This is a genomic window from Leifsonia sp. Leaf336, from assembly GCF_001423695.1.
In the GTDB taxonomy this organism is placed as follows: Bacteria; Actinomycetota; Actinomycetes; order Actinomycetales; family Microbacteriaceae; genus Leifsonia.
This window is the reverse complement of sequence record NZ_LMOZ01000003.1, coordinates 838,197-893,860: the sequence shown is the minus strand read 5'-3', so window position 1 is coordinate 893,860 and position 55,664 is coordinate 838,197. Positions and strand designations below refer to the sequence as shown.

Below are 55,664 nucleotides of genomic sequence, written 5' to 3'. Positions count from 1 at the left end.
ATCCGGCCGTCGGGCCGAGCACGAGGACGACCACGACGAAGATGATCGTCAGCGCCGCGAGCAGGATGTTGAGCGCGATCTCGTTCGGCGTCTTCTGCCGCGCCGCCCCCTCGACCAGCTTGATCATCCGGTCGACGAAAGTCTCACCCGGCTTGCTGGTGATCCGCACGACGATGCGGTCGGACAGCACGCGGGTGCCGCCGGTCACGGCGCTGCGGTCGCCGCCGGACTCCCGGACCACCGGCGCGGACTCGCCCGTGATGGCGGACTCGTCGACGGAGGCGATGCCCCAGACGATGTCGCCGTCCCCGGGGATCAGCTCGCCGGCGGTCACGACGACGACATCCCCGAGCCGGAGGTCTGCGGAGGCGATCTGAGTGACCGCCGCGTCGGTGGCCGACGCGTCGGCCTGCGGGTCGTACTCGGTGACGCGGTTGGCGACGGTGGTCGTGCGCGTCTTGCGGAGGCTGGCGGCCTGAGCCTTTCCGCGGCCCTCGGCGACCGACTCGGCGAGGGTGGCGAAGAGCACGGTGAGCCACAGCCACACGGCGATCGACCAGGTGAAGGCGATCGTCGTCACGCTTCCGCCCGACTTCTGCGGGCCGAGGAACGGCTCCGCGATCGCGAGCACGGTGGTCAGCGCGGCGCCGACCTCCACGATGAACATGACGGGGTTGTGCCACATCTCCCGCGGATCGAGTTTGCGGAAGGCACCGGGCAGGCCCGCCCAGAGCTGGCGCCCGTTGAACGCGCCTGTCGGCGCCTTGCCTCCGTGAGGCTGGTGCTGACCGCGGCCGTCCGCGGTGTCGGTGAGAGTGGACATGATCAATGAAGCCCTTCCGCCAGGGGACCCAGCGCGAGAACGGGGAAATAGGTGAGTGCGGCGACGATGACGACCACGCCGACCACGAAGGCGACGAACAGCGGTCGATGCGTCGGGAGGGTTCCGGACGTGGCGGGCACCTTGTCCTGCACCGCCAGCGAGCCGGCGAGCGCGAGGACGAACACGATGGGCAGGAAGCGGCCGAGGAACATGGTCGTGCCGAGCGCCGCGTTCAGCCACGGGGTGTTCGCGGTGAGGCCCGCGAACGCCGAACCGTTGTTGTTCGCCGCCGAGGTGAAGGCGTACAGCACCTCGGAGAAGCCGTGCTGGCCCGGGTTCCAGATCGAGACCTTCTCGATGTTGTCCTTGATCGCCGGGATGGCGAAGCTGAGCCCGGTGCCGAGCAGAACGAGCGTCGGCGTCATCAGGATGTACAGGCTCGCCAGCTTGATCTCGCGGGACCCGATCTTCTTGCCGAGGTACTCCGGCGTGCGGCCGACCATCAGACCGGCGAGGAACACCGAGATGATCGCGATGATCAGGATGCCGTAGAGACCGGCGCCGATGCCGCCGGGGGCGACCTCGCCGGTCATCATGTTCAGCATCGTCATCATCCCGCCGAGCGGGGTGAAGCTGTCGTGCATCGAGTTGACCGCACCGGTGGAGGTCAGGGTGCTGGTGGTTCCGAAGAACGTCGATCCGAGGATCCCGAACCGCTGCTCCTTGCCCTCCAGCGCTGCGCCCGCGGCCTGGGTGGCGGTGCCGCCGCCCTGCAGTTCGAACAGGGTCAGCGCGACCAGGGACACGATGAATATCGTGGACATCGCGCCCAGGATGGCGTAGCCCTGCCGGTTGTCGCCGACCATCTTGCCGAACGTGCGCGGCAGCGAGAACGGGATGAGGAGCATCAGGTAGATCTCGATCAGGTTGGTCCATGGCGTCGGGTTCTCGAACGGGTGCGCCGAGTTGACGTTGAAAAAGCCGCCGCCGTTGTTGCCCAGCAGCTTGATCGCCTCCTGAGACGCCACAGGGCCGCCCGGGATCGTCGCGGAGCCGCCGGTGAGCGTGGTCACGCTGGTGAACCCGTTGAAGTTCTGGATCGCGCCTCCGATGATCAGGATGATCGCGAAGACCACGGACAGCGGGAGCAGGATTCGCAGGGTGGCGCGAGTGGCGTCCACCCAGAAGTTGCCGATCGTGCCGGAGCGATGCGCGGCGAAGCCCCTGACCAGGGTGATGGCGACGGCGATTCCGACCGCGGCAGAGAGGAAGTTCTGCACCGCCAGCCCCGCGATCTGCACCGTGTAGCCGAGGGTGACCTCCGGCGAGTACGACTGCCAGTTGGTGTTGGTCACGAACGAGATCGCCGTGTTGAACGACAGCCCTTCCGGAACGGCGGGCAGTCCGAGCGAGTAGGGGAGGATCGCCTGCGCACGCTGCAGCACATAGACCAGCAGCACGCCGAGGATCGAGAACGCGAGCACGCTGCGCAGGTAGACCGGCCAGCTCTGCTCGACCCGGGAGTCGACGCCGATGATCCGGTAGAACCACCGCTCGACCCTGAGGTCTTTGCGCGTGGTGAACGTCGCGGCCATGTAGTCGCCCAGCGGGCGGTACGAGAGGCCGAGAAGAAGAATGAGCGTGGCGAGGAAGGCCACGAACAGCCAGAACGTCAACACTAGAACTTCTCCGGCTTCAGCAGGGCGTACACGAGGTACACGATCGAGGCGACGGCCAGCACGGCCGCCAGCAGGTTGAAGAAGATCACAGCTTCTCCACCCCTCGTCCCACCAGGGCGACGATCGCGCCGAGCGCGAGAATCCCCACAACGCAAATGAGGTCCAACACGGAACTTCTCCATCCGGGTCACTCGCCCCGCCAGGGCCGGCGGAGCGACGGGATCTGGCGCTCTGCCAGAACCACGGACCCATATAAGTGGACGGAATCGAGCCGGAACGGCGTCCTAACGCAATCACTACGCCCCAGACGGAAGTCCTAACGCTTTCCCTCCGACAGGCCGTGATCGCGAACCGGATGAGGCCGGTCGCCGGGTGTGCGCGGGCCGTTTGCGCGCCATGCGTGAATCGTTAGCGTCCGGCGTTCCGGCGTGGAGGTTCCGTTAGGGCCGCATCCTTCGTGCCGGCGGCGGCGTAGAACCGTCGACTATGACACTCACCCACATCATCCCGAGCCTGCGCGCATCCGTCCCCGATCCGATCGGCAGGGATCTCTGGCCCGAGTTCACCACCACGACGCTCGCCGATGTCACGGTGGCGGGTGTCTCGCTGACCAGGTTGGCCGACTGGTGCGGAACGCCGTGCGTCCACACCGCCGCCGCGGTCGTTCCGGGCACCGGCGGGATGCCGTCTCCCGACGAGCTCGCCTCCGTCATCGTCGCCCGGGTGCTCGAGGTGAGCACGGCGCCGGACGGCTCACTCGATGTGTGGATCGACGCGCGCTTCGCCGGCACTGTGGTCGTGGACGAGGTTCGGATGATCGGCCGGGTCTCCACCGCCTGCGACGCACGCGCGCGAATCCACACGGCGGGACGGACCGCGCCGACCTACCTGGTGGAGGAGCTGGTGTCGGATCTTCGGGTCGGTGACCTGCTCGTCGCTCCGTGCAGGGGCGTGGCCCTGCTGCGCGAAATCGACCCCGATCGCCGGCACCTCGACGATGAAGGCCCCTCGTCCTCCTGGGCTCCGACGGTGTGCGGCCGATGACGACGATGCCTCACTGCGAGGAATGCGTTAGCTTCGCGGCTGTTCGCGTATGGACATCGCAAGGATCGGATTCACGCGCGTGACCCGGGCGCATCCTGGACGCATGAACGAGTTCCTGCGGCGCCTCCTCGAGGGACGCACGCCCTGGGGCACCCTCGACGTGTCCCCGGCGAGCCGGGGCATCTGGCAGCGGGTCCGGCTGACGGTGTACCCGCCCGGAATCACCCCCGGCCAGCGACGCCTGCTCCACCTGAGCCACACCTGGCCGGTCGGCGGAGGGATCCTCTGCCTGTTCGCGCTCGTCCTCCTCAGCGACGAGGGTCCGGTTCTGAGCCTGGCGACCGTGCTGGCCGGCTACGTCGCCGGCTTCCTGGTCATCGCACGGCTCACCCGTGAGCTTCGCGAACGGTGCCGCGTCGTGACGGTCGCCTCGGAGTACGTCGGGGGCGAGGTCCGGGAATACGGCAACGTCCACCTCCTCCGGGTGGCCGCATCCCGCCTCACGGATCTGGAAGCGCGACGCAGGTCGGGGCTCATCGACCCGGTCGGGTACGAAGCGGAGTGGGCCGAGGTCTACGACGCACTGCCCGACGAGGCCGCGCGCGCCCTCGAACGCCACTGACGGGGCGAACTCCGACCGCGATCCCGCCGGACGGTTCTCGACGCCGCGTCGTGATCACCGATACGGCTGCGGTCGCGATCTACTCCGCGTTCTCTTCGATGAAGACGAGCCCGTTGCCGAACGGGTCGTCGAAGAAGAACATCGGGGAGCCGTCGCCGACGGTCAGCGGCGCGTCGTTGTAGAGGTCGACACCAGCCTCGTCGACCCGGGCGAACGCCGCCGCGGCGTCGGGTGTGCCCAGACGCACGGCCACCGGAATATCGCCGTCGGCCGGGAGGAGGACGATGCCGACCGGGGATCCTGGCGGCACGACTTCGACCAGGCGCGCACCCGGCCACGGCTCGCCGTCATACCGGACGTCGAAACCGAGCACATCGCGGTAGAACGCGAGTGCCCGATCCTGATCCGGGACGGGCACCGTCACGCTCAGCACCCTCGTGGTGACCGTCACTTCCCACTCTCCAGTGACGGGACCGCGTCGAGGGCGGCGGCGAGCGCCCTCAGCTGCTCGGCGATGCCCTGCTCGCGATACTCCGGACGGTCCAGGTCGTCGAGGTAGACGCCGTGTTCGGTGAGGGTCAAGCGGGTTCCCGCCGGATCGGGCGCGAACTCGACCGAGGTCAGCGACACGGAGATACGGTCGTCGTTGCGGAGCATGTGGTTCGTGTAGACGATGCGCTGGCCCGGAACGATGTCGTGGAAGACGGCGTCGTAGGTGTACACGTCGCCGTCGCCTGGCAGCGCCGCACGGGAGAACTCCCGCCCTCCGACCCGGAAGTCGAGCGAGTACTCGCCGTCGCCGCCCTCCCCGGTGAACCAGCTGCGCTTGGCCGCGGGGTCGGACCAGGCGGCGAAGACCCGGGCGACGTCGGCGGAGTAGACGCGCTCGAGGACCATCGTGTCGTGTGCCGTGCTGCGGTTGCTCATTGCCGTTCTCCTATTCGTCGTCGGAGGAGTCGAGGAACTCCCCCAGGTTGTCCAGGCGCTTGATCCACTGCCGTCGCTGAGCGGCGAACCAGGACTCGGCGTCATCGAGCACGTCGCGATTGAGCTGGCACATGCGCACCCTCCCCGTCTTGCGACTCTGGACCAGGCCACTGCTCTGAAGCACCTGAAGGTGCTGGACGACCGCCGGAAGCGATATCGAAAGCGGGCGGGCGAGCTCGCTGACCGTCGCCGGCCCGCGGCCCAACCGCTCCACCATCTGTCGCCGGCTCGGGTCGGCCAGCGCGTGGAAGACGTCGTCCAAATGCTTAAGCATGTGCTTAACTAACCACATCATGCGCCGGAGGGCAAGCGACGATATGGACCAGCATCGCCGGAAGGCCGGACGTACCATGAGGGGGTGTCCACGACCGCCGAGACGACCACCACGCGCCTGACTGCGCGAGGCGCGAAGACGCGCGAGCGGATCGTCACGGCAGCGGCCGACCTAATGTATGTGCGCGGGGTCGGTGCGACGACCCTCGACGACGTGCTCGCCGCAAGCGGTGTCAGCAAGTCACAGCTCTACCGCCACTTCGCGAACAAGGACGAGGTCGTACGCGCTGTCATCGCACTCATGGGCGAGCGCGTGATCCAGCGGGAGCAGAACGCTCTCGGTCGCGTCTCGACGATGGCGGGGCTCCGCCGCTGGCGGGATGCCCTCGTGCAGAACAATGCCCTGCGCCACGGCGCCTACGGCTGCGCGCTTGGCTCGTTCGCCTCCGAGGTCGCCGACAACGATGACATCGCCCGCCGGGCGCTCCTGGCGCTGTTCGCCGAGTGGAAGGACCTTCTGGCCGGGACGATCCGTCGGCTCCAGGAGAACGGCACCCTTCCGCCCGATGCCCGCGTCGATGAGCTCGCGACCGGACTGCTCGGTGCGGTGCAGGGCGGATACCTGCTGGCGCAGACCGCCAGGGACGTCACGCCGATGGCGACGTCGATCGACATGGCACTGACGCACCTAGAGAGCTTGTCGGCCGGCTGACGACCTCCTCGTTGGGTTGCTTCTTGAGGGGACTTTTTAGTCCATAATCCCGCTAGCGCTTCACCGCAATCAGGGTAATACAGAGCCAATAGAGTGGACCAAATAGTTCCGTTTGTGACTACGATAGTCCTGATCCGGCCAGAAGTCCGAGTCTGATGGAGGCAGCCGCCGCGGCGGCCGCTGATGCAAGGGAGGTGCCTCGTGAAGGCTGTGGTGGTGACCGATCGGGCCGAAGGGGCCGCCGGGATGAGACTGATGGATCGCCCGGAGCCCGCGCCCGCGATCAACGATGTCCTCGTGCGGGTGCATGCGGCGGCGTACGTCCCGACCGAGGTCGACTGGCCGTCCACCTGGGTTGACCGCGCCGGTCGCGACAAGTCCCCGTCGATCCTCGGCCACGACGTCGCCGGGGTGGTGGCCGCCCTCGGCTACGGCACCACCGGGCTGAGCGTCGGACAGCGCGTCTTCGGCATCACCGACTGGCACCGCGACGGGACCCTCGCCGAATTCGTGGCCGTCGAGTCCCGCAACCTCGCGCCACTGCCGGGTGACGTCGACTTCACCGTCGGAGCAAGCCTCCCGATCTCCGGCCTCACGGCCTGGCAGGGCCTGTTCCAGCACGGGCGCCTCCGATCCGGCCAGACCGTCCTCGCGCACGGGGCCGCGGGCGCGGTGGGCACGATGGTGACGCAGCTCGCCCGGGAGGCTGGCGCGTACGTGATCGGCACCGGACGCGCCGCCGACCGCGAGAAGGCGCTCGACTACGGAGCGCACGAGTTCGTCGATCTCGAGAGCGACGACCTCGACGACCTCGGCCGTGTCGACCTGGTGTTCGACGTCATCGGCGGAGCTATCCAGGAGAAGTCCGCACGCCTGATTCGTGCCGGCGGCACGCTCGTCGCCATCACCGGCCTGGGCGGCGTGCGCCCGGAAGACGGCCTGTCCGTCGACTTCGTCGTCGAGTCGGTGCCCTCGCAGCTCACCGAGATCGTCCAGCGCGTCCGCGACGGCCGGCTGCGCACCAACATCGACGACATCGCCCCGCTCGACGACGCCATCGCCGCACTCAACCCGAGCGGGCGACGCAAAGGCAAGACCGTCATCAGCATCCGCCCCTGACGCACGACCGAACACGAGGAGGAACCGACCATGACCACTTCAGACTTCGAATATCCCGACGAGGCCGGCTACCCCGACGGCGTCGGCACGCTCACCCAGGATCAGGTCGTGCTCATCGAGGAGGTGAACACCGGCGACCACGACCCCACCATCACCTTCTTCGTCACCGACAACGACACGACCTCCACCTACGAGGCGATCTCCGGTGACACCGTGATCGGCGGCCTGACCTACGAGGTCGCCTCCGAGAACCGGCTGGTCCTCATCGCGGCGGCGGTGTACCCCGAGTACCGCGGGCAGGGCGTCGCCACCGAACTGATCCGGCGGGTCCTCGATGACGTGCGCACGCGCCGCGTCACCGTCACGATCCTGTGCCCGATCGTCTGGGCCTTCATCGACCACAACCCGGAGTACGCCGACCTGATCGACGCCGACCTCCCGGGAAGGCGAAATGCCCGGCGGGAGGAGTAAGCGATGAACACGAAGAAGCACAAGGAGGCTCACTTCCCTGTGATGGACGGCGCGGGAACAGCGCCCAGGGAGGACCAGATCGCCGGCATCGTCCAGCGAGTCTGGGCCGACTCGCGTGTCTATCACCAGGACGTGGAGAGCCTGCTCCGCGAATGGCTGACCGCCGATAAGTGCGTGGTGACCGAAGCCGAGTTCACGGCACTGATGAACAAGGCGCGTGGCGAGTTCGACCGCATCGCGGCTCCCGACAGCACTGGCGCGGCAACATGCCCCGCGCAATCGCTCGTCGCCTGCGTCTACTGGGACGTGCAACAGCTCGAGCGCCCGTCGCGAGACGATTGAGCAGGTTTGCTCAGGGGAGCACGGCTGAGCTTCGAGCGCGCCTGGTCGCCTCGAGGAAGACACGTGCGCGCGTGTCCGAGAGCGGTGAGTCAGCGGTGGGTTTGGCCAAAAACCATTGACCGGGTAGTCTGGGCCGCAGCCTTACTTCCCAGTGTTTATCTGGGATTCCGGGCCGCGCGAGTGTAGTTCAATGGTAGAACTTCAGCTTCTCCTACTCTGGATATCAGAGAGTCGCACTCGTTCTCGTAAGCCCCGCTGATCGGGGCTTTTCCCACTATTGGCGTACTCGTGTGATCTCCGCGACACTCCGTAGATCACTCCCAAAGCGGTGAGTAAACGGTGAGCTACGCGAGTCCAGGGCCCGAGCCGCCGCGCACGTTGAACCGCTCGAGGATCGCCGTCGAGTCGGGCACCTGCACCACCTTCGGGAGGTAGGACTGCTCCGTGGTCGCGTAAGTCGAGTGGCCCAGCTGATACTGCGCCCGCTCGAGGCCGGCGGCATCACGGATCGCCGTCGCGACGGTAGAGCGGAACTCCTTGGGCACTCGTCCCTCGAAGCGCGTCCCCTTCAGTGCGATGTGCCACTGGAGGCGAAAGTTGTCGGGGATGCGCGGCGTAAGCGTCGAGGACGGGAAGACGAGCTCGGAAAACGATTCGACCCGCCGGCGGAGAAGCATCTTCCCCACGAAGGTGGGCAGGTACAGCCGCCGGCCACCGCCGGTCTTCGTCTTGTTCTGAACTGTCCAGCGCCCCTCGCGGTTCTTGGCCATGGTGCGGTGGATATCGACCGTGAACGGCTGAATGGTGAAGTCGACGTCCTCCCACATGAGGGCGAACACCTCACCGGGACGACACCCCGTGCCGAGGAAGAAGTCCACGGGATCCGCAAGGTCGGAGCCCCGGCGGCGACCGGATGCGTCCAGGCCCGCGTCCCAACGGGCAAGGATTTCCCGCAACTCTGCCACGTCCTCGATCGAGAAGGTGGCCACTTCATGGTCGGGCTCTTCGACGGGCGCGACCGACTTCATCGGGTTGGCTTCGATGGCGTCGTGCCGTGCCGCCATAGCGAACATGCCCGTGAGAAGCACCACGGCGATGCTCGCGTTCGAGTACCCGTTGAGTCGTGTGGTCTGTTTGATGAACCGATCGAGCTTGGATACCGACGCTTCGCGGATCATCCATCCGCCGAGGTTCGGGACGATGTACTTATCGAGGACGGCCTCATAGCGTCGAAGCGTTCCGTTCGAGCGGGACGAATGGCTGAACTCATCCCACCAGACGATCGCGAGGTCGGCGAGCCGAGTCTCCGGGTTGAGCTCACCGTCGCCAAGAGGCTTGATGCGATCTCGCATTGCCTCGCGTAGAAGGGCCTCCGCCTTTTGTTTTGTGCGGCCCATCCTTTCGATCTGTCGAGTGCGACCATCGACGTCGCGGTAGCGTGCACGCGCGGCCCAGCGGCCTTGCTCAAGCATGCGTGTCGAGACAGTGCCCCAGGTCTCGGAGACGAGCGGAGGACGGACCATGATCACCGACCCCCGATCTCGTTGCGCGAGTCGCCCTGTCCGACTCCGCGGATGCGGGTGTCGGGCGCCAACGCGGGAAAGGGCGATCCGTGGGGGTCAGCGAAATCCCGCTCGGGACTGCGCGTGGCCTCAATCGTACGCGCGGGCCACTGGGGCATGCGAGCGCCGCCGACCCGCACGAACGGTACGCACGCAGCTTCTGCGGTGAGTGCTGCGAGCCGGCCGATCGGCGTCGACGGGTCAGCCGCGACCGCCCAACCGTCGACCACATACCGACTGACGGTCTCGATGCAATCGCTCTTCTCCTCCGGGCTGGGTCTGAGCGAGCCGACCACTCCGATTATGCCGCCCTGCAGTTCCGGACCCATATTTCTGGTGTCGATGATGAATACCTGCATCACAATCACTCCCCTGACTCTCGTTTTTGTTTGCCTTCCGGCGGAGAGATCGAGAGCGAGTGGGAGGGGCGCAGTGCCGGGACCGTGGAATACCGCAACGGAGCGAAGCGGAGCGAGGATATGCCGCGAAAGCCCGGCACGGAGAACCGGGAACGAGCTACGATCGACCGGCGGAAAGACAAGCAAAACGCACAAGCTCAGTGCCGCCAGCGGCGGCTCCTCGCGTCATTGTTCGAGTACGTTCGCCCGAAGCGCCATCCCAGTCGATCCCCGACGACTGCGATCCACTTATGTCTCGTGGGATCGGCTGGCCCGTGTATCCGAGTGCGCCTCGAACCCGAGGCTAGGTGGAGGATCTTGCTATGGATGTCCCGTTCTTCTGGGTCGATGTGTTCGCCGACCGGCCGCTGACCGGTAACCCGCTGTCCCTCGTTCCGGATGCGGACGCCCTCGACGAGGCGACGATGCGAGCGATCGCCCGCGAATTCAACCAGTCGGAGACGACGTTTCTCGTCGAGCCGACCGAGCGCCGGGCGGATATTCGGCTGCGGTCCTTCACACCGGACGGAGTCGAGGTGTTCGGCGCGGGGCACAACGCGATGGGAGCGTGGCTGTGGCTCGCCGGGTCCGGACGGCTTGGAGCCGGTGAGGTGTTCGCCCAGCAGATCGGAGGCGAGGTTCTGCCGGTGCGGGTGAGCCGAGACCGCGACGGCAGGGCTCGGGTGTCGATGGATCAGTCGGCAGCCGAGTTCACTGGACGGCTGTCACAGTACGGGCCGTTGGCTTCCGCGCTCAGCGTGTCCGAGGATGCGGTCGCGGGCATTCCCGAGGTCGGATCCACTGGCGCCGCGCACCTCCTCGTGCCGCTGGTATCCGCGGAGGTGGTCGACGCGGTGCGACCGGATTCCTCGGCCCTGAAGGCTGTGCTCGCCGACGCCGGAGCCGAGGGCTGCTACGTGTACACGACTGCCGTGCCGCCCGGCAGCGCGGCCCTGGCGTATTCGCGCTTCTTCAACCCGACGGTCGGAATCGCCGAGGACGCGGCCACCGGGACGGCTGCCGGACCGCTGGCCGCACGCCTGGTTCGCGACGGCGACGCTGCGGCGGACGCGCCGATCGTCATCGAGCAGGGCCGGTACCTCGGCCGGCCGAGCGCGATCATGGTAGTGATCGACAACAAGCGCGTGACGATCAGCGGGACCGGCGTGGTGACCGGATCGGGCACGCTACACCTGTGACGTCCTGCCTCAGCCCTTCCCGAACGCCGCCCGCCGGAATCCGCGCGCGCGGTGCTCGTCCGGGAGGTAGGGTCCGTTGCCGAACACCTTCTCGCGCAGGGTTCCTTCGCGGTACTCCGACTGCATCAGCCCACGCTGCTGGAGCACGGGTGTGACGCGGTCGACAAAGTCCTCGAACGAGCCTGGCGACACCACGTACTGCACGTTCATCCCGTCGACGCCGGCATCGTTCCACGCCTCCACGTAATCTGCAATCTGCTCGGGAGTGCCGACGACGCGGAGGTTGCCGAACCAGCGCACGAGTTCGCCGATCGTGAACTGCGGGTTCGGGGACATCGCGATGAGCTTGCCGACGATGCCTTTCTGGCCCTCCGGGCGCCTCGCGATCTCGCTGATCGGCTCCTTCGGGTCGAGCTGGCTGAAGTCGTAGCCGAGGAAGACGCTCTGCTTGGCGAGGTTGGCGTCGATGCTCTGGAAGTCGGTGATCTCCTCGTGCAACCGCCGGGCCTCCTCTTCGGTGCTGCCCACCACGAAGCCCAGGATGCCGAAGAGCTTGACGTCCGTCGCCCTGCGGCCGTGGCGCACAGCGGCCGCGCGCACGTCCTTCACGACCGGCTCGGCCTCCTGAGGGCTGAGCGCGTTGATGAACAGGCCCTCGGCGTTGCGGCCGGCGAAGTCGCGACCGCGCGGCGACACCCCGGCTTGGATGAGGAACGGCGTGCGCTGCGGGGACGGCTCCGTCAGGTGCGGGCCGACGACGTCGTAGAACGGGCCGACGTGATTGATCTCGTGGATCTTCGCCGGGTCCGAGTACTGCTGGAGGCGCTTGTCGCGCACAACCGCGTCGTCCTCCCAGCTGGCCTCCCACAACTTGTAGACGACGTCGATGTAGTCGTCGGCGCGCGCGTAGCGGTCCTCATGCTCCGGAAGGCCGCCGTAGCCGAGGTTGCGGCCGGCGCCCGGGAGGAAGGTCGTGACGATGTTCCACGCGATGCGGCCGCGGGTCAGGTGGTCGAGCGTCGACATCTTGCGGGCGAACGCGTACGGCGGCTCCTGCAGGATGTTCTGCGTCAGCACGAAGCCGAGGTTCTCGGTGGCGTACGCGAGAGCGGGGATCAGCTCGCCTGGGTCGTTGATCGGGAACTGCATCCCGCTGTAGACCGCCCGCTCGCGCGAGCCCTCGAAGGTCTCGTACGGTGCAAGGACGTCCGCGAAGAACAGGGTGTCGAAACGGCCGCGCTCCAGCAGCTTCGCGACGTCCGCCCAGTAGTGCACGTCGTTGTAACGCAGCTGCTCGCTTCCGGGCCACGCCCACATCCCCTGGTCGTGATGCGACACAGAGAAGATGTTGAACGCGTTGAAGATCATCCGCTGACGGTCGGCCATGCTCAGGCCACCTCCTCATTCTCGTCGGTCTCGACGACGCCGAGAACCTCTTTGCCGATCTCGGTGGCGATCACCTCGGTCGAGTACGCCATCAGCTGCCCGGCCTGCGCATTGCGGAGGTGGCGCTGGATGGGAGACTGCTTGAGATATCCGGATGCACCGCCGACGCGGACGCCGAGTTGTGCGACGTCGACAGCGACCTTGTTGGCGAGGTACTTCGCCCGCGACAGGTTGCTGAAGAACTCGGGCCGGCCTGCGTCCGCCTCCGCGAGCGTGCGCTGGAAGAACGCATGCACGGCCTCCAGCCGCGACTGCGCGTCGGCGACCTCGTGCTGGATCCACTGCTGGTGCGAGAGCGGCTTGCCCAGGATCGCGCGGTTGCGCGCGTGGTCGACGAGCGAGGCCAGCGCCGCGTCCGCGATGCCGAGCGAGATCGCGGGGAGGCCGGCGGGCACCGCGGCGAAGTCGCCCGGCTGCGGCGAGCGGCCGCGGTACTCCTCGCGCAGCAGGGTGTCGCTGAACGAGAGCAGCTGGCTGCGGGTGGCTCGCAGGCCGAGCGTGTCCCAGATCGGGATGATCGTCACCGTCTCGTCCGGGATGACGGCGAAGAAGGTGGGGACCCCGTCGACGAGCGCGTTGACGAGCAGGTAGTCGGCGATCTCGCTGCCGGAGACGAAGCGCTTGGTGCCGTCGAGCAGCCAGCCGCCCTCGGCACGCCTGGCCTCCTGCTGCGGGTTGAGGAAGCGGTTGCCGCTGGTCGGCTCGGACAGCGCGTTGGCGAACCGCTTGCCGGCGAGCAGCTCGTCGGCGAAGAAGCTGCCCTGCCGCTCGCGCGTGAGCTCGGCCAGGCCGACGGCGGCGCCCGAGTGCATGGTGACGATCGTCGCGGTTGACGGGTCGGCGGCAGCGAGGATGCGCACCGCTTCGCCGAATGCCTGGTAGCTGAGTCCGGTACCACCCAGGTGTGCGGGGAGAACGGCGGCGTCCAGCCCCGCCTCATGGAGGGCGGCAAGGTTGCCGACCGCGATCTCGGCGCGTTCGTCGAAGCCGCCGGCCTCAGCGGCGAACCCCTCGGCGAGACCGGCGATGCGGTCGAGCAGGTCGCGCTCCGCGTCGGGCAGGTCGTGGAGGCTGGTCGGGGCGGTCATCGGACTCCTTCGGGTTCGGGGATGGCATGTTCTGAGCTGGTGGGGCGAAGCGGTCGGGCGACGGAGCGTCGGGCGCGAGTGCGCCGGTAGACGCGCCGCGAGACGACGCACAGCACGAAGAGCGTCGCGAGGTAGGGCAGTGCCTGGAACAGCTCGACAGGCAGGCCGAGACTCTGGGTCTGGGCGAGCAGGGCCAGGCTGTTGAAGAAGGAGAACAGCAGGGCGCCCGCGATGAGGCCGATCGGTGTGCGCCGGCCGATGATGACGACGGCGAGGGCGATGAAGCCGGTCCCGCCGGTCATCCCGGGCGAGAATGTGCCGATCTCGGCCAGGGGGACCGTCGCGCCTGCCAGGCCCGCGAAACCGCCCGCGATGACGGCGGCGACGATCCGGAACGCCACGGGCGAGATGCCGCGCGTGCGTGCGACCGCTTCATCGTCGCCGACGGCGCGGAGCCGTAAGCCGAAGCGGGTGTGGTCGAGGACGAGCCACGAGACCACGACGAGCAGCACGGACAGGTAGAAGAAGATGCCGGCTCCGGCCAGGCCCGGTCCGACGATCGGGATGGCCTCGATGAGCGGGAGGTGCAGCGGGGGCTGCGTCTGGACGGTCTGGTTGGTGTGACCGGCCGGGTTGAGCACTTGGTAGAGGAAGACACTGAGGCCGGAGCCGAGCAGGCCGATGGCGATTCCGACGATGATGATGTCAGCTTTCGCCAGGGCGGAGGCGGCGCCGACGAGCAGGCCAAGCACCAGCCCGGCGAGGATCCCGGCGAGCACACCGACCCAGACGCCGCCGAGATGCGAGCCGAGCACTCCGAAGACCGCCCCGACCAGCATCATCCCTTCGATGCCGACGTTGAATCCGCCGGTGCGTTCGAGGAAGATCTCGCCGAGTCCGGCGATCACGATCGGTGCGCAGAGTGCCAGTGCGCCCGCGAGCACGACTGTCCAGAAGTCCACCGGGCTCATGCCGCGACCTCCGCCTTCGCGGCCGCGGCGTCCGCGCGCTCGCGCCCGCTGAGCTTGACTGCGGCGAGCGCAAGGGCCGCGGTGAGGAGGAGCACGCCCTGGGTCACCGTCCCGATCGCGGTCGGGACCGTGCCGGTGGCGATCTGCACGCCGGCCGCTCCCGTGCCGAGGGAGGCGTAGACGACCGCCGCGATGGCGATGCCGAGCGGATTCCCGCGTCCGAGCACGGCGACGGCGAGACCGGCGAACCCGATCCCGGCCGAGACATCGGGTTCGAGCCGCTGAGTCACGCCCGCCACCTGCATCCACCCGGCGAGGCCGGCCGTCGCGCCGGACACGATCATGGCGGTGAGCACGGCCCGGCGCGGCGTGAGCCCGAGCCGGGCGGCGAGCAAGGGCCGCGAGCCGTAGACATCGAGCACGAACGCGTTGCGACTGCGCGACCACCACCAGGCGACGACGAGCAGCACGGCCACGACGACGATGCCGACGTGGATGCGTCCTGGCACGGGCAGCATCGGGAGCTGGGAGGGAACCGGCAGCGGCGGGCTCTGCGGACTGGCGTTCGTCGCCGGGTCACGCAACGCCGTCCGCAGCAGATAGGTCAGCAGCGCGACGGCGAGATAGTTGGCCAGCAGGGTGAAGAGGATCTCGGTCACGCCCCACCGGATCTTCGCGACCGCGGCGGGCAGCGCCCACAGAACGCCGCCGACGACACCGGCCAGGGCGCCAAGCGGAAGCGCCAGCACCGGGCTCGCGTGCGGGCCGAGCCACAAAGCCAGCGCGGTCGAGAACACAGCGCCCAGAATGGCTTGACCCTCGGCGCCGATCGTGATGACGTCGGCGCGCAGCGCGACGGACACCCCGATCGCGACGAGCGCAAGCGGCGTCGCGTTCGCAAGAGTCTGGGTGAGGTTGTAGCCATCGCCGAACGCGCCGGTGAACCAGCCGTTCAACGCGACTCCCAGATCGCCGCCGGTCGACGAGACCAGGAGGAGGACGATCGCGAAGCCGGCGAGCACGTACAGAACGGCGATCAGGAGGCCGCGGCGGCGACGGGCGAAAGTGAGCAGTGCGTTCATCGGGATCCTCCTCCCTCGGTCAGGGCGAGGAGGCCGGCCATGGCCCGCCCCACACGTGCGCTGTCGAAGTCGTCGGCGGCGAGGGCGTCCACGATGCGGCCCTTCGAGAGGATGAGGATCCGATCGGCCACGTCGCGGATCTCGTCGATGTCTGCGCTCACGAGCAGCACGGCGGCGCCGGCTGCGGCTGCGGCACGGATCTCGCCGCGGATCACCGCGCTCGCGTGCAGGTCCAGGCCCTGAGTGGGTCCGTGGAGCACCGCGACGGCGGGCGCGCCGTCCAGTTCCCGGCCGACGAGGAGCTTCTGCTGGTTGCCTCCCGAAAGCGTGCGGGCGGTCAGGTCGGGGTTCGGCGGTCGCACGTCGTGACGGCGCAGCAGCTCGGAGGTGAAGCTGCGGGCGGCCTTCCAGTCCACGAGACCGCGGCGGACGAACCGGCCGCCGCCTCCGAGGGTGCGCAGCACCGCAGAGCGCGTGAGTGTGGCATCGGGCAGCAGGGCCTCCTCGCGCACCTCCGGCACATAGGCGAGGCCCGCGCTCGCGGCGCGTTCCGGCCTGCCGGTCACAGAGAAGCCGTCGACGGCGACCGTGCCCGCCTCGACGGAGAGCACGCCGGCGGCCGCCTCAGCGAGTGCGGTCTGTCCGTTGCCCGCGACGCCAAGCACACCGACGACCTCCCCTCCGCGCACGGCAAGGTCGATGTCGTCGATCCGGGCTCCTGCACCGGAACCGGACACTCCCCGCAGTTCGAGGCGCACGTCGCCGGTGAGCTCGTGCGTGCGTCGCGGGACGTCGGGGATGGAGCCGACCATCGCGCGGACGAGCTGATCGTCCGAGACCTCCGACACGCGGGAGGCGAGGGCGACCCGGCCGTGGGAGAGGACCGTGACTTCGTCCGCGACCTCGCGGACCTCGTCCAGCCGGTGGGTGATGAGCAGAACGGAATAGCCTCCCGCGGCGAGCGCGCGGACCCGGTCGAAGAGAGCGGCGGTCTCGAAGGGGCCGAGTGCGGACGTGGGCTCGTCGAGCAGGAGGATGCGTGCGCCCTGGGCAAGGGCGATCGCGAGCTCGCCCAGCTGACGCTGAGCCAGCCCCAGCTCGCGCACCTTCACGTCCGACTCGATCGTCAGCCCGGCCGACTCGGCCGCGGAGCGCAACAGCCGTGCCGCTCGGCGGCGCCGCGCGATGCGCTCGGGCTGCACCAGGATCAGATTCTCGGCCAGCGTGAGTTCCGGGATCAGACTGAGTTGCTGCGCCACGAGTCCGACCCCGTGCCGGATGGCCGCCTGGCGGCTGCCGAAGACGACGGGCTCGCCACCCACGGTCAGCCCACCCTCGGTGGGCTGTTCCAGCCCGGCCAGGATCTTCAGCGCGGTGGATTTACCTGCGCCGTTCTCCCCCACCAGTGCGTGGATGGTGCCAGGTGCGAGGGCCACGTCGACGGCGTGCAGAACCTGGGCGCCTCCGAAGGATTTGGAGACGCCCAGGAGCGCGAGATCAGAACTCATCGGCAGTGTCGGAAGAGGGTCAGCCGACGGACGGGATCTTCAGCACGCCGCTGGCGAGCTTCTTGGCCAGCTCGTCGACCTGGTCGGCGATGTCCTTCGGCAGGCCGGGGGCCGCGTCGACCTGGTTGATGTCGGCGAAGATCAGCCCCTTGTTGGCGATCGTGGAGGTGTAGGAGCGGTTGCCGAAGTCGCCCTTCTGCAGGTGGCCGACGACCTCCTCCAGCGTCGGGGTGAAGTCGAGCTTGACCAGACCGATGTTGACCGCTTTGGCGTCGGACGAGGAGGTGGAGGACGCGCCGAGGGTCGCGATGCCCGCGGCCTTCGCGGCGGACAGCACGCCCGGGGTGTAGCCTTCCGCGCCGGTCACGATCAGCTTGGCGCCCGCGGCGATCTGCGCCTTGGCCGCCTGGTTGGCGAGGGCCGGGTCCTCCCAGCTGCCGGTGAAGATCGGCTTCAGCTCGGTCGCCGACGGGTTAGCGTCCTTCAGGCCCAATGTCAGCGCCTTGTAGGTGGTCTCGTTGAAGGGCGCCAGCTGGCCGTCGACCACACCGACCGGGGAGAGACCGGTCTTGCCCGCGACCCAGCCGGTCAGGTAGCCCTGCTGGTCGCTCGCATAGGTCCAGGTCTCGACATTTGCGGTGGCCTTCTTGAGGATGTCGGCCGAACCGGTCGCGATGAAGTGCGCCTTCGGCTGCTCCTTGGCGACGGTGAAGACCGAGTTGGCGAAGTCGAGGCCCCAGCCGATGATCAGGTCGTAGCCCTGGGAGGCGTACTGGCGGAAGGCCGCCTCGGCGTCGGAGGACGTGGTGACCGATTCGCGGATCTGGGCCTTGATCTCGCCCTTCTTCTCGAGGGCGTGCGCGGCGTCGGCCGCGTACTGATTGAAGCCACCGTCGTTGGCGAGGCCGCCGAGCACGACGGCGACCTTCAGCTCGTGTGCGGAGGAGGTCGCGTCGCCGCCGGCCGAAGCGCCGGACGAGCACGCGGCGAGCACCGCAACGACGGGGATGGCGATCAACGGGGCGATGAGGGAGCGCAGCTTCATGGCGGGCGCCTTTCGTCGGGTTGTGGGGGTGGGCAGTCGCGGAATGTGAGTGCGATGCAACTTGTCGATAAGTTTGCCCAGCCGCGCAAGCCGAGGGCTATGCCGCGCGAAACACAACGACACACGGCTCCGATCGAAGCCGCGGCCGCCGACCGCTCAGAGGATCAGAGCATCGCCCAAGGCGGCCGCACCGACCGGGCGAAGGAGTAGCGCACGACCTCCGGGAGGTGGTGCTCGAACGCGTAGAACAGCCGGCGGCCGCTCACCGAGACCCCGATGAGCTCGAATGTGAGGACGGGGGTTCCGACCGGCTTCTCCAGGAGGTCGGCCCGCTCGGGGTCGAGCGCCTCGGCGCCAGGGGTGGCGACCTCCCACACCAGCGACTCGTTCCACACCTGGGTCACGGCCGTGAACACGGACTCGTCGAGCTCCCGCTCGTCGAAGTCGGGCAGCAGCAGATAGCCCGAGGCGAGCATGGCGGGCCGACCGTCCGCGCGCCAGCGTTTGACGCTGCGCAGTGCGGGACTGCCCTCCGGCACGTCCAACAGAGCCGCCACGTCCGCGGGGAGGCGCTCCACTTGCGAGCTGAGGATCTCGACGCCGGCCTGGTATCCCATTCGGGAGAGCAGCACGGTGTGCTCGAACTGGTCCTCCAGCCGTACGCTCATGCGCAGGCCGACATGGTCGACAGTGGTCGGGGCGCCCTGGCGCCGGCGCAGGATGCCCTGGCGCTCCAGCTCCGCCAGCGCGTTACGCAGCTGCTGGCGCGTGCAGCCCAGCCGGGCGGTCAACTCCAACTCGCCCGGCAGCGGGGAGGTGGCGGCCGCCGCCTCACGGACCTCGCGGAGGAGTTCGTTGTGCAAACGGCTCTCGGTCACAGGTTCAGAATCTAGCGGCTCCGCGCGGCCGACGGCAGCGCGGCCTCCAGCGCCCGCTTCGTCGCGTCGTCGGCGAAGGACGCCGCGATCGAGGCGCGGGCGAAACCGATCAGGTCGTCCTCGGTCAGCCCGAAGGTCTCGGCGCAAACCGCCCAGTCGGCCTCCAGGGTCGTGCCGAGCGGAGCCGGGTCGTCCGTGTTGATCGTCACGTTCACGCCCGCGTCCCGCAGCGCGACGAGAGGGTGGTCGCTCCAGTCCTCGTAGAGGCCGAGCACGACGTTCGACCGCGGACACACGCCTAGAGGGATCTGCGTGTCGGCCAGGTAGCGGAGCAACTCGGGGTCCTCCGCTGCACGCACGCCGTGGTCGATCCGCTCGGCGTGCAGCAGCTGCATGGCATCCCAGACACCCTCGGGACCGCTGGACTCCCCGGCGTGAACGGTACGCCGGAAACCGGCGTCCTTCGCTGCCGTGAACGCCTCGGCGAAACGACCGCTCACTCGTCCGGCCGAGCGCTCGTCGCCGTCGATCGAGAGCGCGACGACGCGTCGGGGTCGCGCGGCGGTGAGCCACTCGACGACCTCGCGGGCCTCCCCCGCACTCTGCTGGCGGAGCAGCGAATAGCAGAGCCGCACCTCGGCGAGGCCGTCCTGCTCCGCCTCGTCGAGGCCGGACGCCAGCGCGTCGAAGAGCGCGGGGAGACGTTCGGACCAGGCCGCCCAGTGGGTGGGGTTGATGATGGCGTCGGTATAGCCGACGCCCGAAGCCGTCTGCCGCGCCGCGAACGTGTACGCGTGGCGGGCGGCCTGCTCGGGAGTCCGGATCAATCCGCACTCCCAGTCGAGGAACCGCAGGAAGTCGGCGAGGTCACCGGTGCCGTCGCTGGCGTCGTGGGTGGTCACGTCGAAGAGCGTGGCGGCGGGCCCGGGCAGCGGTTCGCCCGCCGCCTTCGCCAGGTCGAGCAGATCGATCAGCTCGAAGTTGCCCTCGAGATGCACGTGCGTCTCCGCCTTCGGCAACCGCCGGATCCATGTCTCGTCGATGCGGTGGCCGGTCGACAGGGCGGTGGGGGCAGTGGGCATCGGCGGCGGGTCCTTTCGAAGACGGCCCGCTGAATCTAATCGTCCGTCACGCTTGTTGACAAGTTGGAGAAGCGTGGCATCAGGCCTCGAGGCGGGACTCCTCGCCGAGCCGGTGCCAGGTGCGGTTGTGGTAGACCAGCGGGGCCGCCTCCGCCTCCGGCACCTGCGCTTGCAGGGCATGGACCGCCACGATCGTGGACTTGCCTGCGCTCATCGTGTCCACGACACGTCCGCGGATCCAGGAATGGGCCGCAGGGAAGTAGGGCTCTCCGGTGATCAGCCGAGTCCAGATGCTCGTATCGGCGAATCGATCGACCCCGCTCGTAGCGCAGAGCTGCGCGAGGTCGAGCTGCTCATCGGCCAGCAAGTGCACCACCACGTGCTCCGCCTTCAGAATCGTTGGCGCGCTGGAGGACTGCGCTGAGATCGAGAACACCAGCAGTGGAGGCTCTGCACTGACCGAGAACACGCTCGTCGCAGTGAGCCCAACCGGTCCCTCGCCGGCGTCCGCCGTGATGACCGCTACACCGGCGGCGTGGTTGCGGAAGGCGAGTTTGAACTCATCCGGGGTGAGCCCGACCGGGAAACGGTGCGCGGCATGATCTTCGTCGGGGCGCTCCTCCCGCAGGATCTGCGTCTCGGTCACGGTGTCCTCCCTGTGTCGTTGAGATGAGAGTCATGGTGTTGCACCACTGCGATCGGCGCACTGTCGCGTTACGCCGGTTTACGTCCTGAGCGTCCGCTCGACGGTAAGCAATCGTCATCGACGCTTCCGCCGGGACGGTGAGCGAACAAGCATGGGGGACATGACTTCCGACGCCCGCATCGATTCAGCCGACCCCCACCTCTCCGCGCTTCACGACGAGACGCTGCGGTTCACGCAGGAGCTGATCCGGACACCGAGCGTCAACACGGGCGACCCGAGAACGATCGGGGACGGGGAAGCTCGAGCCGCTCGTTACCTGCAGTCGCTGCTGGAGGAGGTCGGGTACGAGACCGAGTACGCCGAATCCGCTCCCGGTCGCGGCAACGTTCTCGCCCGGCTACGTGGCAGCGATCCCGCCCGGGGTGGCCTGCTCGTCCACGCGCACCTCGATGTGGTCCCCGCCGCACCTGCCGACTGGACGTACCCGCCGTTCGCCGGCGAGATCCACGACGGCTTCCTCTACGGGCGCGGCGCACTCGACATGAAAGGTTTCGCGGGGGTGCTCGTCGCGATCGCACGCCACTTCGCGCGTTCGGATACGCATCCGCAACGCGACCTGGTCTTCGCATTCTTCGCCGACGAGGAGGCGGGGGGCGTGTTCGGCGTTCGCTGGCTGCTCCAGCACCGGCCGCACTGGTTCGACGGAGTCACGGAGGCGATCAGCGAGGTCGGCGGATTCTCCGTGCCACTCGGCGCGCATCGCGCGTACCTCGTCGCCACGGCGGAGAAAGGCATCGGCCGGCTGGTGCTGACGGCACGGGGCACGGCCGGGCACGGCTCCCGCCCGACCGCGGACAACGCCGTCACGCGGATCGCCCGAGCGGTCGCCACGATCGGCTCGCACACGTTCCCGATCATCCCGACGCCCGCGGTCGAGGCGTTCGCCGAACGGGCCACGGCACTGCTCGGCGAGCGCGTCGACATCAGCACCATCGACCGGTATCCGGAACCGCTCGGGACGGCCGGCCCGCTGGTCGCGGCGGCGCTGCGAAACACCGTTTCGCCGACCATCATCCAGGGCGGCTACAAGTCCAACGTGATTCCGGGGGAGGCCCGAGCGGAGTTCGACGTGCGGGTGCTGCCCGGACAAGAGGACGCGCTCCGCCACGAGGTGGAGGCCTTGCTCGGGCCCGGGATCGACATCGCGTGGGACCGCTGGATCCATCCCATCGAGGCACCGTCGTCCGGCCCGCTTCTGGACGTGATGGCGGCAGCGATCGCCGCAGAGGACGAGCGGGGTGTCGTCGTGCCTTATCTGATGCCGGCGAGCACCGACAACAAGCACCTGGCGTCCGTCGGCATCGCCGGGTATGGATTCACCCCGTTGCGGACCGACGCGGACTTCGATGCGTTCGGGCACTTCCATGCGGTCGACGAACGAGTGCCCGTCGACGCGCTGGCCTTCTGCGCACGGGTGACCGAGCGCATCCTCCGCGACGCCTGAAGTGGAGCCGCTGGGGGTGGGAGCCGGTCAGTCCTCCGGCGTCGCCGTCGGCTCGCCGACCGGGAGGCCGCTGCCCTTCCAAGCCGGGAACCCTCCGTCGACGTGGGCGACATCGATGAAGCCGTTGCCGACCAGCCACTCCGCCACCGGCCCCGAACCGTTCACGGAGCCGCACACGACCACGACGGGCTGATCCTTGGCTGCGCCAGCGAAGGCCGCCTCCAGCTGTTCGCGGTCGACGATGTCGGCGCCGGGAAGCGCGCCGGCCGTCGAGCGACCCTTCTCGCTGCGGACGTCGATGAGTCGGGCCCCGCCGGCGACGCGCTCGGCGGCATCGGTGGCGGAGATCAGGGCGGGTTCACGGTTGTCGGTCATGAGACGAATCCACTCCCCTCCGGCCGCCGTGGGCAAGTCCCGGTTACGCCGCGTTGCGGGCTTGACGGTTCGTGACGCGCACGCTTCTGCCCGGCCGCCGGGCTCTGCGAGTCTGCCCCTCACGAGACGAGAACCACCCAGGTGGGGAGGGAGAGACCATGAGCGAGAACCTCATCCTCGCGGTCGCGCTGGACGGTGCCGGCTGGCACCCCGCCGCGTGGCGCGATGCGGGAATCGAGCAGTCGACCGTGTTCCAGGCGCAGTACTGGGTCGAGCAGGTCCGGCGCGCGGAGGCAGCAGGTGCCGACTTCGTCACGTTCGAAGATGCGCTGAGCGTCCCTTCGCCCGAGCGGCCCGGTCGCCTGCACGGCCGGCTGGACGCGGTTCAGATCGCGAACTTCGTCGCACGGCGGACAGAGCGGATCGGGTTGGTGCCGACGACGAGCGTGCTGGAGACGGAGCCGTTCCACGCGTCGACGCAGCTGGCCACGCTCGACTACACGAGCGAAGGCCGCGCGGGCTGGAAGGTCCAGGCGACCCGGCCCGGGGAGACGGCGAACTTCGGGAGGCGCGACGCCCTCTCGTTCGGCCCCGAGCTGCTCTCGACGCCGGAGGGACAGGAACGGCTGGCGCACGTCTTCGACGAGGCGGCCGAGTTCGTCACCGTCGTGCGGCAGCTCTGGGACAGCTGGGAGGACGACGCGGTCATCCGCGATGTCGCGACCGGCCGCTTCCTCGACCGCGACAAGCTGCATCACGTCCACTTCACCGGCAGCGTCTTCAGCGTTGCCGGCCCGTCCATCACACCCCGGCCGCCGCAGGGACAACCGTTGGTGACGGCTCTGGCGCACGCGGAGATCCCCTTTCGGCTGGCAGCGCGCGCCGCCGACGTCGTCTTCGTCACCCCGATCGAGGACGCCGACGCCGCGCGCGTCGTCGAGACCGTGCGTGCCATCGAGGCGGCGGACAGGACCGAGCCGGAACCGCTGCGGATCGTCGCGGACCTCGTCGTCGCGCTCGGGCCGTCGGCCGCCGACGCTCGCGCACGCCTGGAGGCGTGGGACGCCCTCGACGGCGAGCCGTACCGGAGCGATGCTGCCATCGTCGCGGCCACCGCCGTCGAGCTCGCGGATCGGATCGAGGCGTTGCAGGCCGACGGCATCGAAGGCGTACGGCTGCGACCGGCTTCCGCCCACGTGGACCTGCCCGCCATCGGCGAGCAGCTGGTTCCCGAGCTCCGCCGCCGAGGCCTCCTGCCTGCCACGCCCCGGACCGGCACGCTCCGCGACCGGCTCGACCTCGGCCGCCCACTCAACCGTTACGCCGCCTGAAAGCAGGATGACCATGTCACAGCCAGCAAAGCGTCGCCTCCGTCTCGCCGCCGGAGTCCCGGGCGTCAACCACTGGACGGTCTGGGGCGCGCCCGATGCCGGGAGCCAGATCGACTTCTCCACCTTCGAGCACGTCGCCCGCACGGCGGAGCGCGGCTTCTTCGACTACTTCTTCCTCGCCGAGGGACTCCGGGTGCGCGAGCACAAGGGGCGCCTGCACGAGCTCGATGTCGCCGGGCGGCCCGATAACTTCTCGGCTCTCGCCGCGGTCGCAGCGGTGACCGAGCACATCGGCCTGGTCGGGACGGCGAGTGCGACCTTCAACGAGCCGTACGACCTCGCCCGGCGGATCGCATCGCTCGATCACCTCTCCGGTGGTCGTGCCGGCTGGAACATCGTCACGTCCTCGGACGCGTTCACGGGCGCGAACTTCCGCCGCGGCGGCTACCTCGACTACCCGGACCGGTACCGCCGGGCGGGCGAGTTCGTCGAGCTCTCACGGGCGCTCTGGGACAGCTGGGATGCGGACGGACCACAGCGCTACCGGTTCGAGGGCGAGTTCTTCGACACCGAGGGCTGGTTCCCGGTGGCGCCCGGGCCGCAGGGACACCCGGTGCTGGTTCAGGCGGGCGACTCGGGCGACGGCCGTGACTTCGCGGTCACGACCGCGGACGTCGTCTTCAGCCGCCACGGCGAGCCGGAGGCGGGACGCGCGTTCCGGAGCGATATCCGCGCTCGGGCGTTGGCGGCCGGCCGCGACCCGGACGGGATCCTGGTCATCCCGGCCGTGAGCGTCGTCCTCGGCGACACGCCCGCGGAGGCCGAGGAGCGCGCCAGGGAGACCCAGTTCGCTCAAGTCACCCCGCAGACCGCGATCCACCTCCTGGAACAGGTGTGGGGAGTCGACCTGTCGGCACACGACCCGGAAGGACCGGTGCCCACTCCGCCGGACTCGCTCGGCGACCAGTTGACCCACGGTCAGGCGCGCCGGGTAGACGACCCCCTCGCCGCCGCCCATGCCTGGCACGCGGAGGCGGTGGAGCGCGACTGGAGCATCCGCGAGCTCGTCGTGGCGAAGACGACCCGGCACGAGTTCGTCGGGACGCCCGCGCAGATCGCGGAGCGGCTGGACGACGCCGCGCAGACCGGCGCGGCGGACGGCTACGTGCTCTCCGGGTCGGTCGTGCCCCACGGGATCGACGAATTCGTCGCCCGGGTGGTGCCGCTGTTGCAGGAACGCGGCGTGCTGAGGACGTCGTACGAGCACCCCACGCTGCGCGAGAACCTCGGACTCGGCGACCGCCCGTGGGTGCGGGAGGGCGCTGCCGTACCCGAGCGCGCGGAGCTGGCGTCGTGACGCGCATCCCACTCGGCATCCTCGATCTGGTCCCCGTGCCGAGTGGGTCCACCCCGGCGCAGGCCGTCGCGGCGACCCTCGATATCGTGCGCCGCGCGGAGGCCGCCGGCTACCACCGGTACTGGTTCGCCGAACACCACTTCAACCCCGGCGTCATCGGCTCGTCGCCCGCCGTACTCATCGCGCTCGCGGGTGCGTTCACCGACCGCATCCGGCTCGGTTCGGGCGCCGTGCAGCTCAGCCCCCAGGACACCGAGGCGACCATCGCCGAGGAGTACGCCCTCCTCGCGACCGCCTTCCCGGGCCGGATCGACCTGGGCGTCGGACGGTCCGGGCTGACGAGCGGAGGGCCGAGCGGACCGATCCACGCGCCGGAGTCCGTGACGCCAGAGGGGCTCCTGATCCCGGAGCCCTTCAGCTTCGAGCGGGTGTTCGACGCGCCGAAGTTCAAGACTCTGGCGCGCCTGCTCGTGCGAGGGCAGGGCGGCGCCGACTTCGCCGACCAGGTCGAGACGATCGTCGCGCTCCTCGCGGACGGAGTGGGGTCCGGTGACGAGCGCGTCGGCCTCGGCACCAGTCCGGCCGGCGCTGCGCCGGAGCTCCGGCTGTTCGGCAGTGGCACCCTCACCGCGCGGCTCGCCGGGCGGCTCGGGCTCCCGTTCGCGGCCAACTATCACAGCGCGCCGTCGGGGGTTCTCGTGTCGATCCAGGAGTACCGGCGCAGCTTCACTCCGTCCGAAGGGCTCGAGAAGCCGCACGTGATCGTCTCGGCCGATGTGGTCGCCGCCCCCACGAGTGCGCGCGCTGCCGAGCTGGCGGCCGGGTACCCGGCGTGGGTGCGCAGCATCCGCAGCGGGCTCGGAGCGATCCCGTACCCGACGGCGGCCGAAGCCGCCGCCCTGGAATGGACCGACGCCGAGCGCCGACTGGTCGACGACCGGCTTCGCACGCAGTTCGTCGGCACCCCCGCAGACGTCGTCGAGCGGCTGACGACGCTGCAGCGGGCGACCGCAGCGGATGAACTCGTCCTGACCACCATCACCCACGATCCTGAAGACCGGGCGGCGAGCTTCGAGTCGATCGCGCGGGCATGGCGTGACTGAGCTGCGCGACCTCTCCCGGCCGACAGAGCCGAGCAGCAGCTACCTGGACGCGCTCCGCGAGCGCACCGCGGAACGGGCGGCCCGAGCCGAGGTGCTGACCTCGCCCCACCGTGGCGCAGCCCCTGAGCTCGCCTCGGCGGTGGCGTCGGCCGTTCAGGAGCGGTTCGCCGGGATCGCCGCCCTGTCCCGGCGGATCTTCGGCACGCCGGAGGAGGCGTTCGGCGAGCATCGCTCGGCGGCCGCGATCGCCGGCGCCGTCCGCGCCGAGGGCTGGGATGCCACGGTCGGCGTGTTCGACCAGCCCACCGCCGTCCTCACACAGGCCGGACGTTCCGACGGCCCTGCCATCGCCATCCTCGCGGAGTACGACGCCCTCCCGGGCATCGGCCACGGCTGCGGTCACAACATCATCGCGGCGAGCGCAGTCGGCGCCTTCCTCGCGGTCGCCTCGGTCGCCGACCGGCTCGACGGACGGGTCGTGCTGCTGGGAACGCCGGCCGAGGAGGGCAACAGCGGCAAGGAGCTGCTGGCGCGGGCGGGCGCGTTCGACGGGCTCGACGCTGCAATCATGGCCCACCCGTTCGGCTATGACGCCGCCGACCACCCGTTCATCGGCCGTCGGATCCTCCGCGTCCACTACGCCGGCGTCGCCGCGCACGCCTCCGCCACACCATTCATGGGCCGCAACGCGCTGGACGCGGCGAACCTGCACTACCAGGCGGTCGCGCAACTGCGGCAACATCTGCCACCCGGCGACCGGGTGCACGGCATCGTGCTGCACGGCGGCGACCGCCCGAGCATCGTTCCGGCGAGCGCGACCCTGGAGTATTACCTCCGCTCGCACGAGGCGACGACCCTCCGGGAGTTGAGCACCCGGCTCCGGGAGATCTCGGAGGGTGTCGCGCTCGCCACCGGGACGGGCGTCCGGCTCGAGTGGGACCCGCAGCCGTATACGCTGCCCACCCGGTTCAACCGCCCGCTCACCGAGCGCTGGGCCGTGCACCAGGAGCAGGTCGGGCGGCGGGTGCTCACCCGGGACGTCGTGCCGAGCGAGCTGGCGGCGTCCACCGACTTCGGCAATGTCAGCGTCCGCATCCCCGGCATCCACCCGGTCATCGCGGTGAGCCCGCCCGAGGTCGCTTTGCACACCGAGGAGTTCGCCCGGTATGCGTCCTCCGCGGCGGGCGACCGCGCCGCCGTCGATGCCGCACATGGGCTCGCCCTGACCGCGCTCGACTTCCTGACCGACCCCACGCTCCGCGAGGCCGCCGCCGCGGACTTCGACGCCGCGGGCGGCCGCCTCGATGTGGAAGGGTATTTCTCGTGACCACTGCTCCCGCCGTCTACGCGATCCATGAGAACCCGGACTGGTTCGGCCCGTTCCGCGACGCGTTCGAAGCCGAGGGCGTCCCTCTCGTCGAGTGGTTGCTCGTCGACGGTGTGCTCGACCTCGACGCCGTGCCCCCGGAGGGCGTGTTCTGGTCGCGGATCAGCGCGTCCTCACACACCCGGGGCCACGCCCGGTCGAAGGACTACGCCCGCAGCGTGCTGTCCTGGCTGGAGTCGCATGGACGCCGGACCGTGAACGGCCGCAGCGTGATCGAGCTGGAGATGAGCAAGGTCGCCCAGCTGACCGCGCTGCGAGCGGCGGGGATCGACACGCCGCGCACCGTCGCGGTGATCGGCACGCACAACCTCCCCGCGGCCGCACAGGACTTCCCGACTCCGTTCGTGATCAAGCACAACCAGGGCGGCAAGGGCATCAGCGTGCGCCGCTTCGACTCGGCCGACGAGCTCGCGAGCGCCGTCGAGGCCGGCGAGCTGGACGAGCCGGAGGATGGCATCACCCTGCTCCAGGAGCTCCTGGTCGCCGCCGAACCGACGATCACGCGCGTGGAGATCGTTGACCACGAGCTCGTCTATGCGGTCGCCGCCGACACAGCCCGGGGCGGGTACCAGCTCTGCCCGGCGGACGCCTGCGCCATCGACCCCGACACCGGAGCGCTGCTGACACCGCCGGGTGCGACGATCGCACCGGAGCCGGGTGAGCAGCTGTTCCGGCTGCGCGAGGGCTTCAACCATCCACTGGTCGCGCAGTACATCGACTTCACCCGCCGCCACGGGATCGAGGTCGCCGGGATCGAGTTCATCGAGACCGTAGACGGGCGCGCGGTCACGTACGACGTGAACACGAACACGAACTACAACGCGGTGGTGGAGGCTACGGCCCCCGCCTCCGGTCCGCGAGCCATCGCGCGGTTCCTCGGGCGGGAGTTCGCGTCGCTCTACGCCACGGTCTGAATCTCCGGCTCCGAGGCACGCCCGGCTCCGGGCACGTAGCCGAATCGCGGTGCGATGAGTTCGATGGTGTCGTTCAGCACCTGCTCATAGTCCTGCTCCTCGAACTCGTATGGCAGTTCCAGGCGCAGCTCGGACACGTCCGCGAACGCGGCGTCCTCCGCCAGCCGTTCCGCGATCTCCTCCGCCGGCCCGACCAGGTCGGCGGCGAACAGCGTCCGCCGGGGACCGTGCGCGACACCCACCCGCGCATCACGCTCGCGCGCGTACTCGCGGTACTTCTGCCGCGTCTCCCGATCGGCGCCGTTGGTGGGAAGGAGCACCCGGCCGAAGGCCACCCGGAGGTCGTCCGGCCGAGTCGTCAGCGAGCGGTGCAGGGCGATCAGCGCGCGCTGGGCCTCCACGAAGTCGTCCGTGCCCTCTCCCGAGATGACGTTCCCGGTCAGCAGGTGCAGTCCGTGCGTCGCCGCCCAGCGGATGGACGCGCTGCTGCCTCCGCCGTACCAGACGCGACGGTCGAGTCCGGGGCTGTGCGGCTGCAGCCGGGGGCGCTGCACGTTCCCCGGCGAGTGGATGACGGTGTCATCGTCGCCGATGAACTCGCCGGAGAGGTCAGCGAGCAAGCGCTCGATGCGACCGTAGGAGAGGTCGTAGTCCCGCCAGTCGCCGTCGAACACCCGATCGCCGATGAGGTCGGCGTGCGGCGGTGTACCCGCGCTCAGCCCGATGGCCACGCGGCCTCCCGAGAGAACGTCCGCGGTCGCGAGGTCTTCACCCAGCCGGAACGGGCTCTCGTAGCCGATCGGGATGACCGCCGTGCCGAGTTCGATCATCGACGTCCGCTGCGTCGCCGCGCCGAGGAACACAGCGGCCGAGGATATCCCGTGCTCGAGGTGACGCTGCCGCACCCAGGCGCCGTCGTAACCCAGCCGCTCCCCCACCTCGATCAACCGGAGGGTGTTCTCCAGACCCCGTGCCGGGTCGTCGTCGGGATAGTTGCCCAGTGTGAGGAAGTGCAGGCGGGTGAGGCGCGTCACGCGGGCACCGCCTCTGCCACCGGAGCGCGCCTCTCCGCGAGGGACACGGGCCACGCCGGGTCACCGATGAAACCGTTCGCGACCGGTCGCACGTCCGACCGGAAGAGTTCCAGGCTGTCCGCCCACGCAGTGCGCACCAGCTGACCGGGATGGCCGCCGATGGAGATCGTGGTGTGCCCGAATGCCTCGTGATATCGGGCGAGCTTGTCGAGCACCTCCTGCGGGCTGCCGATCAGCGCAGACGAACGCGCGACGTAGTCGTCGTAGTCGGCGTAGTCGGTGCGGGTGCCGGGCAGTGAGTGGTCGGCCTTCGACACGGCGGCGACGAACGCCTCGTACGCGGGCCGGTATTCCTCGCGGGCCTGCTGGGAGGTGCGGGCCACGTGCAGGACGTGGCCGGCGCCGACCGTCGCGTCCGCCGGGTCGCGCCCGGTCTCGGCCCACACCTCGCGGTAGCGGCGGACCAGCGCTGCGTATTGCTCGATGGGGTTCATCGCGTTTGCGGAGAAGATCGGGTCGCCGTGCCGGGCGGCCAGCTCCACCGATGCCGGCGAGGTTGCCGAACCGTGCCAGATGCGGATCCGCGACTGCAGCGGCCGGGGTTGCACATCCGCGCCGCGCAGCGGAGAGTGCCGGATTCCCGGCGCATCCGCCGGCGGGTCCCAGTCGACCGAACGTGAGGACCAGAGCTGCCGGAGCAGCGTGTAATTCTCGCGCAGGGTGTCCCACGCCTCGGTGCGCTCGATGCCGAACAACTCGGTCTGCTCGGGGCCGTTGCCCTTCCCGATGATGAGCTCGAGCCGGCCGCCGGAGAGGTGGTCGATCGTGGCGTAGTCCTCGGCCACCCGCACCGGGTCGAGCACCGAGAGCAGGGTGACACCGGTGAAAAGCCGGATGCGTGAGGTGACCGCCGCCAGGTGCCCGAGCAGCACGGTCGGCGAACTGGAGAGGAATGGCGCGTGGTGCCGCTCCCCGACGGCGAACCCGTCGAAGCCCAGCTCCTCGAACAGGCGGACGTTCGCCACGACCTCGGCCAGGCGCTCCCGGGGGGAGGGGGCGGGCTGCCCGTCTCCCCCCGGTGCGTTGGCGATCAGGTCGAGCCCTATGACCTTCATGCCGCGGCCCTTACTTCGCCTTGTAGGCGTCGACGAGGGACCCGAGCCGCGAGTCCGCGCCGAGCACGATGCCGTGCACGTTCTGCGCAGTCCCGAGGATCGTCGTCAGCTCGACGACGGGGATGTAGTAGGCCAGGTCGACGATGCGCTGCCCGGCCTTCTGGGCGATGGCGTTCCGCTTGTCCTGATCAGGGGTGGCGAGTTGGTCCAGCAGCAGCTGGTTGAGCTGCGGATCCGTGTAGCCCTTGACCGTGTTCGACGGGAGGGTGCTCAGGAACTGCGTACGCAGCACGTCCCCGTCCGCGCGGGACAGGTTGCCGTACGCGAGGTCGAACGCGCCGGCGCTCGACTGGGCGAGGTACTGCGGGACCGTTCCGGTCCACACGGTGACCTCGATGCCGAGCTGCTTCAGCTGCTGCTGGATGAGTTCGACGATGGACTGGTTCGGATTGAAGTTGGCGATGTATCCGAGTTTGAGGCTGAGGCGCTTGCCGTCCTTCTCCCGGATGCCATCCGCTCCCTTCTTCCAGCCGTCGTCGTCGAGCAGCTTCGCCGATGCTTTGGGGTCGCTGGTCAGCTGCTTGCTCAGGTCGACCCAGCCGGGCGTGTTGGCCGCGAGCACGCTCGACGCCACCTTGAAGTCGGAGGTCAGCGCCGACTGCTGGATCGCAGTGCGGTCGATCGCGGTCAGCAACGCCGTGCGGACCTTCTCGTCGCTCAGGATCGTGCCCGGCTTGGTATAGGTGGTGAGGCCGAACGCGATACCGGGGTTCGGGCGGATGACGAGACCGGTCTTGCCGGTCTTGAGCGTGGCGATGTCCTGCGGCAGCACACCGCCGACCGCGTCGAACTGCTTCGAGGTGAGACCGCCCGTGCGGACGCCGGCTTCGGGGACGATCTTGAACGTGACCGTGTCGAGGTGAGCGGCCGCGCGGTTGCCGTAGTCCTCCGGAGCCCAGTCGTAGCCGGAGCGCTTCTTCAGCACCACGGAGGTGTTCTTGGTGTAGCTCTCGAGAGTGAACGGACCGGTCCCGCTGAGGCCAGCGCCGGTGGCTCGGTCGTCGAAGGGGATCGCCAACGACTTCGGCGACAGCAGCGCGAGTGCAACGGTGGACGCAGCCTGCGGGAACGCGCCGTTGGGCTTGCTGAAGGACACCGTCGCGGTGGAGTCGTTGACCACAGTGGTGCCGGCGTAGTTGGGCAATGCGGTGACCGCGTTCACCGCCTTCGTCGCGTTCGCCACGATGTCGTCGAAGTTCGCTTTCACCACGGAGGCGGTCAGAGGGGTGCCATCCGAGAAGGTGACGCCCGGTCGCAGCGTGAACGTGAACTGCGTCGCGTCGGCGTTGGCCTGCCACTTGGTCGCGAGCCCGGGGATGATCTTGCCGGTCTTCGGGTCCTGCTCGGTCAGCGACTCGAAAAGCTGGCGCTCCACATACAGGGTGTCGTTGCCGCTGCCGAGCGCCGTCGGGTTGAGAGTGATCGGGTCGTTGGCCAGAGCGAACGTCAGGTCGCCTCCCTCGACGGGCTTCGCCGATGCGGTGCTCGCGGAACCCGCCGCATTCGCGGCGCACGCGCTGAGGACGAGGGCGGCCGCCGCGGCGGTTGCGATTCCGGCGGTGATGCGCCGGATCCGTGGACTGGTCATGCTGTTCTCCTTGGGGTGAGGGGTGCGCCGCGGCCGGGGATGGCCTCCAGCAGGTCGCGGGTGTACGGGTGGTCGGGGCTGTCGAACACATCGGCGACGGTTCCCGTCTCCACGACGCGGCCCTCACGGAGGACAGCGACGTCGTCGGAGACCTGACGGACGACAGCGAGATCGTGGCTGATGAAGAGGTAGGCGACACCGAGCTCGGCCTGGAGCGATGCGAGCAGCTCCAAGACCTGCGCTTGCACCCGCACATCGAGCGCGGACACCGGCTCGTCCAGCACGACCAGGTCGGGGCGGATGGCGAGCGCACGCGCGATGGCGACGCGCTGGCGCTGGCCTCCCGACAGCTCGGACGGCCGGCGCTCCGCGGCGTCCGACGGCAGGCCGACCTGGTCGAGCAGCAGCCGTGCGCGCGCGGCCCGTTCCTGGCGTGTCCCGATGCCGTGCGAGCGCAGCGGCTCGGCGACCAGGTCGGCGATGCGGAACCGCGGGTTCAGCGAGGCGTAGGGGTTCTGATGGACGACCTGGATGCGACGGCGCAACCTGCGTAGCGTGGTTCCGCGGGCGGCGGTGATGTCCTCCCCGTCGAAGACGATACGGCCGGCGGTCGGGTCGTCCAGCCGGAGCACCAGCCGCGAGGTCGTCGTCTTGCCCGAACCGGACTCGCCGACCAGGGCGAGGGTCCGGCCATGGTCGATGGTGAGGCTCACCCCGTCAACGGCCCGGTTCTCGCCGAAGTCCTTGACCAAGCCGGTCGCGATGAGCAGGGGCTCGGACGGCGTCGGCGCCTCTGAAGGTTCCCGCCGTTCGGCGCGGGCGCGGGTCAGGAACGTGCCACCTGAGGTGTTCAGGCTCGGCGCCGCGGCCAACAGTGCACGTGTGTACGGATGCTGCGGCGAGCCGAGCACCCGGTCGGGGGTCCCGGACTCGACCAGTCTCCCGCCGGACAGCACGAGGATGCGGTCGGCGCGGCCAGCGGCGATCCCGAGGTCGTGCGTGATGAGCAGGGTGGACGCGCCGAGATCGTCGGTCAGTTCGTCCAGATGGTCGAGGATTAGCCGCTGCACGGTCACGTCGAGTGCGCTCGTCGGCTCGTCAGCGATCACCAGTTCCGGCCGCGCGGCCAGCGCGATGGCGATCAGGACCCGCTGGCGCTGCCCTCCCGAGAGCTGGTGCGGATATTGCACCGCACGCTCCGACGGCCGGTCGATGCCGGCCCGCTCCAGCGCCTCGACCGCGTGCTCGTGCGCGGCTTGCCGGTCCGCGAGCCGGTGGATGCTGAGGACCTCCGCCACCTGCTGCCCGATAGTCTTGACCGGGTTGAGCGAAACGGTCGGATCCTGCGGGACATAGCCGATCCGCCGCCCGAGCAGCCCACGGAAGGAACGCTCACCGAGCGAGGAGACCTCATCCCCCGCGAAGCGGATGGCGCCGGAGACGGTGGCGTTCGCCGCGAGCAGCCGGACGATCGCGGCAGCGGTCGTGGACTTGCCCGAACCGGACTCGCCGACCACGGCGACTCGTTCGCCGGCCGCGACCTCGAAGCCGATGCCGTGGACGGCCTCCACGTCGCGCCCGGCGGAGCGGTAGCGGACACGGAGGTCGGCGACCTCAAGCAACGCACTCATCGCGGGCCCTCCGCGGTGAACGCGCGCGACAGGCGGTTGCCGGCGAGCACGGTGAGAGCGATGACCAGCCCAGGGAGAGTGGTCATCCACCACGCTGTCGCGAGGAAATCACGCCCGCCGGCGACCAGGGCGCCCCACTCCGGCGTCGGCGGTTGGGCGCCGTAGCCGAGGAAACTGAGCGCCGAGATCGCCAGGATCGCGGCGGAGAAGTCGAGGGCGACGAGCGCGAGCAGCGGTGCGATCGAGTTCGGCAGCACGTGCCGCAGCAGAACCCGGATGGGGCGAGCGCCGCCGGCGACGGCCGCCTCGACGAACACGCTGTTCCGCACCTTCAGCACTTCGGATCGCAGCACCCGAGCGTTGGAGGCGATCGAGGTGACACCGACCGCGATCGCGACGTTCACCGTCCCGAACCCCAGCGCGACCACGAAGGCCAGCGACAGCAGGAGGCCCGGAATCGCCAGCAGCACATCGGCGAACCGCATCAGCACCGCATCGACCCATCCCCCGCGATACCCCGCGAGCAGTCCGATCAGCGTGCCCACGATCACGCCGACGAGCACGGCGATCGCGGCGGCGCCGAGCGACAGGCCCGCTCCGTGGACGACCCGGGAGAACAGATCGCGGCCGATGGCGTCAGTGCCGAAAAGATGAGCGGCCGACGGCGGCTGCCGGATCGCGCTGGACACCGCCAGCGGATCGGTCGCGGTGAAGAGCGTGGGAGCCAGGGCGGCGAGTAGGAGGACGGCGATCCAGACGGCGCTCACCGCGACCCCGGGCCGGCTGCGCAGCCCAGAGAGCGCGGCGGCCAGGCGGGATCGCCTGAACCCGGAAGCCCCGGTGCTCTCACCCAGGAGAGGCTCTCTGCTCGCCGAGGTGGTGGGCGTCTGGGAAACCTGCTTCAGCTCGGCCACGACGGTCTCGGTCATGCGGTCACTGCTTTCAGCGGTGCCCGCCGCGCGGCGCGGGGAGTGACGATCCGCGGGTCGAGCAGCGGGTAGAGGAGGTCGACGGCCAGATTGACCGTCACGAATACGAGTGCGCCGAACACGACGGTGCCCTGCACCACCGGGATGTCCTGAGCCGCGACGGCGTCCGCTGTCAGCCGTCCGACGCCGGTGCGGCCGAAGACCGTCTCCGTCACCACCGAGCCCGCGAGCAACTGCCCGACAAGGAGCCCGGAGATCGTGAGCGCGGGGAGCGCGGCATTGCGGAACGCGTGCCGCAGCTGCACCCGGGTCGCCGACGCGCCCTTGGCCCGAGCGGTGTCCGCATACGGCTGCCGCAGCTCCCGCTCCAGTCCCTGCGCGAGCAGCTGAGCGATGAGCGCACTGGTCGGGACCGCCAGCGTGATGGCCGGCAGGACGGCGCTGATGACACCGTCGTTTCCCGTCGCCGGGAAGATCGGCAGCTGGAATGAGAAGAACTGGATCAGCAGCAGACCGAGCCAGAAGGACGGGATGGCAACACCTAACGGCGGCAACGACAGCAGGAATCCGCGGAGCCCGTTCGAACGCGACCGTGTCGCAGCGAGCGCGACGCCGGTGCCCGCGACCAACGCGAACAGGATCCCTAGACCGGCGATCTCCAGCGTGGCCGGCACGCTCTCAGCGATCAGCTCGGACACCGGGCGCCCGGAGACGAACGATCGGCCGAAGTCGCCGGAGGCAGCGTGCAGCGCTGCGGTGCCGAGGCGGACGAGCACCGGCTGGTCGAGCCCCCACTCGGTGCGGATGGCCGCCAGCTGTTCGGCGCTCAGGTCGCTGGACTGGCCGCCGGTGATGCTGGCCAGGGCATCACCGGGGAGCGCCCAGAGCACCAGATAGCTCACGACGTAGGCGACCACCAGGACGAACACGGCCTGGCCGAGCCTCCGGAGGATGTATCTGCTCACGCGCCGCGTTCCTTTCTCTCGTGGCGGACACCTCATTCGGTCAGGATTCGCACGCCCGGACCAGCACGGATGACGGACTGTGTCGGGGGTTACAGTCCGTTTCGATGAAGGTGGATTTCACGCCGGCCCACCGCTATCCCGCGCTCGTGCATCGCCTCCGGGCGCCTCGATCGCTCGGACGTTACGGACCTTGACGTCGACGGTGGATGCGCCCGCTGCGTGCCGCGTACGGTGCCGCCCATGAACGCGATCGACAGCACCCAGAGCCTCGAGCTGTTCCGGGAGACAACGGCAGTCGCAGGCGAAAACAACCTCGAACACGCCCGCGACGAGTTCCGTCGCGCCGCCGAAGAACTGGAGTCGGCACGCGAGCATCTGATGGAGGCCTACCGGAGCGCGGGAACACGCCGATGACCGGTTCCCGCCCCCACACGCAGCCCGACACGTCCATGGATCGTATCGATCCCCACCGGCAGAGACTCGACGAGGCAGAGTCCGCAGCGGAAGTGCTCCTGCGCTGCGATCTCGGTGACAGATCTGCACCCGTTGCCGCGGCCTTGCGGCGCAACGTCCGTGCGCTGTTGAACTCGATCCGAGCAGTCGAGCTCTCGCCAAGCGTGCCCTCGCTCTCCGTCCTGGAATTCGAACGACGGCTGGTCGCGATGGAGCGTCTTGCTTTCGCGGGCGCACCAATGGTCGACCTGCTTCGGTGGCCGCGAACGCTGCCCGGACGACTCGACCTCGCGTGCCGGCTCAACCCGGACGAGATCGCGGCGCTCGATGAAGGGCGTGTGCTCACCGTCCTCCGCGACCTGCGACGATGGAACCGGTATCTCGGCTGGAGCCCAGCCGCAGCTGTTCTCGAAGGGAGCTCCCGGTGACCGCTGCCCACCCGTCATCGACCGTTCGCATCCGCGGTGCGCTCGTGAACGAGTATCCGGCGATCGGGGCGCTCACCCATGCGGCCTACACGCACGACTATGGGGATCTGCCGGCGCACTACCGAGAGGAGCTGAAGCACCCGGAGGCGCTACTCGACGCGTTCGACTTCTTCGTGGCGGAGGACGAGAGCAGCGGGGAGCTCGTCGGGACCATCGCGCTCCTTCGGCCCGGTCTCGATCAGGACGGCCGGATCGGGTCGGACGAGCTCTGCTTCCGGCTGCTGGCCACTCATCCGTCGGCACGAGGCCGTGGCATCGGGGCGGAGTTGACGCGGTTCGCCGTCGACCAGGCGAGAGGGCGCGGCCAGCGCGCGGTGGTGCTGAACAGCGGTCCGGACATGGTGGGAGCCCACGCGCTCTACCGGAAGCTCGGCTTCACCCGACGTGCAGAACGAGAAGACACGATCGTCCTGCCGGATGGGCGCACGCTCCAACTGCTGACTTTCGTCCTCGACCTTCCGCACTGAACCGCCCGGAAGGCCGAGGAGACATCAAGCCGTCCGCCTCGCGAGCGCCGCGGAGTCGAACGGACGCAGCCCCAGGTTCTCACGCAGTGTGTTCCCCTCGTAGCCGGTCGGGTAGACCCCGCGTTCTTGCAGCTCCGGGACCAGCCGGTCGACGATGTCATCCAGACCGGACGGCACCAGCCACGGTGTGATGTTGAAGCCGTCGACCACCCGGGCATCGGCGTAGCGCTGCAGTGTCGCAGCCACTGACGATGGGCTGCCGACGAAACCGCGCCCGGAGTTGAGGCGGATAACGAGCTCGCGGATGGAGAGCCCCTCCGCCTCCGCGCGCTCCCGCCAGGCGTCGGCCGTGGTCTTGGCCTGCGCCGCGCGGAACCCGGCCCCGCGAGTCTCGCCGGTGACGTCCTGCACCGGGTCGATGTCGGGCAGCGGGCCGTCCGGGTCGTAGGTGCTGAGGTCGGTGCCCCAGATGTTCTCGATGAAGGCGATCGCGGTCTGCGGGGTGACCTGCTTGCGGCGCACCCACCGAGCCTTCTCCTCGGCTTCCGCGTCGGTGTCGGCGAGGATGAATTCCTGGCCGGGGAAGATCTTCACGTCGTCAGCAGGGCGCCCAGCCTTCAGGGTGCGCTGCCGGATGTCCGCTGCGAAGTTCTGCGCGTCGTCGAACGCGCTGTGGGCCGAGAAGATGACGTCGGCCTGGCGGGCGGCGAAGTCGCGGCCCTCGGGCGAGTCGCCGGCCTGGAACAGCATCGGGCGACCTTGCGGGCTCTGCGGGAGACGGCTGAGCCCGCGCGCACGATAGTGCCCGGTGTCCACCTCGACCGTCGGCCCCTGCGCCCCGGTGCTCCATGAGTCCGCGTCCGGAGAGTCCGCGATGTCGGCGTCCCAGGCGGCCCAGAGCTCCTTGGCGGCGACCACGACCGCCTCCGCGTGCCGGTAGCGGTCGGCGTGGTCGAGGTAGCCGCCGCGCCGGAAGTTCTCGCCCGTCCAGGCGTTGTCCGTCGTCACGACGTTCCAGGCGGCTCGGCCGCCCGAGAGCAGGTCGAGACTGGCGAACCGGTGGGCGAGATCCAGCGGGTCGTTGTAGGTCGTGTTCTGCGTCGCGACCAGTCCGATCCGGGACGTGACGGCGGCGAGCGCCGCCAGCTGCGTCTGCGCGTCCGGCCGTCCCGCCACGTCGAGCTGGTGGAGGCGGCCGAGGTGCTCGCGCAGTCGCAGCCCCTCGCCGAGGAAGAACGCGGAGAACAGGCCGCGCTCGGCCGTCTGCGCCAGGCGGCGGAAGCTCTCGAAGTCGATCTGGGAGCCGCTCTCCGACTCGGTCCACACGGTCGAGAAGTTGACGCCCTGGAAGAAGACGCCGAAGCGGAGGACGGTCGGTGCGGTCATGCGGACTCCTGGTAGCGGTTGACGGCGTCGGGCAGGCCCAGCGTCGCGCGGAGGGTGTCGCCGGGTCGCGGGACGGCGAGCGGGATGCGGTCGCGGAGCTGCGGCGCGACCGCGAACGCGAACTCGGCGAGGTCGAGGTCGAGCACGGCCGGGTGGAGGCGGACGCCATCGATGACGGACTCGAAAGAGGCGATCAGGTCGACGAGTCCGTCGGCCGGGCCCGTGTAGCGGGCGCGGCGTGTGGGCCAGGGTGTCCGGGCATCGAGTTCGGTGACCCGGTCGGCCGCCGGAACGCCGGCGGCATCGAGCACGAACTCGAGGTCGAGGATCGCGAGCACGCCCGTGGCCCGGAGTTCTGCCGCGGTGTCGGCCGCGCGCGCGTGCAGCTGCACCGCGCTCCCCGGCCGCACATCGAAGAAGGCCGCATCCAGTTCGGCGGTCCCGGCGAGGGCCGCAGAACCGAAGACCGGCAGGGCACCCTGCGGAGGCCTCGGCACGATCGACGGCCCCACGACGGAGTAGTCGTCGCCGGTGAAGCCGATGTGGTGCAGCCGGTCGCGGTCAATGTACCGCCCGGTCGCCACGTCGCGGATCACCGCGTCGTCCTCCCAGGAGTCCCAGAGCCGGCGCGCCACCTCCACCGCATCCTCAGGCCGCCCCGGCTGTCCGCCGCGCCCGTAGAGCGCAGCCGTGTCGGGGTCGTCCGCCACTGTCGCGGTCCAGCCGGCACGGCCGCGCGATGCGAAGTCGAGCGACGCGACCTGGGTGGCGACGTGGAACGGCTCGGTGTAGACCGTGCCCGCTTCTGGCACCAACCCGATCGCGCTGGTCAGCGGGGCGACGAACGCCGCCCGCTGAATCGCGTCCAGCCGGGCCGAGATGCCATCGGGATCGGCCGGCGGCAGAGCCGAATCGGCGAAGGTCGCGAAGGCGAACCCCGCGCGTTCGGCCTCCTGCGCGCGCTCGGCGTGCACCCGGCCGCCGAGCAGCTCGGCCGGGCTGTGCGAGGACGCCCGCCAGGCAGCCGGGTGCGCTCCGTCGCCGTCGAGCTCGACGCCGAGGACGAGTGGCCGCTCCGGGCGGCTCACCGGGCGCTCCGCTCGTGCGGGATCTGCTCCCCGGCCTCCACCGGGAACGGCAGCCGGTTGCCGGCCGGCGGCAGCGGGCAGGTGGCGAAATCGGTGTACGCGCACGGGAGGTTGACCGCACGGTTGAAGTCGATGATCACCGACCCGTCACCACTGGGCGCGCCGACGGCCAGCGACCGGTTGGCCGCGTAGGTGGTGACACCGCTGGTCTCGTCGGTGAACAGGATGAACAGCGACCCGGGGGTGTGCCCGTTGAAGGCGGTCAGCCGGTGGACCGCGCCGTCGCGCGAGAACTCCACCTCCCCTGGGGCGGCGTAGACGTGCTGGAGGCCCTCGGCGACCGAGCCGACCGTCACCTCGACCGGCTGGTCGAACGGGACGAACCGGCCCTCGACCGCCCACGCACCGTCCGGGGCGTAGGTGGGGGTTCCGCGGTACCCGGAGCGGGTGGGGTGACCGGGATGCCGCGGACGGAGCAGGTCGGACCCGCCGCGTTTCGCGATCTCGATCACCACGTCGCCGAAGGCGGCGATGCGGCCACCGCGCTCCGGGATGGCGCCGAAGGCGACACGGCCGGTGACCGTGTCGCCGTCGACGAGCAGTGCCTCACCATCGCCGAGCTCCACGACCGGACCGTCTTCGGAGCTCCACCAGCGTCCCGGGATGCCGTCGTAGGCCGTCGGATCGGCGGTCAGCCAGTGCAGCGCGGTGATGGCGAGGAAGCCGTGTGCAGAAGCACGGTCCTCTTCGTGGGCCTGGTGCCAGGCGCTCCACGCCGATTCGAAAGCGGTTGTCGTGGTCTCTGATGCGATGGTCATGACGTCATCTCACTGGTTGCTGAGCGGAAGCCCAGGCGGATTGATCTCGGACTTCGGCAGGCCCTCGTTGGTGAGGTTGTACGCCTTCAGCCACTTCGCGTACTGACCGTGGTCGATCAGGTAGTTGATGGCGTCGGCGATCGGCTTGTCGAGGCCGCTGCCCTTCTTCACGGTCGCGGCGATCAGGCCCTGGATGGTGGCGCCCGCGCCCGAGTACGTGCCGGCGGTGCGGGTCGGGTTGGCCGACGACGCGCTCTGCGTGTTCTGGTAGGCGGCGCCCGGGTTCGGCCCGAAGTTGGCGTCGATCTTGCCGGAGTTCAGCGCGAGATACGTGGAGTTGCTGTCCGGGTAGTACTTGATCGTCAGCGTCTTGCCCTCGGACTCGAGCTTGGACTTCCACTCGAGCAGGATCTTCTCCTGGTTCGTGCCGGAACCGACGGCGACCGTCTTCCCCGCGAGGTTCTCGTAGTCGTTGTCGAACTCCCAGGTGCTCTTCTTCAGGACGGTGAAGGCGAGCTCGTCCTTGCGGTACGAGGCGAAGTCGTACTTCTCCTTGCGCTGCTCGGTGTCGGTGATGTTCGAGAAGCCGACATCGGTCGCGCCCGTGTCGATGCCGACGAAGAGGTTGTCCCAGGTCGCGTTCTTGACCTCGGGCTTCAGGCCGAGCACCGCAGCGACCAGGCGGCCGAGGTCCGGCTCGGAGCCGGTGAGGGTCTTCTGGTCGTCGCCGGTGAATGCGAGGGGCGGGAAGCCGGCCGGCAGCGCACCGACGCCGATGACGAGCTTGCCGCTCGACTTCACCGCGTCCGGCAGCTCGTCCGCGATCGACGCGACCTTGTCGACCTGGATGGTGGTCTGGGTGCCGGCTCCGTTGGTGTGGGCTGCGACGATGACGCCGCCCTTCGAGGTTCCGTCGTTCTCAGCTGACGCCTGTCCGGAGCAGGCCGCGAGAGAGACGACGAGGGCGGCCGACACGAGGGCGGCCCCGGCGACGCCGAAGCGTCCGACGCCGAAGCGTCTAGGTGGGGTGATTCGGGGGGACATGGGTTCTCCTTGGTGAGGGGTGGGTGTGGGTGGTGCGTTCAGAGCACGCGGCTCAGGAACTCTCGGGTGCGCGTTTCGCGCGGGTGATCGAGCACGTCGGACGGCCGACCCTGTTCGACGACCACCCCGTCGTCGAGGAAGACCACGCGGTCGGCGACTTCGCGGGCGAAGCCGATCTCGTGCGTGACGACGACGAGGGTGACGCCTTTGCCGGCGAGCGAGCGGATCACGGCCAGGACCTCGCCGACCAGCTCGGGGTCGAGAGCGGAGGTCGGCTCGTCGAACAGCAGAACCTCCGGCTCCAGGGCGAGCGCGCGGGCGATGGCTACGCGCTGCTGCTGACCTCCGGAGAGCTGGCGGGGGTACGAGGCCTCCTTGTCGGACAGCCCGACCCGCTCCAGCAGCGTCCGCGCCTGCTCTCGGGCGGTCGCAGGGGGCGTGCCCAACGCGATCGGCGCCTCCGACACGTTCTCGAGGATCGTCAGATGCGGGAACAGGTTGAAGTTCTGGAAGACGAACCCGATCCGGGCGCGCTGGCGGAGGATCTCCCGCTCGCTGAGCTCTTTCAGCCGGCCGTGGTGCACGCGGACGCCGATCAGCTCGTCACCGACGACGACGTAGCCCTCGTCGAGCGGTTCGAGATGATTGATGGCGCGCAACAGGGTGGACTTCCCCGAGCCGGACGGGCCGAGGATGACAGTGACGGTGCCGGCCTCGATCGTCAGATCGACCCCGCGGAGCACCGGCCGGTCGCCGAACGACTTCGTCGCGTTCGCGATCTCGATCCCGGCGCTCATACGGCACCGTCCAGGCGGTTGTTCGCCCAGCCGCGTAGACGCTGGAACGGTGTCGGCGGGAGTGTCCTCACCGCGCCGCGCGCGTAGTAGCGCTCGACGTAGTACTGGATCACCGAGACGACGCTGGTGAGTATCAGGTACCAGATCGTGGCGACCACCAGAAGCGGGATGATGTCGGTCGGGTAGGTGCTTCCGAGGTTCTGCACGACGCCGAAGAGGTCGAGAAGCGACACGTAGAACAGCAGCGAACTGGCCTTCAGCAGGCCGATGATCTGGTTGACGTAGGCCGGCACGATGGAACGCAGTGCCTGCGGCAACACGATCCGGCGGAACTGGCGCCCGCGCGGCAGCCCGAGCGACTTCGCCGCCTCGTGCTGGCCCTGGTCGACCGAGAGGATGCCGGCCCGCACGATCTCGGAGCTGTACGCGATCTCGCTCAAGCTCAGTCCGATGACTCCGAGCGTCAGGTCAGAGAGCACAGACACCGTCTTGACCTCCAACTGCGGCCCGAAAGGGATGCCGATCCCGATCGTCGGGTACAGGTTGCCGAGGTTGTAGAGGAAGATCAGCACGAGGATCAACGGCACGGAGCGGAACAGCCAGACGTACATCCAGCTCACCGAGCTGAGCACGGGGTTCGCCGACAGGCGGCCGAGCGCCACCACGATGCCGCCCACGAACGACACGACCGCGGAGATAGCGGTGGCCGCCAGGGTCAGCTGCAAACCCGTAAGGATGGCCGGGCTGAACAGCCACTTGCCCACCGTCGCCCACTCCCACGACGGGTTCGTGAACAGCGTCTGCCCGAAGTTCAGCAGCAGCACGAGAACCAGTGCCGCCGCGATCCACCGGCCCGGGTGACGCAGCGGGAGGACCCGGCGCTCGGCGAGGCGACGCAGATCGATGCCGTCCGGCAGCGGGCTGGTGGGCGCCGGAGTGGCGACGGCAGCCGACTCGACTGCGGGACTGACCGCGCTCATCGCTCACCTCCCACGGACTTCTGGAAAGGGTGGATTCCGACCACTTCGGGAGCAAGCTCCGTATCGAACAGCGGGCTGTAGCCGGTGGCGAGGTACAGCGCCTTCGCCTCCGGCTGCCGGGGACCGGTCGTCAGGTAGATACGGGTGTACCCCTGACGGACGGCTTCGGCTTCGAGCTCCTCGACGACCCGGCGAGCCAGGCCCTGGCGGCGGTGGGCGGAACTCGTCCAGATGCGCTTGAGCTCCGCGGTCTCCGGGTCGAGGCGCTTGAAGGCCCCTCCGGCGATGGGGACGCCACCGCGCAGCAGCACGACGAATGCGCCCCCATGGGACGCGGAGAAGAGCTCGGCGGGGTACCGATTCAGTTCGGTGGAGGCCCGCTCCCCGAAGAAATCGCCGTAGCGGGTGTCGTACTCGAGCTCCAGCTCGTCCAGCAGCGGACGGGCCAACCCGTCTGTCGCCAGGACATAGCGGAACTCGTCAGCGTCGACGTTCGTGACAGTCACCATGCCTCCTTTTCGCAGGGTGTGGGCGGATGTTGCGGACGACCGTACGGCGCATCACGCCCGGCCCGACAACCCCGATTACGGATTGCGTCGGGCGCCGAAACAGTCCGTCACGGTCGTTTGCTGCGGGGTAGCCGGCGGGGGCAGGGTGACCCGATGCTCCCCCGTTCGGAACGCTCAACGCACGCCACCGTCGTCGTCATCGGCGCCGGCCCGCGCGCCATCGGCTGGCTGGAGCGCTTCGCAGCGGCACGCTCCGTTGCGGCCGAACGACCTCGGGTCGTGGTGCAGCTGATCGACCCGTTCCCGGCGGGACCCGGCCGGATCTGGCGACGCGAGCAGTCTCCCCTGCTCAAGCTGAATTCGATGGCAGAGGACGTCACCATGTTCACCGACGACTCGTGTTCGCTCGAGGGACCTGTCCGCCCGGGGCCGTCGCTACTGGAGTGGGTCGAAGCCGTGCGCGACGGGCGGATCGTCGACGTGGAGGTGGATCCGCACGTCGCCGACGAATTGACCCGGCTGCGCCGTGGCGACTTCCCGACCCGACGCCTCCACGCCCACTATCTGGACTGGTTCCTCCGCCGTGCGATCGCCGACCTGGACGACCGTGCCGTCGTGGTCCGCCGCACGGATACCGTCGTCGCCGTCGAGCCGACCGACGGCCATGAACGCGTTCGTCTCGCCGGAGGCGACGAGCTCATCGCCGATGCCCTCGTCTATGCGATCGGCCACACCGGAAGCGAGCCAGACGGGGAGACCGCCGAACTTGTCCAATTCGCCCACCGACACGGCCTGCGCTACCAGCCTCCCGCCTTCACCGCGGACGCGGACCTCTCCGCGTTCGGACCTCAGGATGTCGTCGCCGTCCGTGGGATGGGTCTCGCTGCCATCGACCTGATCGTGTTGCTCACCGAGGGCCGGGGTGGACGCTTCCTGCGCAGAGGCGATTCGTTGCGGTACGTTCCGAGCGGGCGCGAGCCGAAGCTTCTGATCGGGTCGCGGCGCGGCGTCCCGTACCGTGCGAAGATCTCCTCGACCCTCACCGGAGAGGCGCCGTCGCTGCGCTACCTGACCCCCGAGATTCTCGCCCAGCTCACGAGCCGCGGGAACTCGCTCGACTTCCGCCGGGACGTGTGGCCCGTGGTCGAGCGTGAAATCCTGCACGGGTACTACCGCGAACTCTTCACCGGTCACCCGGAGCGCACCACCCGCGAGTGGACTGACTTCCTGGACGGTCTCGACGCCGTCGATCCGCACTCCGACGACTACCGGTCGCTGGTGGCGGATGCGATTCCCGACCCCGGGGACCGTCTGCTGCTCGACCTCTTCGACCGCCCGCTGACAGATGCGCGATTCCAGGATCGGGACGAACTGCAGCGGTGGGTCCGAGCTCACCTCGACGACGACCTCCACCGACGCACCGCCCCAGAGCACAGCGCCACCCTGGGCCTCTTCACCGCGCTTCTGCTTGCGATGTTCGCGCTCGCTCCCGTCAGCGCCTCCCCCGCCTGGACGGAGGAGTCGAGGGTCCGCGATCTCCACGGCTGGTGGCCGACCTACTTCAGCTATGTGGCCTCCGGACCGCCCGGACACCGCATCGCCGAACTCATCGCGCTCTCCGAGGCCGGCATCATCGAGTTCGCCGGCGCGAATATCAGCGTCGAGCCGGACGAACGGCAGGGTCGCTTCCTCGTCTCCAGCACATCGATCGACGGAAACGTCACCGTCGACGCTCTCATCGACGCATGGCTCCCCGCTGCGCACGCAGATCGCACCGACAACAGCGCACTGCGCGATCTCATCGTTTCGGGCTCCGGCTCCTTCCGTCAAGGGATGCTGCGCGTCGACCCGACGGACTCACGGATCATCGACCCTGCCGGCCGGCCGCATCCCCGGCGGTGGGCGATCGGTCCCTTCACGGACGCGCCGTTCGCCGGTGCGTTCTCCCGCCCGAACACGAATGCGCTCTCGTTCCGCGAGAACGATCGGACCGCGCACGCCGTCATGCAGCGGATCGAGCACGCTGCGGACCGTGTAGCGGATCCACAAACGCTCGCACTCAAGAGGGAACTGTTTTGACGTACAACGAGTATCTGCTCGAAGTCCGGGCCGGCATCGACCTCGATCGGCCACCCCGCATCGCATTCGACTCGGTGGTGGCGCCGTACCTGCTCTCCCAATGGTTCGCCGACCGCGCCAAGGTCGCGGCGCGCCGCGGCGGCAACTACGAGATCACCCGTCGCGACGAGTCGGCGGTCGGTCGCATTCTCGACCTCGTCCCCAATCGCCGGGTGTTGATCTCCTGGGATCCTGTCCAGGCGTCGCACATCGTCGTCCCCGGCTCGGAGCTGGAGTTCTTCGTCGAGCCGACCCCGACCGGATCCCGGATTCAGGCCGTGTGGTGGAAGATTCCGACCCCGCAGACAGAGCCTTTGACCCTCGACCTGACCCGACGGTTCGAGCGACTACGCGAAGCCGTGCACCGACTCCCTCAACCGCCCTCCGACTGAGGGGTGTCCCGCCCGAACCCGGCCGGCCGTGAGCACTGAGCTACGGCGTCGGCGGCGGGCTGAGAAGGTCGGCGTGATGGATGGCCGCCACGTTCGGGTGCGCGCGGAGCCGGTAGCGGAGAACGTTGTCCCCGTACGTCTCGAGGATCGGGTTGTCCGTTGGGTCGGCGGAGAGCCCGCGCGCCTCGGCCTTCAGCTCGGGCGGCAACTGCAGCCGTGGCACGGTCGAGTCCAGCGCCGGGTTGAAGAAGAAGGGGATGGAGATGCGGTCCGTTCCGAGCGCCGGGGACTCGACGCGGTGCAGGGTCGCCTTCAGGTAACCGTCGGTGGCCAGCTCGAGCATCTCGCCGATGTTGACGACGAACGCGCCGGGGATCGACGGTGCGTCGATCCACGCACCCTCGTGCTCCACCTGAAGACCGCCCTTGCCCGGCTCGACGAGCAGCAACGTCAGAACGCCGCCGTCACGGTGCGCGCCCACGCCTTGCTCCGCGACCTCGTCGCTCTTGCCCGGGTAGCGCACGATCTTGATCAGAGGGAACGGATGGTCGGCGAACGCGTCGTCGAACACATCGGCCGGGGAGCCCAGGGCCACCGCCCACGTGCGCAGGAGGCGGAGCGACAGCGCGCTGAGCTGCTCGCGCCACTCGGTCATCGCCGTCTCGAGTTCCGGGAGCGCAGCCGGCCACAGATTCGGGCCCTCGAGCCTCTGGAAGGCCGGACCGTCAGCCACCGTCTCACGCTCTTCCCCGATGTCGATCTGCTCGCGCCAGTCAACCGCCCCGTTGGTCAGCTCCTCACCGGTGCGGGTGTACCCACGGAACTGCGGGCTGCGCACGTTCTCGATCGCGAGCTTCTCCGCTTCGCGCAGGTCGAAGAACCGGCGCGAGACCTCCAGAACCTCGTCGATCAGCTCCTGCGGGATCCCGTGGCCGACCAGGTAGAAGAACCCCACGTCGTGGGTGACCTGCCGCAGGCTGTCGCGGAAGGCCGCCGCGGACTCATCGCCCTGGTCGAGTTCGGAGATGTCGAGGATGGGAAGTGCGTCGAGAGGCATGGCTCTATCGTCGCAGGCGGCGAGGACGACTTTGGCTGTATTACCGAGCCTCGGAGGGCGCTCATCGATCGGTTGAGCCGCGATCGGACTTCCGGCCCGGGCCGCGGACTATCGACGGAAATCAATCACGGCGAGGCAAGTGCAGCCAGCGTCCGCCCGATGACGGGCGTGAACTTGAAGCCGTGTCCCGAGAAACCGGCACCCACGACCACCGGCCCCGTGCGCTCGAGCACGAAGCGGGCATCGACGGTTGACGTGTAGGTGCAGGTGATCTCGTTGAACGTCGTCGCATCCACCCCGGGGAGCCACTCCCCCGCGTACCGGACGAGCGCAGCGGTCAGCGCAGCGTCGGGAACGAAACTGCGGCGGTCCGGATCGATTTCGGGCCCGGCGGCGTGCCAGCCGGCCTTGACCCCCTCCCCGGGTGTCAGCATGCCGTACACCGGGGCAGCGAACCACGCGGTTCGGGGATCGTCGGCGGCGGGGTGGTGGTTAAACCCGGGCCAGGAGGCCGACGGATCCAGGGGACGGAAGTGCGCAGGCTGCTCCTGCGTCACCCGCAACGTGGGGAGGGTCACCCCCTTCACTCCGGTAAGCGTTTTCGAGGTCCACGCGCCCGCCGTGCACACGAGCCGTCGCGCGTGGACCCGATGACTCCCGTCCGCATCCGTCACCGTGAAACGCACGTCGTCGTCACCGTGGACCTCGACATCGGCGACCGCCGCACTCCACGCGACGTCGGCGCCGGATGCCGCTGCTCCGCTCAGGAACGCCCGGACGGAGGCGTCGGCATCCAGGCGACCTGCACCGGGGTTGTGCAGCACCGGTCCATCGAAACGGAAGCCGGGCCACCGTGCCTCAGCGGCGGAGACGTCGAGCAGTTCCGCCTCGAAACCGCCCTCCGAGATGACGTCGCTCGCGGCCGCGAGATCCCGCCCGCGCCCGTGCGTGACGATACCGGTCGTCTCCAGGAGCGCGGTATCCGACTCTGCCTCCAGCTCGCGCCACAGCGTCCGTGCATCACGGAGCCACGCGAGATACTCGGGCTCGGTGTACGCGACGTTGAAGTTGCGGGAGGCCCCGTGCGACGCGCCGCGAATATGGCCAGGCTCGAATTGTTCGAACACCGCGACCTCGCGACCCGCCCGCGCAAGGTGCCAGGCGGTGGCCGCTCCCATGGCTCCGGCGCCGACCACGGCGACGTCGACGGTCCGCGCGCTCATCCGGCGACCGCGATCAGGGTCTTCGCAAAGCAACGCGATCCAGCGAAACGCACGTACGGAGGGAAGACAGGAATCGCCCGGTAACCGATGTTCTCGTAGAGCGCGACCGCCTCGGGCTGCCGGTCGCCGGTCTGCAGGATGAGCCGGCTCGCGCCGCGCACCGCTGCGAGCCGCTCCAGCTCGGCCATGAGCGCACGACTCGCCCCCCGCCCACGCGCGCGAGGATCGACATACACGCGCTTGACCTCGAGCTCGTCGCCGAGGGCGCGCAGGGCCGCATGCCCGACCGCCTCTCCCGCGTCGTCGAGCACGAGCACGACCTCCACGATCGTCGACGGGTCCACAGCGAAGTCGTCCGCGAGAGCCGCTGCAGTCTCGTCATCGAACGCAGCAAAGGTCTCGGCGTAACGGGGGCCGACCTCGGCATCCATCGCATCGCGCAGTACGACCGCCCGGTCGTCGGTCCACGCGACGTTCTCGATCGTCCATGCGCTCCGTACCGCCGTCATGATGCCAGTATCGCGACCGAGGCGACCACGGTCGCCGGCGCGGGAAACAACGGGTAACACAGCGTTTGAACATCGACACCGATCGGCGCAGAGTGTCCCGGTGACCTCCACCCCGATCCTCGACGTCTCGCACACGGACGCCGCCGTCCTCGACAACGCCGCCTGGCACTCGCTCGCGGGCCCGCATGCTCACTTCGCGATCGGTGGTGACCTCGTTCGGCGCTACCCCGTCGACGTCGCGCCGTTCGTCGCAGTCCGCACATGGGACGCACCCGGGACGTGGGACGCGCTGCGCGAACTCGTGGGACCCGGCGCGGAGGTCGGCCTCTCCGGCTACGAAGGCGAGCTCCCGGAAGGATGGGAGTACCTCGGGGGCGGCGACGGCGTGCAACTGGTCGAGACTGCAGCACTGCGGCCGCACCCGGACGACGAGGCGATCGAGCTCGGCGCTGACGACGCGGCCGACATGCTCGCAATCGTCGAGCGCAATCGACCCGGTCCTTTCCGCCCCCGCACGTACGAGCTGGGCCGGTACATCGGCATTCACCGGGCGAGGCGCCTGGTGGCCATGGCCGGCGAGCGTCTGCACCCGACGGGCTGGACCGAGATCAGCGCCGTGTCGGTCGATGCCGACCACCGCCGCCAGGGACTCGCCTCTCGCCTCGTGCTCGATATCGCCTTCCACATCCAGCAGCGCGGTGACCGCGCGCTGATGCACGCGGCCGTCACGAACACAGGCGCCATCGCCGCCTATGAGCGCCTCGGGTTCACGGTGCGCCGCCGTAACCGCTTCGCGTCGGTGCGGACACCCGCCTGACCTGAGCTCGTTCTCCGCGGGCGATGCCGGAAGAAATGACAGAGCTGATCGAACGACACAATCAGCTTGCAGCACGACGGTGACCGGGAGCGACCAACCGGCCGAACAGGCGCAACTAGAGCGAGCCGGCTTTCACGCGGATCAGCAGGCCAGCGAGCCACAGCCTTCAGCGCCAGTCGCGCGGGAAGGTTGTCGGATTTCCGTGTGACGCTCTCGAGGAGGCACCGGTCATCCCCGTGCGTTCGATCGCGACACCGGTGTCAGCCGGTCCGCCGTCGTCGATGGTTGCGGCGGTGACCTCGATAGCGGCCGAGCGCAGACCTGCGTTGTCGCCCCAGGGAAGGCAGAGTTCGTAGACCGCACGGCAAACCCCCGCGGCGGAACGCTCGGAGTCCACACCCGCCCTGACGACGATGCCATCCCCGTGCACCGAGATGTCGTCTCGAGGGGCCGCGCCCGTGACGACCCATCGCCGTTGCAACCGTGGACCGGAACTCCTTCGGCACCCGCCCTTCAAAGCGCGTCCCCTTCAACGCGGTGTGCCACTGGAGTCGGAAGTTGTCCGGGATTCGTGGCGTGAGCGTCGACGAGGGGAAGACGAGATCCGAGAACGATTCGACTCGCCGTCGGAGAAGCATCTTCCCCACGAAGGTGGGCAGGAATAGCCGTCGCCCGCCGCCAGTCTTGGTCTTGTTCTGAACGGTCCAGCGGCCTTCGCGGTTCTTCGCCATTGTCCGGTGGATGTCGACCGTGAACGGCTGGATCGTGAAGTCGACGTCCTCCCACATCAGTGCGAACACCTCGCCCGGCCGGCAGCCGGTGCCGAGGAAGAAGTCCACTGGATCGGCGAGGTCGGTCCCGCGACGGCGCCCTGATGCATCCAAGCCTGCGTCCCACCGAGCAAGGATCTCGCGAAGCTCGGCGACGTCGTCGAGCGAAAAGGTCACAACCTGGTGATCTGGCTCCTCGACGGGAGCGACCGACTTCATCGGATTGGCTTCGATGGCGTCATGCCTTGCTGCCATGGCGAACATCCCGGTGAGCAGGACGACGGCGATGCTCGCATTCGAGTATCCGTTGAGCCTTGTCGTCTGCTTGATGAATCGATCTAGCTTCGAGACCGAGGCCTCCCGAATCATCCAGCCGCCGAGATTCGGAATGACGTACTTGTCGAGCACAGTCTCGTATCGACGCAGGGTGGCGTTCGAGCGAGAGGTGTGGCCGAACTCGTCCCACCACACAATCGCAAGGTCTGCGAGGCGAGTGTCTGGTCCGAGCTCTCCGTCGCCGAGCGGCTTGATCCGATCCCGCATCGCCTCTCGGAGGAGCGCTTCCGCCTTCTGCTTCGTGCTACCGATGCGTTCGATCTGTCGTGTTCGGCCATCAACGTCGCGGTATCGGGCGCGCGCGGCCCAGCGGCCGTGCTCGAGCATGCGCGTCGAGACGGCTCCCCAGGTCTCGGAGACAAGCGGAGGACGCGACATGATCACCGACCCCCGTTCTCAATGCGCGAGCCGGTCAGCCCAGCTCCGCTGATGCGGGTCTTGGGTGCCAGCGCAGGAAACGGCGATCCGTCGAGGTCAGCGGAATCCCGCTCGGGACTACGCGTGACCCCAATCGTACGCGCGGCCCGCTGCGGCAGGCGAACGTCGTCGAGTCGCACGAACGGCGCGCACGCAGTCTCTGCGGTGAGCGCGGCAAGCCGGCCGATAGGCGTGAACGGGTCGGCGGAAATCACCCATCCGTCCGCGGAGTATCGACTGACGGTCTCAACACACTCTCTCTTTTCCTCGGAGCTGGGGCTGAGCGAACCGACCACTCCGATCAGTCCACCCTGCAGTTCAGGACCCATGCGTCTGGTGTCGATGATGTGTACCCGCATTCTGATCACTCCCCTGTGTCAACTGTTCTTGTTTGCCTTCCGGCGGAGAGATCGAGAGCGAGTGAGAGGGGCGCAGTGCCGGGAGCGTGGAATACCGGACCGAGCTTGCGAGGGAGGATATGCCGCGAAAGCCCGGCACGGAGAACCGGGAACGAGCTACGATCGGCCGACGGAAAGACAAACAAGCCGGGAAATTCAGTGCCGCCGCCCGGCGGCTCCGCGGTTGTTGTCGACGCACGTCAGAGACTCAGTCGATCTCCGACGCCCTCGACCAGTCTTTCTCCCACGGGATCGGCTGGCGCGAGTTGGCGGTGAAGCGTCGCCGTCAGCGTTCATCTTGACGAAAAATCAGATGCGCGGTCGAAACTGGCTAATGAATCGCCGCCTCGATCTCCTGCTGAGCGTCGAGGATCAAGGACTGCGAGATGGCTTCAATGGCCGGCCCGTTCCCGCGAATCTCCGCGACCAGGCGCCGGTGGAGGTCCAGCCCTCTCAGTACGACTTGCTCAAGCGGGAACTGCAGGGTCTCTCTCGTGCTCACTGCGGACGCTACCGGCGACATCAGCGAGCGGAACATATTGTTCGCACTGGATTCGAGGATGTGTGTGTGAAAGCGAACGTCCGCGGCCGCGAATGCGTGAAGGTCGCGTCGTTCGAAAGCGCTCTGCATCTCAGCGATGAATTCGTCTAGCCGGTCTGCCGCAGCGGCATCAGTCGCCTCCGCCATCAGTCGGCACGCGACAGGCTCGACCGCCAGTCTGAGGGCGAAGAGCTCCTCCACTTGATCCGCCCGGTCCGAACTGCGCAATCGCCAACGGATGACGTCAGGATCCATGTAGTCCCAGTATTCCGGCGGCGTGACGAGAGTGCCTTGCCGAGGCCGCGCCGTAATGAGGCCTTTGGCCTGCAGAACTCGGAAGACCTCCCGGAGCACAGCCCGCGAGACCTGGCGCTCGACACTCAACTCGTCCGGGTTCAATTTGTGCCCTGTAGCGAAGACACGTGTGATGATCTGCGTACCGAGCCATTCGAGGACGTCTCCGTGCAGGCCGGAGCCGCCCTGCTCGTATGATGGTGACAATTTCCCGCCTCAGGTCACCAACAACATACAAGAACCACTCGGCGCGATGAGGATCAGGTGCCTGTCGTGTCGCTCCGCAACCGTTCCGCCCGGAAGGCCACCGCTGACTGTGGGTTCAAAAGCGGCATGTGCAGGCCCACTTCACCCAGGAAGCGACCGCTGGCCTTGATGCCGGCGAGCATCCAGGTCGGCGGTGACTGTTCGGACCGGGAGCGGTCATCGCAGAGGATCGGCTCGATCCGGTACTGCGATTCGCCGTGCAGGCCCGGCAGCCTCACCGGGGAAGGGCTGTCACTGGTGGAGAGCTGAAGCGCGACGTATTGATAGATGGCCTCATCTTTGTTCGCGGATACGACGCCGTACAGCAGATGGTCCGGGTCGGGGCCGATGCCCCGAACGACGTCCCCTCCGTGGAGCAGGCCGCGGTACGCCTTGTGCATGCGGATCGCGTCGGACAGAGCAGCCTCGTCCTCGCTGGTGATGCCGCGGATGTCCAATTCGATGCCCATGTGATGCATCCAGCTCGCGCTGATCCGGAATGCGAGGTCGGCCAGCCTTCCGGTCGTGTGCGAGCGGGCCGAGCCGATGTGGCTTCCGATGCGTTCCGGAGGAAGAAGCTGCACGGCCCATCTTTGGATCGGATGCCGTTCAACGGGGTCGTTCGTGTCGGACACCCAGACCCGGTCTGTGCGGCTGCCGATTCCGAGGTCGATGCGGCCGCCTCCGGACGAGCAGTTCTCTATCTCCAAACCGGGGTGGTTCGCCCGGATGGCGTCGATCAGCCGATAGGCCGCCTCGACCTGCGCGTGGGACCTGGGCGCGGTTCCATCACCGATCTCGGTGCTGTCACGGTTGTAGTCCCACTTCAGGTAGTCGATCGCGTTTTCACTGAGCAGCCGGTCGAGTTGGTTGTAGATGTAGTCCCACGCGGCACGATTCGTCAGGTCGAGGAGCTGCTGGTTCCTCCACGGCAGGGGGAGCGTCGATCCGACCCGGCTGATCCACTCCGGATGGGCGCGAGCTAGCTCCGAATCAGGGCTCACCATCTCGGGTTCGACCCACAGTCCGAACTGCATTCCGAGGCCGTGGACCCGGCCGATGAGTGGTCCGAGTCCGTCGGGCCAGACCTCCGGGTCGACCGTCCAGTCCCCCAGTCCCGCCAGTTCATCGCGACGCCCCAGGAACCATCCGTCGTCGAGGACGAATCGCTCCGCACCGACGCGTGCGCCGGCTTCGGCGAGGTCGAGCAGCGCCTCCACATCGTGGTCGAAGTAGACCGCCTCCCAGCTGTTCACGGTCACCGGCCTGGGCCGGGTCGCTCTTCGGTTGGATCGGTCCCAGCGATGAAGCTGAGCGGCGACTCCGTCGAGGCCGTCCCGTGAATAGGACGCGAACAGCCACGGTGAGGTGTAGGCCTGGTTCTCGGCCAGAACGACATCGCCCTGCTCCAGGATTTCACCGGCCCCGATCACGTAACCGGCGAAAGGCGACTTCTCGACGTAGTGCTCGGCGTTGCCGCTCCAGGCGAGGTGCACACTCCACACCTCGCCATGCTGGAAGCCGAAACCCTGCGTGCCTGCGGCGAAGACGAGAGGGGCGTCGTGTCCTGTCCGTCCGTGATGCGTCGGCCGACTCCACTTGCCGGACTGCATCACGTGACGTTGCGGCTGAGCCTCTCGGCACCACCGGCCCGTCGTATCGAGCAGTTCGGTGGCGCGGTCGGGCAACGGCAGCGTCAGAAGGAGCTGATGAAGGTCGAGGGGCTGAGACGCTCTGTTGGCTAGCGTGTGACGCATGCGGACAAGTCCGGTGTCCTCCAGCCGAAGCTCGGTGGTGAGTTCGAGTTCGTGCTCGTCGTCGTGCTGGACAATAGTTGCAGCGGCGGCCCCGTCGACCGTCTCGGTCCGTGTTGTGAACCGTGCATGAATCTCGTTGCCGGCTCTGCCCGCGCGGAGTCCCGGGGTCGCCAGCCATCCGGAACCGGACTCAGGGACCAAGTGCTGCGGCACGCGGCCATTGAAGAAGGACTGAGGGACGGGGCCCGCAAGCTGGTCAGTCTCCGGGAGCGTGTCTCCAAGTGATGAACCCCAGTGCACGAACTCGGGTTTGCCGCCTGCCGTTGTGAGCAGTACGCTCACGCGGTCATTGGTGAGGTGGACGTAGTCGGATCGAGCCGGCATCAGGGCCTCGGTGGGTCGGTGGGCTCCTCGGACGACGCGCCGTTCCCGAGGTCACGCGTTTCCGTTCGGAAGATCCGCATGGATTGGCCGATGCTGCGCGAGAGC

Annotated in this window: 57 protein-coding genes (2 of these 57 cut by a window edge); 19 read left to right on the top strand and 38 right to left on the bottom strand. The window is 68.8% G+C overall.

Going from position 1 to position 55,664, the window contains the following annotated elements; translation table 11 throughout:
* The 3 genes in view from kdpB to kdpF are tightly spaced (at most 2 nt apart) and all read right to left on the bottom strand, a layout consistent with a single transcriptional unit that may run on beyond the window.
* Positions 1-823: the beginning of a potassium-transporting ATPase subunit KdpB gene (gene kdpB / locus ASF88_RS19675; RefSeq protein ID WP_055922890.1), read on the bottom strand. Its footprint begins 1,334 nt before the window's first position; only the first 823 of its 2,157 coding nucleotides appear in the window; the start codon lies at positions 821-823; the stop codon falls past the left edge of the window.
* A 2-nt stretch (positions 824-825) separates the two neighbouring features.
* Complete coding sequence (gene kdpA, locus ASF88_RS19670) at positions 826-2,499, bottom strand: potassium-transporting ATPase subunit KdpA (protein ID WP_157498457.1); 1,674 nt, start codon at positions 2,497-2,499, stop codon at positions 826-828.
* Positions 2,500-2,501: 2 nt separating this feature from the next.
* Positions 2,502-2,591, bottom strand: a complete 90-nt coding sequence (gene kdpF / locus ASF88_RS20570; RefSeq protein ID WP_157498442.1) for a K(+)-transporting ATPase subunit F — start codon at positions 2,589-2,591, stop codon at positions 2,502-2,504.
* Between the two features lie 397 nt (positions 2,592-2,988).
* Here kdpF and ASF88_RS19665 point away from each other — a divergent pair, with 397 nt between their 5' ends.
* A complete protein-coding gene (locus ASF88_RS19665; protein ID WP_055922883.1) occupies positions 2,989-3,546 on the top strand; it encodes a hypothetical protein in 558 nt (185 codons plus the stop codon).
* 103 nt (positions 3,547-3,649) lie between these two features.
* Positions 3,650-4,168 (top strand): DUF6611 family protein, encoded by a 519-nt coding sequence (locus ASF88_RS19660; RefSeq protein WP_082519115.1) that lies wholly within the window; start codon positions 3,650-3,652, stop codon positions 4,166-4,168.
* A gap of 79 nt (positions 4,169-4,247) precedes the next feature.
* Here ASF88_RS19660 and ASF88_RS19655 read toward each other — a convergent pair whose 3' ends face one another.
* The 3 genes from ASF88_RS19655 to ASF88_RS19645 are packed head-to-tail and all read right to left on the bottom strand — an operon-like array spanning position 4,248 to position 5,429.
* Complete coding sequence (locus tag ASF88_RS19655) at positions 4,248-4,619, bottom strand: VOC family protein (protein ID WP_055922877.1); 372 nt, start codon at positions 4,617-4,619, stop codon at positions 4,248-4,250.
* On the bottom strand, positions 4,616-5,095 hold the full coding sequence (locus ASF88_RS19650) for an SRPBCC family protein (protein ID WP_055922874.1): 480 nt from the start codon (positions 5,093-5,095) through the stop codon (positions 4,616-4,618). Before ASF88_RS19650 ends, ASF88_RS19655 begins: the two co-directional genes overlap by 4 nt.
* A gap of 10 nt (positions 5,096-5,105) precedes the next feature.
* Complete coding sequence (locus ASF88_RS19645) at positions 5,106-5,429, bottom strand: ArsR/SmtB family transcription factor (protein WP_055923130.1); 324 nt, start codon at positions 5,427-5,429, stop codon at positions 5,106-5,108.
* Positions 5,430-5,513: 84 nt separating this feature from the next.
* Here ASF88_RS19645 and ASF88_RS19640 point away from each other — a divergent pair, with 84 nt between their 5' ends.
* The 4 genes from ASF88_RS19640 (at position 5,514) to ASF88_RS19625 (ending at position 8,072) form a co-directional block, all read left to right on the top strand.
* A complete protein-coding gene (locus tag ASF88_RS19640; RefSeq protein ID WP_055922872.1) occupies positions 5,514-6,140 on the top strand; it encodes a TetR/AcrR family transcriptional regulator in 627 nt (208 codons plus the stop codon).
* Between the two features lie 246 nt (positions 6,141-6,386).
* Positions 6,387-7,259, top strand: coding sequence for an NADP-dependent oxidoreductase (locus tag ASF88_RS19635; protein WP_235493574.1), 873 nt, complete (start codon positions 6,387-6,389; stop codon positions 7,257-7,259).
* A gap of 30 nt (positions 7,260-7,289) precedes the next feature.
* A complete protein-coding gene (locus ASF88_RS19630; protein ID WP_055922867.1) occupies positions 7,290-7,730 on the top strand; it encodes a GNAT family N-acetyltransferase in 441 nt (146 codons plus the stop codon).
* A 3-nt stretch (positions 7,731-7,733) separates the two neighbouring features.
* Complete coding sequence (locus ASF88_RS19625) at positions 7,734-8,072, top strand: hypothetical protein (protein ID WP_055922864.1); 339 nt, start codon at positions 7,734-7,736, stop codon at positions 8,070-8,072.
* Positions 8,073-8,416: 344 nt separating this feature from the next.
* Here ASF88_RS19625 and ASF88_RS19620 read toward each other — a convergent pair whose 3' ends face one another.
* Together ASF88_RS19620 and ASF88_RS19615 are read right to left on the bottom strand one after the other, a co-directional pair.
* Positions 8,417-9,544, bottom strand: coding sequence for a tyrosine-type recombinase/integrase (locus ASF88_RS19620; RefSeq protein WP_235493572.1), 1,128 nt, complete (start codon positions 9,542-9,544; stop codon positions 8,417-8,419).
* Positions 9,545-9,597: 53 nt separating this feature from the next.
* A complete protein-coding gene (locus ASF88_RS19615) occupies positions 9,598-10,002 on the bottom strand; it encodes a hypothetical protein (RefSeq protein ID WP_055922858.1) in 405 nt (134 codons plus the stop codon).
* 353 nt (positions 10,003-10,355) lie between these two features.
* Here ASF88_RS19615 and ASF88_RS19610 point away from each other — a divergent pair, with 353 nt between their 5' ends.
* On the top strand, positions 10,356-11,231 hold the full coding sequence (locus ASF88_RS19610) for a PhzF family phenazine biosynthesis protein (RefSeq protein WP_055922852.1): 876 nt from the start codon (positions 10,356-10,358) through the stop codon (positions 11,229-11,231).
* Between the two features lie 9 nt (positions 11,232-11,240).
* On the opposite strand, the gene ASF88_RS19605 is transcribed toward ASF88_RS19610, so the two are convergent.
* From ASF88_RS19605 to ASF88_RS19565, 9 genes are all read right to left on the bottom strand, one after another.
* Positions 11,241-12,617: an LLM class flavin-dependent oxidoreductase gene (locus ASF88_RS19605; protein ID WP_055922850.1), complete on the bottom strand. Its 1,377-nt coding sequence runs from the start codon at positions 12,615-12,617 to the stop codon at positions 11,241-11,243.
* Positions 12,618-12,619: 2 nt separating this feature from the next.
* Complete coding sequence (locus ASF88_RS19600; protein WP_055922848.1) at positions 12,620-13,765, bottom strand: acyl-CoA dehydrogenase family protein; 1,146 nt, start codon at positions 13,763-13,765, stop codon at positions 12,620-12,622.
* Positions 13,762-14,736: an ABC transporter permease gene (locus tag ASF88_RS19595; protein ID WP_055922845.1), complete on the bottom strand. Its 975-nt coding sequence runs from the start codon at positions 14,734-14,736 to the stop codon at positions 13,762-13,764. Before ASF88_RS19595 ends, ASF88_RS19600 begins: the two co-directional genes overlap by 4 nt.
* Positions 14,733-15,818: an ABC transporter permease gene (locus tag ASF88_RS19590; protein ID WP_055922842.1), complete on the bottom strand. Its 1,086-nt coding sequence runs from the start codon at positions 15,816-15,818 to the stop codon at positions 14,733-14,735. Before ASF88_RS19590 ends, ASF88_RS19595 begins: the two co-directional genes overlap by 4 nt.
* Positions 15,815-17,326, bottom strand: a complete 1,512-nt coding sequence (locus ASF88_RS19585; RefSeq protein ID WP_055922839.1) for an ATP-binding cassette domain-containing protein — start codon at positions 17,324-17,326, stop codon at positions 15,815-15,817. Before ASF88_RS19585 ends, ASF88_RS19590 begins: the two co-directional genes overlap by 4 nt.
* A gap of 19 nt (positions 17,327-17,345) precedes the next feature.
* Positions 17,346-18,371, bottom strand: a complete 1,026-nt coding sequence (locus ASF88_RS19580; protein WP_055922836.1) for a BMP family ABC transporter substrate-binding protein — start codon at positions 18,369-18,371, stop codon at positions 17,346-17,348.
* Between the two features lie 164 nt (positions 18,372-18,535).
* Positions 18,536-19,249 carry a GntR family transcriptional regulator gene (locus ASF88_RS19575; RefSeq protein WP_082519082.1) on the bottom strand — a complete coding sequence of 238 codons (714 nt, stop codon included), beginning with the start codon at positions 19,247-19,249 and terminating at the stop codon, positions 18,536-18,538.
* An 11-nt stretch (positions 19,250-19,260) separates the two neighbouring features.
* Entirely contained in the window at positions 19,261-20,331 is a 1,071-nt protein-coding gene (gene add, locus ASF88_RS19570; protein WP_055922828.1) for an adenosine deaminase, read from the bottom strand.
* 79 nt (positions 20,332-20,410) lie between these two features.
* Positions 20,411-20,977: a flavin reductase family protein gene (locus ASF88_RS19565; RefSeq protein WP_442915041.1), complete on the bottom strand. Its 567-nt coding sequence runs from the start codon at positions 20,975-20,977 to the stop codon at positions 20,411-20,413.
* Positions 20,978-21,137: 160 nt separating this feature from the next.
* Between ASF88_RS19565 and ASF88_RS19560 the strand changes: the two genes are divergently transcribed.
* Positions 21,138-22,481, top strand: coding sequence for a M20/M25/M40 family metallo-hydrolase (locus ASF88_RS19560; protein WP_055923126.1), 1,344 nt, complete (start codon positions 21,138-21,140; stop codon positions 22,479-22,481).
* Between the two features lie 27 nt (positions 22,482-22,508).
* On the opposite strand, the gene ASF88_RS19555 is transcribed toward ASF88_RS19560, so the two are convergent.
* A complete protein-coding gene (locus ASF88_RS19555; RefSeq protein ID WP_055922825.1) occupies positions 22,509-22,856 on the bottom strand; it encodes a rhodanese-like domain-containing protein in 348 nt (115 codons plus the stop codon).
* A 158-nt stretch (positions 22,857-23,014) separates the two neighbouring features.
* Between ASF88_RS19555 and ASF88_RS19550 the strand changes: the two genes are divergently transcribed.
* Genes ASF88_RS19550 through ASF88_RS19530 form a run of 5 tightly spaced genes read left to right on the top strand, consistent with a single transcriptional unit; the run spans position 23,015 to position 28,948 of the window.
* Positions 23,015-24,187, top strand: a complete 1,173-nt coding sequence (locus tag ASF88_RS19550) for an LLM class flavin-dependent oxidoreductase (protein ID WP_055922822.1) — start codon at positions 23,015-23,017, stop codon at positions 24,185-24,187.
* 13 nt (positions 24,188-24,200) lie between these two features.
* Positions 24,201-25,544: an NtaA/DmoA family FMN-dependent monooxygenase gene (locus ASF88_RS19545; RefSeq protein WP_055922819.1), complete on the top strand. Its 1,344-nt coding sequence runs from the start codon at positions 24,201-24,203 to the stop codon at positions 25,542-25,544.
* Positions 25,541-26,647, top strand: a complete 1,107-nt coding sequence (locus ASF88_RS19540; RefSeq protein ID WP_055922816.1) for an LLM class flavin-dependent oxidoreductase — start codon at positions 25,541-25,543, stop codon at positions 26,645-26,647. Before ASF88_RS19545 ends, ASF88_RS19540 begins: the two co-directional genes overlap by 4 nt.
* Entirely contained in the window at positions 26,640-27,974 is a 1,335-nt protein-coding gene (locus ASF88_RS19535) for an amidohydrolase (RefSeq protein WP_082519081.1), read from the top strand. The genes ASF88_RS19540 and ASF88_RS19535 overlap by 8 nt, the downstream gene beginning before the upstream one ends.
* Complete coding sequence (locus ASF88_RS19530) at positions 27,971-28,948, top strand: ATP-grasp domain-containing protein (protein WP_055922814.1); 978 nt, start codon at positions 27,971-27,973, stop codon at positions 28,946-28,948. The genes ASF88_RS19535 and ASF88_RS19530 overlap by 4 nt, the downstream gene beginning before the upstream one ends.
* Here ASF88_RS19530 and ASF88_RS19525 read toward each other — a convergent pair.
* Genes ASF88_RS19525 through ASF88_RS19500 form a run of 6 tightly spaced genes read right to left on the bottom strand, consistent with a single transcriptional unit; the run spans position 28,933 to position 36,270 of the window.
* Positions 28,933-29,982: an LLM class flavin-dependent oxidoreductase gene (locus ASF88_RS19525; protein ID WP_055922812.1), complete on the bottom strand. Its 1,050-nt coding sequence runs from the start codon at positions 29,980-29,982 to the stop codon at positions 28,933-28,935. The two genes, ASF88_RS19530 and ASF88_RS19525, sit on opposite strands and share 16 nt — an antisense overlap.
* Positions 29,979-31,097: an LLM class flavin-dependent oxidoreductase gene (locus tag ASF88_RS19520; RefSeq protein ID WP_055922809.1), complete on the bottom strand. Its 1,119-nt coding sequence runs from the start codon at positions 31,095-31,097 to the stop codon at positions 29,979-29,981. Before ASF88_RS19520 ends, ASF88_RS19525 begins: the two co-directional genes overlap by 4 nt.
* Positions 31,098-31,107: 10 nt before the next feature.
* Complete coding sequence (locus tag ASF88_RS19515) at positions 31,108-32,745, bottom strand: ABC transporter substrate-binding protein (protein WP_055922806.1); 1,638 nt, start codon at positions 32,743-32,745, stop codon at positions 31,108-31,110.
* Positions 32,742-34,376: a dipeptide ABC transporter ATP-binding protein gene (locus ASF88_RS19510; protein ID WP_055922803.1), complete on the bottom strand. Its 1,635-nt coding sequence runs from the start codon at positions 34,374-34,376 to the stop codon at positions 32,742-32,744. Before ASF88_RS19510 ends, ASF88_RS19515 begins: the two co-directional genes overlap by 4 nt.
* The gene (locus ASF88_RS19505; protein WP_082519080.1) at positions 34,373-35,305 is read right to left on the bottom strand and encodes an ABC transporter permease; all 933 of its coding nucleotides are present in this window, start codon (positions 35,303-35,305) and stop codon (positions 34,373-34,375) included. The genes ASF88_RS19510 and ASF88_RS19505 overlap by 4 nt, the downstream gene beginning before the upstream one ends.
* Positions 35,302-36,270 carry an ABC transporter permease gene (locus tag ASF88_RS19500; RefSeq protein ID WP_055922800.1) on the bottom strand — a complete coding sequence of 323 codons (969 nt, stop codon included), beginning with the start codon at positions 36,268-36,270 and terminating at the stop codon, positions 35,302-35,304. The genes ASF88_RS19505 and ASF88_RS19500 overlap by 4 nt, the downstream gene beginning before the upstream one ends.
* 240 nt (positions 36,271-36,510) lie before the next feature.
* On the opposite strand from ASF88_RS19500, the gene ASF88_RS20565 reads away from it, so the two are divergent.
* From ASF88_RS20565 to ASF88_RS19490, 3 genes are read left to right on the top strand one after another with little or no spacing between them, the layout of a single operon-like run.
* Positions 36,511-36,684 (top strand): hypothetical protein, encoded by a 174-nt coding sequence (locus tag ASF88_RS20565; RefSeq protein WP_157498441.1) that lies wholly within the window; start codon positions 36,511-36,513, stop codon positions 36,682-36,684.
* Positions 36,681-37,151, top strand: coding sequence for a hypothetical protein (locus tag ASF88_RS20560; RefSeq protein ID WP_157498440.1), 471 nt, complete (start codon positions 36,681-36,683; stop codon positions 37,149-37,151). Before ASF88_RS20565 ends, ASF88_RS20560 begins: the two co-directional genes overlap by 4 nt.
* On the top strand, positions 37,148-37,678 hold the full coding sequence (locus ASF88_RS19490; RefSeq protein WP_055922795.1) for a GNAT family N-acetyltransferase: 531 nt from the start codon (positions 37,148-37,150) through the stop codon (positions 37,676-37,678). The genes ASF88_RS20560 and ASF88_RS19490 overlap by 4 nt, the downstream gene beginning before the upstream one ends.
* 24 nt (positions 37,679-37,702) lie before the next feature.
* On the opposite strand, the gene ASF88_RS19485 is transcribed toward ASF88_RS19490, so the two are convergent.
* Genes ASF88_RS19485 through ASF88_RS19455 form a run of 7 tightly spaced genes read right to left on the bottom strand, consistent with a single transcriptional unit; the run spans position 37,703 to position 44,297 of the window.
* Entirely contained in the window at positions 37,703-39,064 is a 1,362-nt protein-coding gene (locus tag ASF88_RS19485; protein WP_055922792.1) for an NtaA/DmoA family FMN-dependent monooxygenase, read from the bottom strand.
* On the bottom strand, positions 39,061-40,152 hold the full coding sequence (locus tag ASF88_RS19480) for an LLM class flavin-dependent oxidoreductase (protein WP_055922789.1): 1,092 nt from the start codon (positions 40,150-40,152) through the stop codon (positions 39,061-39,063). Before ASF88_RS19480 ends, ASF88_RS19485 begins: the two co-directional genes overlap by 4 nt.
* Complete coding sequence (locus ASF88_RS19475; RefSeq protein ID WP_055922786.1) at positions 40,149-40,970, bottom strand: DUF1684 domain-containing protein; 822 nt, start codon at positions 40,968-40,970, stop codon at positions 40,149-40,151. Before ASF88_RS19475 ends, ASF88_RS19480 begins: the two co-directional genes overlap by 4 nt.
* 9 nt (positions 40,971-40,979) lie before the next feature.
* Positions 40,980-42,014: a transporter substrate-binding domain-containing protein gene (locus ASF88_RS19470; RefSeq protein ID WP_055922783.1), complete on the bottom strand. Its 1,035-nt coding sequence runs from the start codon at positions 42,012-42,014 to the stop codon at positions 40,980-40,982.
* A 38-nt stretch (positions 42,015-42,052) separates the two neighbouring features.
* The gene (locus tag ASF88_RS19465) at positions 42,053-42,811 is read right to left on the bottom strand and encodes an amino acid ABC transporter ATP-binding protein (protein WP_055922781.1); all 759 of its coding nucleotides are present in this window, start codon (positions 42,809-42,811) and stop codon (positions 42,053-42,055) included.
* Positions 42,808-43,791 carry an amino acid ABC transporter permease gene (locus tag ASF88_RS19460; protein WP_055922778.1) on the bottom strand — a complete coding sequence of 328 codons (984 nt, stop codon included), beginning with the start codon at positions 43,789-43,791 and terminating at the stop codon, positions 42,808-42,810. Before ASF88_RS19460 ends, ASF88_RS19465 begins: the two co-directional genes overlap by 4 nt.
* Positions 43,788-44,297, bottom strand: a complete 510-nt coding sequence (locus tag ASF88_RS19455) for a GNAT family N-acetyltransferase (RefSeq protein ID WP_442915040.1) — start codon at positions 44,295-44,297, stop codon at positions 43,788-43,790. Before ASF88_RS19455 ends, ASF88_RS19460 begins: the two co-directional genes overlap by 4 nt.
* A gap of 156 nt (positions 44,298-44,453) precedes the next feature.
* Between ASF88_RS19455 and ASF88_RS19450 the strand changes: the two genes are divergently transcribed.
* Both ASF88_RS19450 and ASF88_RS19445 read left to right on the top strand, forming a co-directional pair.
* Entirely contained in the window at positions 44,454-46,379 is a 1,926-nt protein-coding gene (locus ASF88_RS19450) for an FAD/NAD(P)-binding protein (protein WP_055922772.1), read from the top strand.
* On the top strand, positions 46,376-46,810 hold the full coding sequence (locus tag ASF88_RS19445) for an SRPBCC domain-containing protein (RefSeq protein WP_055922769.1): 435 nt from the start codon (positions 46,376-46,378) through the stop codon (positions 46,808-46,810). The genes ASF88_RS19450 and ASF88_RS19445 overlap by 4 nt, the downstream gene beginning before the upstream one ends.
* A gap of 40 nt (positions 46,811-46,850) precedes the next feature.
* On the opposite strand, the gene ASF88_RS19440 is transcribed toward ASF88_RS19445, so the two are convergent.
* The 3 genes from ASF88_RS19440 to ASF88_RS19430 form a co-directional block, all read right to left on the bottom strand.
* Positions 46,851-47,867, bottom strand: a complete 1,017-nt coding sequence (locus tag ASF88_RS19440) for an isopenicillin N synthase family dioxygenase (RefSeq protein WP_055922766.1) — start codon at positions 47,865-47,867, stop codon at positions 46,851-46,853.
* Between the two features lie 125 nt (positions 47,868-47,992).
* Entirely contained in the window at positions 47,993-49,090 is a 1,098-nt protein-coding gene (locus ASF88_RS19435) for an FAD-dependent oxidoreductase (RefSeq protein WP_055922761.1), read from the bottom strand.
* A complete protein-coding gene (locus tag ASF88_RS19430) occupies positions 49,087-49,599 on the bottom strand; it encodes a GNAT family N-acetyltransferase (protein WP_055922758.1) in 513 nt (170 codons plus the stop codon). Before ASF88_RS19430 ends, ASF88_RS19435 begins: the two co-directional genes overlap by 4 nt.
* A 100-nt stretch (positions 49,600-49,699) precedes the next feature.
* Between ASF88_RS19430 and ASF88_RS19425 the strand changes: the two genes are divergently transcribed.
* Positions 49,700-50,416, top strand: coding sequence for a GNAT family N-acetyltransferase (locus ASF88_RS19425; protein WP_055922754.1), 717 nt, complete (start codon positions 49,700-49,702; stop codon positions 50,414-50,416).
* A 260-nt stretch (positions 50,417-50,676) separates the two neighbouring features.
* Here ASF88_RS19425 and ASF88_RS19420 read toward each other — a convergent pair whose 3' ends face one another.
* From ASF88_RS19420 to ASF88_RS19405, 4 genes are all read right to left on the bottom strand, one after another.
* Complete coding sequence (locus ASF88_RS19420) at positions 50,677-51,906, bottom strand: tyrosine-type recombinase/integrase (protein ID WP_055922751.1); 1,230 nt, start codon at positions 51,904-51,906, stop codon at positions 50,677-50,679.
* Between the two features lie 762 nt (positions 51,907-52,668).
* Positions 52,669-53,379 carry a FadR/GntR family transcriptional regulator gene (locus ASF88_RS19415; protein WP_082519076.1) on the bottom strand — a complete coding sequence of 237 codons (711 nt, stop codon included), beginning with the start codon at positions 53,377-53,379 and terminating at the stop codon, positions 52,669-52,671.
* A 53-nt stretch (positions 53,380-53,432) separates the two neighbouring features.
* Positions 53,433-55,517 carry an alpha-galactosidase gene (locus tag ASF88_RS19410; RefSeq protein WP_162242598.1) on the bottom strand — a complete coding sequence of 695 codons (2,085 nt, stop codon included), beginning with the start codon at positions 55,515-55,517 and terminating at the stop codon, positions 53,433-53,435.
* A 41-nt stretch (positions 55,518-55,558) separates the two neighbouring features.
* Positions 55,559-55,664: the 3' portion of a twin-arginine translocase TatA/TatE family subunit gene (locus tag ASF88_RS19405; protein ID WP_055922744.1), read on the bottom strand. It continues 83 nt past the right edge of the window; only the last 106 of its 189 coding nucleotides appear in the window; its start codon lies beyond the right edge, outside the window; the stop codon is at positions 55,559-55,561.

Bases quoted from the DNA above. Each gene is read 5' to 3' on its own strand.
- ASF88_RS20560 (WP_157498440.1), top strand. From the start codon at position 36,681: ATGACCGGTTCCCGCCCCCACACGCAGCCCGACACGTCCATGGATCGT.
- ASF88_RS19580 (WP_055922836.1), bottom strand. From the start codon at position 18,371: ATGAAGCTGCGCTCCCTCATCGCCCCGTTGATCGCCATCCCCGTCGTT.
- ASF88_RS19440 (WP_055922766.1), bottom strand. From the start codon at position 47,867: ATGCCTCTCGACGCACTTCCCATCCTCGACATCTCCGAACTCGACCAG.
- ASF88_RS19450 (WP_055922772.1), top strand. From the start codon at position 44,454: ATGCTCCCCCGTTCGGAACGCTCAACGCACGCCACCGTCGTCGTCATC.
- ASF88_RS19590 (WP_055922842.1), bottom strand. From the start codon at position 15,818: ATGAACGCACTGCTCACTTTCGCCCGTCGCCGCCGCGGCCTCCTGATC.
- ASF88_RS19585 (WP_055922839.1), bottom strand. From the start codon at position 17,326: ATGAGTTCTGATCTCGCGCTCCTGGGCGTCTCCAAATCCTTCGGAGGC.
- ASF88_RS19610 (WP_055922852.1), top strand. From the start codon at position 10,356: ATGGATGTCCCGTTCTTCTGGGTCGATGTGTTCGCCGACCGGCCGCTG.
- ASF88_RS19650 (WP_055922874.1), bottom strand. From the start codon at position 5,095: ATGAGCAACCGCAGCACGGCACACGACACGATGGTCCTCGAGCGCGTC.
- ASF88_RS19595 (WP_055922845.1), bottom strand. From the start codon at position 14,736: ATGAGCCCGGTGGACTTCTGGACAGTCGTGCTCGCGGGCGCACTGGCA.
- ASF88_RS19620 (WP_235493572.1), bottom strand. From the start codon at position 9,544: ATGCTTGAGCAAGGCCGCTGGGCCGCGCGTGCACGCTACCGCGACGTC.
- ASF88_RS19665 (WP_055922883.1), top strand. From the start codon at position 2,989: ATGACACTCACCCACATCATCCCGAGCCTGCGCGCATCCGTCCCCGAT.
- ASF88_RS19645 (WP_055923130.1), bottom strand. From the start codon at position 5,429: ATGCTTAAGCATTTGGACGACGTCTTCCACGCGCTGGCCGACCCGAGC.
- ASF88_RS19550 (WP_055922822.1), top strand. From the start codon at position 23,015: ATGAGCGAGAACCTCATCCTCGCGGTCGCGCTGGACGGTGCCGGCTGG.
- ASF88_RS19515 (WP_055922806.1), bottom strand. From the start codon at position 32,745: ATGACCAGTCCACGGATCCGGCGCATCACCGCCGGAATCGCAACCGCC.
- ASF88_RS19555 (WP_055922825.1), bottom strand. From the start codon at position 22,856: ATGACCGACAACCGTGAACCCGCCCTGATCTCCGCCACCGATGCCGCC.
- add (WP_055922828.1), bottom strand. From the start codon at position 20,331: ATGCCCACTGCCCCCACCGCCCTGTCGACCGGCCACCGCATCGACGAG.
- ASF88_RS19660 (WP_082519115.1), top strand. From the start codon at position 3,650: ATGAACGAGTTCCTGCGGCGCCTCCTCGAGGGACGCACGCCCTGGGGC.
- ASF88_RS19430 (WP_055922758.1), bottom strand. From the start codon at position 49,599: ATGACGGCGGTACGGAGCGCATGGACGATCGAGAACGTCGCGTGGACC.
- ASF88_RS19630 (WP_055922867.1), top strand. From the start codon at position 7,290: ATGACCACTTCAGACTTCGAATATCCCGACGAGGCCGGCTACCCCGAC.
- ASF88_RS19505 (WP_082519080.1), bottom strand. From the start codon at position 35,305: ATGACCGAGACCGTCGTGGCCGAGCTGAAGCAGGTTTCCCAGACGCCC.
- ASF88_RS19510 (WP_055922803.1), bottom strand. From the start codon at position 34,376: ATGAGTGCGTTGCTTGAGGTCGCCGACCTCCGTGTCCGCTACCGCTCC.
- ASF88_RS19625 (WP_055922864.1), top strand. From the start codon at position 7,734: ATGAACACGAAGAAGCACAAGGAGGCTCACTTCCCTGTGATGGACGGC.
- ASF88_RS19435 (WP_055922761.1), bottom strand. From the start codon at position 49,090: ATGAGCGCGCGGACCGTCGACGTCGCCGTGGTCGGCGCCGGAGCCATG.
- ASF88_RS19600 (WP_055922848.1), bottom strand. From the start codon at position 13,765: ATGACCGCCCCGACCAGCCTCCACGACCTGCCCGACGCGGAGCGCGAC.
- ASF88_RS19545 (WP_055922819.1), top strand. From the start codon at position 24,201: ATGTCACAGCCAGCAAAGCGTCGCCTCCGTCTCGCCGCCGGAGTCCCG.
- ASF88_RS19520 (WP_055922809.1), bottom strand. From the start codon at position 31,097: ATGAAGGTCATAGGGCTCGACCTGATCGCCAACGCACCGGGGGGAGAC.
- ASF88_RS19460 (WP_055922778.1), bottom strand. From the start codon at position 43,791: ATGAGCGCGGTCAGTCCCGCAGTCGAGTCGGCTGCCGTCGCCACTCCG.
- ASF88_RS19475 (WP_055922786.1), bottom strand. From the start codon at position 40,970: ATGACCATCGCATCAGAGACCACGACAACCGCTTTCGAATCGGCGTGG.
- ASF88_RS19465 (WP_055922781.1), bottom strand. From the start codon at position 42,811: ATGAGCGCCGGGATCGAGATCGCGAACGCGACGAAGTCGTTCGGCGAC.
- ASF88_RS19635 (WP_235493574.1), top strand. From the start codon at position 6,387: ATGAGACTGATGGATCGCCCGGAGCCCGCGCCCGCGATCAACGATGTC.
- ASF88_RS19470 (WP_055922783.1), bottom strand. From the start codon at position 42,014: ATGTCCCCCCGAATCACCCCACCTAGACGCTTCGGCGTCGGACGCTTC.
- ASF88_RS19560 (WP_055923126.1), top strand. From the start codon at position 21,138: ATGACTTCCGACGCCCGCATCGATTCAGCCGACCCCCACCTCTCCGCG.
- ASF88_RS19485 (WP_055922792.1), bottom strand. From the start codon at position 39,064: ATGACCGCACCGACCGTCCTCCGCTTCGGCGTCTTCTTCCAGGGCGTC.
- ASF88_RS20565 (WP_157498441.1), top strand. From the start codon at position 36,511: ATGAACGCGATCGACAGCACCCAGAGCCTCGAGCTGTTCCGGGAGACA.
- ASF88_RS19605 (WP_055922850.1), bottom strand. From the start codon at position 12,617: ATGGCCGACCGTCAGCGGATGATCTTCAACGCGTTCAACATCTTCTCT.